This is a genomic window from Pseudomonas sp. JV245A (assembly GCF_032424515.1).
In the GTDB taxonomy this organism is placed as follows: domain Bacteria; phylum Pseudomonadota; class Gammaproteobacteria; order Pseudomonadales; family Pseudomonadaceae; genus Aquipseudomonas; species Aquipseudomonas protegens.
In genome coordinates this window covers 1-56819 of record NZ_VYKE01000021.1, presented here as the reverse complement: position 1 = coordinate 56819, position 56819 = coordinate 1, and the positions used below count along the sequence as shown (strand labels likewise).

55 protein-coding genes (1 of these 55 running past the window's edge) are annotated in these 56819 nt (G+C 61.9%); 12 read left to right on the top strand and 43 right to left on the bottom strand.

The features are described from left to right. The 34 genes from fliN to F6S12_RS08980 form a co-directional block, all read right to left on the bottom strand. On the bottom strand, positions 1 to 273 hold the 5' portion of the coding sequence (gene fliN / locus F6S12_RS09145; protein ID WP_011059985.1) for a flagellar motor switch protein FliN. Its footprint begins 189 nt before the window's first position; only the first 273 of its 462 coding nucleotides appear in the window; the start codon lies at positions 271 to 273; its stop codon lies off the left edge, out of view. A gap of 55 nt (positions 274 to 328) precedes the next feature. After that, positions 329 to 1297, bottom strand: coding sequence for a flagellar motor switch protein FliM (fliM, locus tag F6S12_RS09140; protein WP_011059984.1), 969 nt, complete (start codon positions 1295 to 1297; stop codon positions 329 to 331). A 9-nt stretch (positions 1298 to 1306) separates the two neighbouring features. Beyond that, positions 1307 to 1807, bottom strand: a complete 501-nt coding sequence (fliL, locus tag F6S12_RS09135) for a flagellar basal body-associated protein FliL (RefSeq protein ID WP_011059983.1) — start codon at positions 1805 to 1807, stop codon at positions 1307 to 1309. Between the two features lie 190 nt (positions 1808 to 1997). Next, positions 1998 to 3392, bottom strand: coding sequence for a flagellar hook-length control protein FliK (locus F6S12_RS09130; RefSeq protein ID WP_161467046.1), 1395 nt, complete (start codon positions 3390 to 3392; stop codon positions 1998 to 2000). Between the two features lie 98 nt (positions 3393 to 3490). Next, positions 3491 to 3835: an Hpt domain-containing protein gene (locus F6S12_RS09125; RefSeq protein WP_011059981.1), complete on the bottom strand. Its 345-nt coding sequence runs from the start codon at positions 3833 to 3835 to the stop codon at positions 3491 to 3493. A gap of 30 nt (positions 3836 to 3865) precedes the next feature. After that, a complete protein-coding gene (locus tag F6S12_RS09120) occupies positions 3866 to 5572 on the bottom strand; it encodes a fused response regulator/phosphatase (protein ID WP_077933588.1) in 1707 nt (568 codons plus the stop codon). 5 nt (positions 5573 to 5577) lie between these two features. Further along, on the bottom strand, positions 5578 to 5883 hold the full coding sequence (locus F6S12_RS09115) for an STAS domain-containing protein (protein WP_011059979.1): 306 nt from the start codon (positions 5881 to 5883) through the stop codon (positions 5578 to 5580). An 87-nt stretch (positions 5884 to 5970) separates the two neighbouring features. Then, positions 5971 to 6420: a flagellar export protein FliJ gene (fliJ, locus tag F6S12_RS09110; protein WP_011059978.1), complete on the bottom strand. Its 450-nt coding sequence runs from the start codon at positions 6418 to 6420 to the stop codon at positions 5971 to 5973. 6 nt (positions 6421 to 6426) lie between these two features. Beyond that, positions 6427 to 7785: a flagellar protein export ATPase FliI gene (fliI, locus tag F6S12_RS09105; RefSeq protein ID WP_041116665.1), complete on the bottom strand. Its 1359-nt coding sequence runs from the start codon at positions 7783 to 7785 to the stop codon at positions 6427 to 6429. Next, on the bottom strand, positions 7775 to 8617 hold the full coding sequence (fliH, locus tag F6S12_RS09100; RefSeq protein ID WP_053156942.1) for a flagellar assembly protein FliH: 843 nt from the start codon (positions 8615 to 8617) through the stop codon (positions 7775 to 7777). The genes fliI and fliH overlap by 11 nt, the downstream gene beginning before the upstream one ends. Positions 8618 to 8626: 9 nt before the next feature. Beyond that, positions 8627 to 9646: a flagellar motor switch protein FliG gene (gene fliG / locus F6S12_RS09095; RefSeq protein WP_011059975.1), complete on the bottom strand. Its 1020-nt coding sequence runs from the start codon at positions 9644 to 9646 to the stop codon at positions 8627 to 8629. Continuing rightward, positions 9639 to 11426 carry a flagellar basal-body MS-ring/collar protein FliF gene (fliF, locus tag F6S12_RS09090; RefSeq protein ID WP_011059974.1) on the bottom strand — a complete coding sequence of 596 codons (1788 nt, stop codon included), beginning with the start codon at positions 11424 to 11426 and terminating at the stop codon, positions 9639 to 9641. The genes fliG and fliF overlap by 8 nt, the downstream gene beginning before the upstream one ends. Before the next feature lie 15 nt (positions 11427 to 11441). Continuing rightward, positions 11442 to 11768, bottom strand: a complete 327-nt coding sequence (gene fliE / locus F6S12_RS09085; RefSeq protein ID WP_011059973.1) for a flagellar hook-basal body complex protein FliE — start codon at positions 11766 to 11768, stop codon at positions 11442 to 11444. A gap of 128 nt (positions 11769 to 11896) precedes the next feature. Beyond that, entirely contained in the window at positions 11897 to 13303 is a 1407-nt protein-coding gene (locus F6S12_RS09080) for a sigma-54-dependent transcriptional regulator (protein WP_019095439.1), read from the bottom strand. A 5-nt stretch (positions 13304 to 13308) separates the two neighbouring features. Further along, positions 13309 to 14502 (bottom strand): sensor histidine kinase, encoded by a 1194-nt coding sequence (locus tag F6S12_RS09075; protein WP_161467054.1) that lies wholly within the window; start codon positions 14500 to 14502, stop codon positions 13309 to 13311. Positions 14503 to 14630: 128 nt separating this feature from the next. Further along, complete coding sequence (locus F6S12_RS09070) at positions 14631 to 16106, bottom strand: sigma-54 dependent transcriptional regulator (protein ID WP_011059970.1); 1476 nt, start codon at positions 16104 to 16106, stop codon at positions 14631 to 14633. 171 nt (positions 16107 to 16277) lie between these two features. After that, positions 16278 to 16574 (bottom strand): hypothetical protein, encoded by a 297-nt coding sequence (locus F6S12_RS09065; RefSeq protein WP_011059969.1) that lies wholly within the window; start codon positions 16572 to 16574, stop codon positions 16278 to 16280. A gap of 11 nt (positions 16575 to 16585) precedes the next feature. Then, a complete protein-coding gene (gene fliS, locus F6S12_RS09060; protein ID WP_011059968.1) occupies positions 16586 to 16981 on the bottom strand; it encodes a flagellar export chaperone FliS in 396 nt (131 codons plus the stop codon). 128 nt (positions 16982 to 17109) lie between these two features. Next, complete coding sequence (gene fliD / locus F6S12_RS09055) at positions 17110 to 18564, bottom strand: flagellar filament capping protein FliD (RefSeq protein WP_011059967.1); 1455 nt, start codon at positions 18562 to 18564, stop codon at positions 17110 to 17112. Between the two features lie 82 nt (positions 18565 to 18646). Next, positions 18647 to 19018 (bottom strand): flagellar protein FlaG, encoded by a 372-nt coding sequence (locus F6S12_RS09050; protein WP_015634628.1) that lies wholly within the window; start codon positions 19016 to 19018, stop codon positions 18647 to 18649. Positions 19019 to 19091: 73 nt separating this feature from the next. Continuing rightward, a complete protein-coding gene (locus tag F6S12_RS09045; RefSeq protein WP_011059965.1) occupies positions 19092 to 19943 on the bottom strand; it encodes a flagellin domain-containing protein in 852 nt (283 codons plus the stop codon). Positions 19944 to 20179: 236 nt separating this feature from the next. Beyond that, complete coding sequence (locus tag F6S12_RS09040; protein WP_125062200.1) at positions 20180 to 20449, bottom strand: hypothetical protein; 270 nt, start codon at positions 20447 to 20449, stop codon at positions 20180 to 20182. Continuing rightward, positions 20446 to 21735, bottom strand: a complete 1290-nt coding sequence (locus tag F6S12_RS09035) for a motility associated factor glycosyltransferase family protein (protein WP_161467045.1) — start codon at positions 21733 to 21735, stop codon at positions 20446 to 20448. The genes F6S12_RS09040 and F6S12_RS09035 overlap by 4 nt, the downstream gene beginning before the upstream one ends. Positions 21736 to 21892: 157 nt before the next feature. Continuing rightward, on the bottom strand, positions 21893 to 22819 hold the full coding sequence (locus F6S12_RS09030) for a ketoacyl-ACP synthase III (RefSeq protein ID WP_152686037.1): 927 nt from the start codon (positions 22817 to 22819) through the stop codon (positions 21893 to 21895). 489 nt (positions 22820 to 23308) lie between these two features. After that, positions 23309 to 26245: a TIGR00180 family glycosyltransferase gene (locus F6S12_RS09025; RefSeq protein WP_315868851.1), complete on the bottom strand. Its 2937-nt coding sequence runs from the start codon at positions 26243 to 26245 to the stop codon at positions 23309 to 23311. 416 nt (positions 26246 to 26661) lie between these two features. Further along, positions 26662 to 30234 (bottom strand): glycosyltransferase, encoded by a 3573-nt coding sequence (locus F6S12_RS09020; RefSeq protein ID WP_161467043.1) that lies wholly within the window; start codon positions 30232 to 30234, stop codon positions 26662 to 26664. Between the two features lie 121 nt (positions 30235 to 30355). Continuing rightward, positions 30356 to 31924 (bottom strand): flagellar hook-associated protein 3, encoded by a 1569-nt coding sequence (locus F6S12_RS09015; RefSeq protein ID WP_011059955.1) that lies wholly within the window; start codon positions 31922 to 31924, stop codon positions 30356 to 30358. 13 nt (positions 31925 to 31937) lie between these two features. Continuing rightward, entirely contained in the window at positions 31938 to 33989 is a 2052-nt protein-coding gene (gene flgK / locus F6S12_RS09010) for a flagellar hook-associated protein FlgK (protein WP_011059954.1), read from the bottom strand. A gap of 10 nt (positions 33990 to 33999) precedes the next feature. Beyond that, a complete protein-coding gene (gene flgJ, locus F6S12_RS09005; protein WP_011059953.1) occupies positions 34000 to 35262 on the bottom strand; it encodes a flagellar assembly peptidoglycan hydrolase FlgJ in 1263 nt (420 codons plus the stop codon). A 10-nt stretch (positions 35263 to 35272) separates the two neighbouring features. Further along, positions 35273 to 36382: a flagellar basal body P-ring protein FlgI gene (locus tag F6S12_RS09000; RefSeq protein WP_011059952.1), complete on the bottom strand. Its 1110-nt coding sequence runs from the start codon at positions 36380 to 36382 to the stop codon at positions 35273 to 35275. Between the two features lie 15 nt (positions 36383 to 36397). Continuing rightward, positions 36398 to 37093: a flagellar basal body L-ring protein FlgH gene (gene flgH / locus F6S12_RS08995; RefSeq protein ID WP_011059951.1), complete on the bottom strand. Its 696-nt coding sequence runs from the start codon at positions 37091 to 37093 to the stop codon at positions 36398 to 36400. A gap of 61 nt (positions 37094 to 37154) precedes the next feature. Further along, complete coding sequence (gene flgG / locus F6S12_RS08990) at positions 37155 to 37940, bottom strand: flagellar basal-body rod protein FlgG (protein ID WP_125062204.1); 786 nt, start codon at positions 37938 to 37940, stop codon at positions 37155 to 37157. A gap of 45 nt (positions 37941 to 37985) precedes the next feature. Further along, positions 37986 to 38726 carry a flagellar basal-body rod protein FlgF gene (gene flgF, locus F6S12_RS08985; protein ID WP_011059949.1) on the bottom strand — a complete coding sequence of 247 codons (741 nt, stop codon included), beginning with the start codon at positions 38724 to 38726 and terminating at the stop codon, positions 37986 to 37988. Positions 38727 to 38931: 205 nt separating this feature from the next. Further along, positions 38932 to 40500 carry a sigma-54-dependent phenylalanine hydroxylase transcriptional regulator PhhR gene (locus F6S12_RS08980; RefSeq protein ID WP_019092865.1) on the bottom strand — a complete coding sequence of 523 codons (1569 nt, stop codon included), beginning with the start codon at positions 40498 to 40500 and terminating at the stop codon, positions 38932 to 38934. A gap of 307 nt (positions 40501 to 40807) precedes the next feature. Here F6S12_RS08980 and phhA point away from each other — a divergent pair, with 307 nt between their 5' ends. The 6 genes from phhA (at position 40808) to F6S12_RS08950 (ending at position 45124) form a co-directional block, all read left to right on the top strand. Beyond that, entirely contained in the window at positions 40808 to 41599 is a 792-nt protein-coding gene (gene phhA, locus F6S12_RS08975) for a phenylalanine 4-monooxygenase (protein ID WP_011059947.1), read from the top strand. A 70-nt stretch (positions 41600 to 41669) separates the two neighbouring features. Continuing rightward, entirely contained in the window at positions 41670 to 42026 is a 357-nt protein-coding gene (locus F6S12_RS08970) for a 4a-hydroxytetrahydrobiopterin dehydratase (RefSeq protein ID WP_007930096.1), read from the top strand. Then, complete coding sequence (locus F6S12_RS08965; RefSeq protein ID WP_123430232.1) at positions 42026 to 43216, top strand: amino acid aminotransferase; 1191 nt, start codon at positions 42026 to 42028, stop codon at positions 43214 to 43216. Before F6S12_RS08970 ends, F6S12_RS08965 begins: the two co-directional genes overlap by 1 nt. Positions 43217 to 43410: 194 nt before the next feature. Then, positions 43411 to 43542 carry a hypothetical protein gene (locus F6S12_RS08960; RefSeq protein ID WP_015634613.1) on the top strand — a complete coding sequence of 44 codons (132 nt, stop codon included), beginning with the start codon at positions 43411 to 43413 and terminating at the stop codon, positions 43540 to 43542. Positions 43543 to 43625: 83 nt separating this feature from the next. Next, positions 43626 to 43808 (top strand): hypothetical protein, encoded by a 183-nt coding sequence (locus F6S12_RS08955; RefSeq protein ID WP_011059945.1) that lies wholly within the window; start codon positions 43626 to 43628, stop codon positions 43806 to 43808. 116 nt (positions 43809 to 43924) lie between these two features. Continuing rightward, positions 43925 to 45124, top strand: coding sequence for an MFS transporter (locus tag F6S12_RS08950; protein ID WP_011059944.1), 1200 nt, complete (start codon positions 43925 to 43927; stop codon positions 45122 to 45124). Here the strand turns inward: F6S12_RS08950 and arfB are convergent. The 3 genes from arfB to F6S12_RS08935 form a co-directional block, all read right to left on the bottom strand. Further along, on the bottom strand, positions 45121 to 45534 hold the full coding sequence (gene arfB, locus F6S12_RS08945) for an alternative ribosome rescue aminoacyl-tRNA hydrolase ArfB (RefSeq protein WP_011059943.1): 414 nt from the start codon (positions 45532 to 45534) through the stop codon (positions 45121 to 45123). The two genes, F6S12_RS08950 and arfB, sit on opposite strands and share 4 nt — an antisense overlap. Positions 45535 to 45738: 204 nt before the next feature. Beyond that, the gene (locus F6S12_RS08940; RefSeq protein ID WP_011059942.1) at positions 45739 to 47160 is read right to left on the bottom strand and encodes an amino acid permease; all 1422 of its coding nucleotides are present in this window, start codon (positions 47158 to 47160) and stop codon (positions 45739 to 45741) included. Positions 47161 to 47811: 651 nt separating this feature from the next. After that, positions 47812 to 48132 (bottom strand): hypothetical protein, encoded by a 321-nt coding sequence (locus tag F6S12_RS08935; protein WP_134532568.1) that lies wholly within the window; start codon positions 48130 to 48132, stop codon positions 47812 to 47814. 49 nt (positions 48133 to 48181) lie between these two features. Between F6S12_RS08935 and F6S12_RS08930 the strand changes: the two genes are divergently transcribed. Further along, positions 48182 to 48319, top strand: a complete 138-nt coding sequence (locus F6S12_RS08930) for a hypothetical protein (protein WP_011059941.1) — start codon at positions 48182 to 48184, stop codon at positions 48317 to 48319. A 63-nt stretch (positions 48320 to 48382) separates the two neighbouring features. Continuing rightward, positions 48383 to 49348, top strand: a complete 966-nt coding sequence (locus F6S12_RS08925) for a leucyl aminopeptidase (protein ID WP_053149710.1) — start codon at positions 48383 to 48385, stop codon at positions 49346 to 49348. A gap of 139 nt (positions 49349 to 49487) precedes the next feature. On the opposite strand, the gene rluB is transcribed toward F6S12_RS08925, so the two are convergent. From rluB to F6S12_RS08895, 6 genes are all read right to left on the bottom strand, one after another. Then, positions 49488 to 50678 (bottom strand): 23S rRNA pseudouridine(2605) synthase RluB, encoded by a 1191-nt coding sequence (gene rluB, locus F6S12_RS08920; protein ID WP_015634611.1) that lies wholly within the window; start codon positions 50676 to 50678, stop codon positions 49488 to 49490. 145 nt (positions 50679 to 50823) lie between these two features. Further along, the gene (locus tag F6S12_RS08915) at positions 50824 to 51015 is read right to left on the bottom strand and encodes a DUF1289 domain-containing protein (protein ID WP_053149705.1); all 192 of its coding nucleotides are present in this window, start codon (positions 51013 to 51015) and stop codon (positions 50824 to 50826) included. 78 nt (positions 51016 to 51093) lie between these two features. After that, complete coding sequence (scpB, locus tag F6S12_RS08910) at positions 51094 to 52107, bottom strand: SMC-Scp complex subunit ScpB (protein ID WP_053149704.1); 1014 nt, start codon at positions 52105 to 52107, stop codon at positions 51094 to 51096. Positions 52108 to 52119: 12 nt separating this feature from the next. Continuing rightward, positions 52120 to 52818, bottom strand: coding sequence for a segregation and condensation protein A (locus F6S12_RS08905; protein ID WP_169893818.1), 699 nt, complete (start codon positions 52816 to 52818; stop codon positions 52120 to 52122). A 120-nt stretch (positions 52819 to 52938) separates the two neighbouring features. Beyond that, positions 52939 to 53568: an L-threonylcarbamoyladenylate synthase gene (locus tag F6S12_RS08900; protein WP_041120586.1), complete on the bottom strand. Its 630-nt coding sequence runs from the start codon at positions 53566 to 53568 to the stop codon at positions 52939 to 52941. A 13-nt stretch (positions 53569 to 53581) separates the two neighbouring features. Further along, positions 53582 to 54442: a PHP domain-containing protein gene (locus F6S12_RS08895; RefSeq protein ID WP_011059934.1), complete on the bottom strand. Its 861-nt coding sequence runs from the start codon at positions 54440 to 54442 to the stop codon at positions 53582 to 53584. Between the two features lie 87 nt (positions 54443 to 54529). On the opposite strand from F6S12_RS08895, the gene F6S12_RS08890 reads away from it, so the two are divergent. From F6S12_RS08890 to F6S12_RS08875, 4 genes are all read left to right on the top strand, one after another. Continuing rightward, a complete protein-coding gene (locus F6S12_RS08890; RefSeq protein WP_011059933.1) occupies positions 54530 to 55126 on the top strand; it encodes a septation protein A in 597 nt (198 codons plus the stop codon). A gap of 1 nt (position 55127) precedes the next feature. Next, on the top strand, positions 55128 to 55427 hold the full coding sequence (locus F6S12_RS08885; protein WP_011059932.1) for a YciI family protein: 300 nt from the start codon (positions 55128 to 55130) through the stop codon (positions 55425 to 55427). A gap of 110 nt (positions 55428 to 55537) precedes the next feature. Beyond that, entirely contained in the window at positions 55538 to 55948 is a 411-nt protein-coding gene (locus F6S12_RS08880) for a translation initiation factor 2 (protein WP_019093743.1), read from the top strand. 7 nt (positions 55949 to 55955) lie between these two features. Then, a complete protein-coding gene (locus tag F6S12_RS08875; RefSeq protein WP_011059931.1) occupies positions 55956 to 56633 on the top strand; it encodes a response regulator transcription factor in 678 nt (225 codons plus the stop codon). Positions 56634 to 56819 lie beyond the last annotated feature (186 nt).

The window sequence follows — 56819 nt, the reverse complement described above, 5'->3', positions numbered from 1 at the left end:
GTTGATATCGGTGCTGCCCACTTCCATGGAGATCGATACCGGGATATCCAGAATCACGTCCAGGTTAGGGCCGTCCAATGTGACCGGCTCATGGTTCTTCGGCACGCTGCCGAACTCTTCCATCTGCAAGCGCCCGGAACTTGACGCAGCGCCGGCGTCCGCCGCCAGCAGGGCATCGATATCCGCCTGACCGGCATCACCGGTTTCTTCCAGCGCAGCAGCCCACTCGTCGGCCAGCGCCTGGTCGTCCTGGGAGTTAATTTCGTCAGCCATCATGGGTCCTCGACGGGCAAAAATTCATTGAACAGCAAACAGGTTGGAGCGCCGCTCAACGGCGCTCGATCGGCTCGATCACTTGCAGCGCCAGATTGCCCTTGTGGGAACCCAGCTTGACCTTGAACGACGGCACGCCATTGGCGCGCATGATCATGTCTTCGGGCAGCTCCACCGGGATCACATCGCCAGGCTGCATGTGCAGGATGTCCCGCAGGCGCAACTGACGACGGGCGACAGTGGCACTCAGCGGCACGGCCACATCCAGCACGTCCTCGCGCAGAGCCTTGCTCCAGCGTTCGTCCTGGTCGTCCAGGTCGGACTGGAAGCCGGCGTCGAGCATTTCGCGGATCGGCTCGATCATCGAATACGGCATGGTCACGTGCAGGTCGCCGCCACCGCCATCGAGCTCAATGTGGAAGGTCGACACCACGATGGCTTCGCTGGGACCGACGATGTTGGCCATGGCCGGGTTCACTTCCGAGTTTATGTACTCGAAGTTGACCGGCATGATCGCCTGCCATGCTTCCTTGAGATCGACGAAGGCCTGCTCCAGCACCATGCGCACCACCCGCAGTTCGGTCGGGGTGAATTCGCGCCCTTCGATCTTTGCGTGGCGGCCATCGCCGCCGAAGAAGTTGTCCACCAGCTTGAACACCAGCTTGGCGTCAAGAATGAACAGCGCGGTGCCGCGCAGCGGCTTGATCTTCACCAGGTTCAGACTGGTGGGTACGTACAGCGAGTGCACATACTCGCCGAACTTCATTACCTGCACGCCACCCACTGCCACGTCAGCCGAACGGCGCAGCATGTTGAACATGCTGATACGGGTATAGCGGGCGAAACGCTCGTTGATCATTTCCAGGGTCGGCATGCGTCCACGGACGATGCGATCCTGGCTGGTCAGGTCGTAGCTTTTGACACTGCCGGGCTCGGCAGCGTGTTCGGTCTGCACCAGACCGTCGTCGACGCCATGCAACAGCGCATCGATCTCATCCTGGGACAGCAGGTCCTGCACGGCCATGTCGTGTTCCTACTGCAGTACGAAGTTAGTAAAGAGCAACTGCTCGACCACCACTTTGCCCACCTCTTTCTGCGCCACTTCCTGAACGCTGGCGGTGGCCTTCTGGCGGAGCATTTCCTGGCCGACCGGAGTGGCCAGGGTGTCGAAACTCTGCCCGGAGAAGAGCATGACCAGGTTGTTGCGGATCACTGGCATGTGCACTTTCAGCGCATCCAGGTCGGCCTGATTGCGCGCCAGCAGGGTAATGCTCACCTGCATGTAGCGCTGCCGGCCGTTCTGCGTGAAGTTGGCAACAAAGGCTGGGGCCATGGGCTCATAGATCGCCGCAGGCTTGACGTTGCTGGCGGTCTCTGCAGCCGGGGCCGGCTTGCTCTGAGCACTGTGCATGAAGTACCAGGTGGCGCCGACCGACAGGCCGATGGCCAGCAACAACGCCAGGACAATCAAGAGGATAAGCTTGAGTTTGCTTTTCCCTGCGGTGGGTTTTTCTGCTGCTTCGCTCTTCGCCATGCCAATAATCCGTCACTAATCGGGGGTTCACAGTCGCACGGCAAGGCAAGAGCAAGTGTTATGCCAGATTTGTCAGAAAGGCAGGGATCAACAGCGAAGGGCGACGCTGCGAAGGGAAACCTGGGGTGCAAGCTGTTGCAGTTACACCGCGAGGATCAATGCAGGGGCCGGTAGCGGCCCCCGCCACAGGTCAGGCGTAGTAGTCGACGGCGCTGCTGCCGATCACGGTCTGTACCGGAGCCTGCACTTCTGCCACGGCCGGGGACGACTCATCATCGCCATTGTCCAGGCGCCCGCCGCTGGTGCTGGAACCGCTGCGGCGATTCTGCTCCTGCTGCGCCTGCTCCTGGCCCTGCCAGCCACGGGACTGATCGGAGACGTTGACGTCCACCTGCCCCAGGCCCTGCTGGTTGAACATGTCGCGCATGCGGTGCATCTGCCCTTCCAGGGCTTCGCGAACGCCAGCATGGGCACTCATGAAGGTGACCTGGGTCTGCTGGTCCGGAATCATGTGCACGCGAATGTCCAGGCGCCCCAGCTCGGCCGGCTGCAACTGGATGTCTGCCGACTTGAGGCTGGTGCTGGACAGGTACATCACCCGGTTGACCACCTCTTCGGTCCAGCCATTCTGGTGCATGGCCAGCGGCTGGTTGACCGGCACCGCGTTGGCCGTCTTGGGCGTCGCAGCCTGGGTCAAGGCCGCCAGGCGATTGGCGAAATCATCCACCCGGGTATCACTGGAAGCCCCCTTGAGGTCCTTCAAGCCATCGGCGATCAACCCGCTAAAGGCCTTTTCGCCGCCCTGCTCGGTGCCGCTCTTGCCCGCCTGCTGCTCGAGCATGCCGGCCATGCCATTGGCGAAGTTCTGCACCGAGGCCAGCTGCCCTTCATTGCCGGCATTGCCTGGCGCGGCCTTCGGCTGGCTCTGGCTGGACGCCGACACATGGCCGCCCTGCTCCATGGCCAGGCGCACCGCAGGCAAGGCATCCAGAGGATCAGCCTCGGGGTCGAATTCAGGCTTGGCCGGCTCGACGGGTGGCGCCACCACTGCGGCAACGAGGGCCGGCGCAGGGGCGACGGGAGCCGCCTCGACCTGAGGCGGCGCAGGTGTCGCCGGGGCCGGTTCAGCCGGCACCACAGGCTGCGGCGGCGCGACCTGTACCAGGCTTGGATCCAGCATCGGATCGCTGGGGGGCGGGGTGTCGGTTTGTGCGGTATCAGCCGGCTTGGCAGCATCAGTGGGCGCTGTTTTGCTGTCGCTGCTGGCCGGCTTGTCGGCAGGCAAGGATTTGCCGCTATCGGCAACGGCTGGCTGCGGCGCGGCAGAAGAGTCCTTGCTGACATCCTTCTTCGGGCTACTGTCAGCTCCCTTGTCGCGCACCGGCTTGGGCGAGTTGTCGGCAAAGCTTGGAGGCTTGGCCTGCGGCTGGTTCTGGGATTCCTTGGCGTAGAGCTGCGCGAAGCTGGAAGCCTTGTCCCCAGGCTCGGCAATGCTCGCCAGGGGGCTGACAGGCGCCGCTTGAGTCTTGGACTTAGCGCTGGCCTGGGCAGTGGCCTGAAGAAGCGAATTAGGGGTAACAGCCATGGGACAGTCTCCGCTGCACGGGGATCATAGGTACAGTTGGAAGACTTGACTGCAAAGGCCGGGCCAGCTTTAACAATCTGCAGATAAAAAGCTGTTTCTCAACAATGAAAGCGCTGCAGCTCCTGCTCGCACAAGCGTCGAACGATCGCGAACTCGCCGTCGATCTCCCCCACCAATTGTCGAATGCCATCTGCGGCCGACTGCCCGGCCCGCAGTTCCAGCTGATGACAGAGTTCGGCCAGGCGGGTGGCGCCCATGTTGCTGCTGCTGCCCTTGAGGCTGTGGGCGGTGGCTACCAGCAAAATCGTATCCTCGGACTTATGCAGCAGCCGCACACGCTCCTCGGAATCGCAGACGAAGGTATCCAGCAGGACGGGATATTCATCCTCCATGACCTCTTGCAAAGCATTGAGCACCGTGTGGTCCAGATGAATCTCAGCCACTTGTTCACTCCTTGATCAAGAACCCGGGAATTATGCCAGAGCCTCCCAAGAAAACTCCACGCAGACACTGCGCCCATCATCCGCCCACACGGCCTGCCGGCTCATCTGCCGGATCAGACTGACGCCACGTCCCGACAGACGCTCCATATCATTGGGCCGCGCCAGGACCGCAGCCACATCGAAGCCCTCGCCACTGTCCTCGACGCGCACCACCAGGCGCCCTCCCGCTTCCAGGGGCTGCACTTGCAGATGCACCCGGACAAAGCCCTCCTGCAACTGCGCAAGCCGGGTCGAGCGTTCGCGGTAATAGCGGGTGAACCCCTCGGCATCGCGCTTGAGCCGCGAGTCGAGCTTGAGCACGCCATGTTCCAGGGCATTGGAGTAGAGCTCTGCCAAAACGCTGTACAGCGCCCCGCTCTGGGAGCGCAGGCCATGCACCTCAAGCAACAGTTGCAGCAGATAGGGCAAGGGATTGAAACGCTTGAGGGTGGCAGCCCGAAACTCGAAACTCACCGACCAGTCCAGCGGGCAGGACTGGCCACTGTCGGAGTACACCAGAGCCGGCGGCGCCAACCGGGGAAACTCCGGCAACCCCACCTCGACCATGCTCACATCATCCCGGGCACTGCCGCCAAAGCGCTCCAGGGCCTGCCGGATCTCTTCGAACAGCTGATCTTCCTGGCGATTGGCGGCAAACACCTGGTGCAATCGCTCGACGCCAAACAGTTGCTCCTCGGTGTTACAGGTATCGATCACCCCATCCGACAACAGGAAGACGCGGTCTCCCGGCGCCATGGAAAACACTTCGGTGCTGTCCTCGAAGGCCTCGGCGCTCAACACACCCAAGGGCAAGTGGCGAGCCACCAGCGGCGTGCGTGCGCCGCTGGCGTGCCGATACAGATACCCTTCGGGCATGCCGCCGTTCCACACCTCCACCGCCCGCCGCTGGGAACTCAGGCACAGCAGGGTGGCACAGCAGAACATGTCCACGGGCAGGATGCGCTTGAGCTTGGCATTCATCTCCCGCAGGGTTTCCGGCAGGCCGTAGCCCTTGGCGGTCATGCCGTAGAACACCTCCGCCAGCGGCATGGCGCCTACCGCCGCAGGCAGCCCATGGCCGGTGAAATCCCCCAGCAGTACGTGCATGTCTCCGGCCGGGGTGTAGGCCGCCAACAACAGGTCGCCGTTGAACAGGGCATAGGGCGATTGCAGGTAACGGATATTCGGCGCATCCAGGCAGCCGGCATGGGCGACCTTGTCGAACACCGCCTTGGCCACCCGCTGCTCGTTGAGCAGGTAGTCGTGGTGGCGAGTGATCTGGTCACGCTGGTGCAGCACGGTCTCTTGCAGACGGCGCAGGCGGTCCATGGCGTTGATCTTGGCCCCCAGCACCACCGGGTTGTAAGGCTTGGCTAGAAAGTCGTCGCCACCCGCTTCCAGGCAGCGGGCCAGGGCCTCGCCGCCGCTCAAGGAGGTGAGAAAGATGATCGGCACCAGGGTCTCGCCAGCCAGGGCCTTGATCCGCCGGGCAGCCTCGAAACCGTCCATCACCGGCATCAATGCATCCATCAGCACGATGTGCGGGCGCTGTTGCTGAAACAGCTGCACCGCCTCGGCGCCGTTGCTTGCCGCCAGCACCTGATGCCCCTGGCGCCGGATGATGCTGGACAGCAGCATGCGGTCCGCTGCGCCATCTTCGGCGATCAGCACACACAGGGGCTCGAGCATCGACCGCATACCGGTCAACTGATGTCGAAAAGCTTGTCGAAGTTGGAGATGGCGAGGATCTTGCGCACATCCGAGTTGCTGTTGATTACCCGGACATCGGCGTTGTCGCCGCCGGCGTGGTCACGCAGCAACAGCAGCATGCCCAGGGCCGAACTGTCGAGATAGGTGGCTTCCTTGAGGTCCACCACGATGGACTCCGGTGTCCGGTTGAGTCGCTCGTAGGATTCGCGAAACTCCTGGTGGCGTCCGAAATCGAAACGGCCTCTGATGGAGATCGTGAGTTTTTGCCCGTCCGGGGATATTTCTGTAACGACCGACATGTGACTGCTTCCTTGTCATTGACGACGTCTAAAAGGTTTAGCACCCACTCGCCGGGGGGACAACCCGCACGGGGCAAATGAGCACCATCAGTATGGGCTCTGACGAGGCAAGCGTTGGGAAAGTTCATCCAGCAACTTCTGCTCACGCTTGTCCTCAAGCGCCCGCGCCTCGTCGATATAGCGCTGCACCAGCTTGCGCAGCCCCTCGACCCGGGCATAGGCCTGCTGCCAGGCTTCCCGGGCGCGATCGAGGTTGTTCTGGTGCCAGGCCAGGCTCTGTCGCTGCTGACCGACGGCGGTATCCAGCTGGCTGAGAAAGTACTGATAGTTCATCAGCCAGTGGCCACTGACCCCCAACTTGCCGCGCTCGACCCACTGTTCCTGGTAGTCGCCACGAAAACGCTCCAGGTCCCCCAGCTTGCTCTCGGCCACACGCACCTGGCCGTGAAAGTACTCCAGGCGCTGGGCGGCCGTGCGCTCGGCACTCTCTGCCATGTCCACCACCGGCGCCAGGCGCGCCGCACGGCTATCGGCCATGGCCGGTTACCCGCCCGCTGCCGGAGCGAAAAGCATTTCCAGGTGGGTCTGGCTATGGCCCAGGCTGATGTTGTCATTGAGCCCCTGGCGCAGGTACGCAACCATGGCCGGATGCAGGGAAATGGCCGTATCGGTATCCCGGTCGCCGCCGGCCACATAGGCACCGACGCTGATCAGGTCCCGGGCCTGCTGGTAACGCGACCACAGCTGTTTGAAGTACTGCGCCCGCGCCATGTTGTCAGGGCTGATCACCGCCGGCATGACCCGGCTGATGGAGGCCTCGATGTCGATGGCCGGGTAGTGCCCCTCTTCCGCCAGGCGCCTGGACAGCACGATATGCCCGTCGAGCACGCCCCGCGCCGAGTCGGCGATCGGGTCCTGCTGGTCATCGCCTTCGGACAATACCGTGTAGAAGGCGGTGATCGAACCGCCGCCGGCCTCGGCATTGCCGGCACGCTCCACCAGCTTGGGCAGCTTGGCGAACACCGAAGGCGGATAGCCCTTGGTGGCCGGCGGCTCGCCGATGGCCAGGGCGATTTCCCGCTGGGCCTGGGCGAAACGTGTCAGGGAATCCATCAGCAACAGGACGTTCTTGCCCTTGTCGCGAAAATATTCGGCGATCCGCGTGCAGTACATCGCAGCCCGCAGACGCATCAGCGGAGCATCATCCGCTGGCGAGGCCACCACCACCGAACGCTTGAGGCCTTCCTCACCCAGGATGTGCTCGATGAACTCCTTGACCTCACGTCCCCGCTCGCCGATCAGCCCGACCACAATGATGTCGGCCTCGGTGAAGCGGGTCATCATGCCCAGCAGCACACTCTTGCCCACGCCGGTACCGGCGAACAGGCCGAGACGCTGACCGCGACCTACCGTCAATAAACCGTTGATGCTGCGAATACCCACATCCAGCGGCTGGCTGATGGGGTCGCGCTTGAGCGGGTTGATGGTGGGGCCGTCCATCGGCACCCAGTCTTCGGCACGCATCGCGCCCTTGCCGTCCAGCGCCCTGCCGGCGCCGTCCAGCACACGCCCGAGCATGCTCATGCCCATGGGCAAACGGCCGGTGTCGGCCAGGGGCACCACGCGCGCGCCCGGAGCGATCCCGGCCACGCTGCCCACTGGCATCAGGAATACCTTGGTCCCGGAGAACCCCATGACCTCGGCTTCGACCTTGACCGGGTGGTAGCTGTCATCGTTGATCACCATGCACCGGGTGCCCATGGCCGCGCGCAAGCCTTCGGCCTCCAGTGTCAGGCCGACCATGCGCAGCAGGCGGCCCTCAAGGATCGGCTGGCCCGGCAGGCTGATGGCCTGGGCATAGCCCCCCAGGCGCTTGCCGAAGCTGGTGCGTTCAAGGCGCATTGCTAGGGTCCGCTGGCTCGTGTGCGGCGTCAGGGTCAATAGCGGGGGCGGCGATGTCGCTCTGCGGCGCCGACGGCGTCAGTGGCCCCAGGTCCAGGCCAAGGTCCGCTGCCGCCGGATGCAGCGATTGTTCGTGCAACTGGTCGGACAGCTGGTCCATGGCCTGGGCGATCCGGGTTTCCATGCTGGCATCGATACGGCTGTGCTCGGTCTCGACCCGACAACCGCCGGGCAGCAGCGCTTCGTCCTCGACGATGCGCCAGCTTTCCTCATGGCGCTCGCGCAGGCTTTTGACCTGCTCGAAATCCTGCGGATTGACGTACAGGCGCACATTACCGACGCCTAGGGGCAGCAGCTTGAGCGCTTCGCGCATGACATGTTCGATCTGCGTGGAGTCCATCGCCAGCTCGCGCTGGATCACCTGGCGGGTGATATGCCGCACCAGCTCCACCAGGGTCTTTTCAATCTGGGTGTCCTGCTCGGCAATGGGCTCGAACAGGTTGGCCATCAGTTGCTCGAGCGCCTGCAACTTGGCGCTCAGTGCCACTTCGGCTTCCTGGCGCACTTTGAGGGTGGTGCTGTGAAAGCCCTCTTTCTCGCCAGTGGCGAACCCTTCGTTATAGGCTTCCTGGCGGATGCTCTCGAGCTCTTCAAGGGTCAGCGGCTGGACTTCCTCCAGTGGCACTTCCTCGATCTCCTCCTGCACCTCTTCCGGCTCGGGTTCAGGCTCGGGCGGCTCGGGATCGAAACTGGGCAGCGCCCAGACGTCAAAACCCTCGACGTCCCGGGCGCGAATCAGCTCGCTTTGGGACTCATCACTGCTGGACGACATAAAGCGACCTTAGATCATTTCTTCGCCGCCCTTCCCGCCGAGAACGATTTCTCCGGCTTCGGCCATACGGCGGGCAATGGTGAGGATTTCCTTCTGCGCGGTTTCCACATCGCTGACGCGAACCGGGCCCTTGGCTTCCAGGTCGTCGCGCAGCAGTTCCGCCGCACGCTTGGACATGTTCTTGAAGATCTTTTCCTTGACCCCTTCGTCCGAGCCCTTGAGAGCCAGCACCAGCACGTCGGAAGAGACTTCGCGCAGCAGCGCCTGGATGCCGCGATCGTCGACATCGGCGAGGTTGTTGAAGACGAACATCAGGTCTTCGATCTGGCCCGACAGGTCTTCGTCCACTTCGCGGATCGAATCCATCAGTTGGCCTTCGATCGAGCTGTCGAGGAAGTTCATGATGTCGGCTGCACGCTTGATACCACCCAGGGTGGTCCGCGATGCGTTGGAGTTGCCGGAGAACTGCTTCTCGAGAATCTGGTTGAGTTCCTTGAGCGCCGCGGGTTGCACGGTGTTGAGCGAGGAAACCCGCAAGATGATGTCCAGGCGCGCCTTGTGGTCGAAGTTGCCGAGCACTTCGCCGGCCTGGTCAGGATCGAGGTAGGCCACCACGATGGCCTGGATCTGCGGGTGCTCGTAGCGGATCACGTCGGCAACGGCCCGCGGCTCCATCCACTTCAGGCTGTCCAGGCCGCTGGTGTTGCCACCCAGCAGAATGCGGTCGATCAGGCCGTTGGCCTTGTCTTCGCCCAGGGCCTGGGTGAGCATCTTGCGCACGTAGTCATCGGAGCCGACGCCGAGGCTGGTCTGGTCGCCGACAATATCGACGAACTCGCTCATCACCTGTTCGACCTGCTCACGGTGCACGTTACCCATCTGCGCCATGGCCACGCCCACCCGCTGGACCTCTTTGGGGCCCATGTGGCGCAACACTTGCGCAGCATCGGTAGAACCCAGGGACAGCAGCAGGATCGCGGCTTTGTCGACCCGGGTCAGTTTGGCGGTAGCGGCTCGGTTATCACTCATCTGCGTTAATCCACTCTTTCACGACCTGAGCCACTCGACCCGGGTCTTCAGCCACCAGACTCTTGATTGCGTTCAACTGAGCGTCATAACCCTCGCTCGGGCTCGGCAGCAGAATGCTCTGCGGGCCGCCGAGGCTCACGCGGTCGTTGCCCAACTCACCGTCCAGGCCGCCCATGCCGCCCAGTTCGACGTCACTGCCCAGGCCTGCCAGTTCTTTGTTCTTGCCGCCGCCAGTGATGTTGTTGAGCACCGGACGCAACACGCCGAACACCAGCACCAGGATGAACAGCACGCCGAGCACTTGCTTGACGATGTCCCAGAACCAGGGCTGCGAGTAGAACGGAATATCGGCGATCACTTCCCCGCGTTCGGCGGAGAACGGCACGTTGATCACGCTGACGCTGTCGCCACGGCTGGCATCGAAGCCCACGGCGTCCTGCACCAGACGGGTGAAACGCGCCAATTCGTCGGCGCTCCACGGCGCTCGGCTGGTTTCGCCATTGGCCGGGTTGACCTTGACCTGGTCGTCCACCACTACCGCTACCGACAGACGATTCAGGCGACCCTGCTGCTGCTTGGTATGGCTGATGGAGCGATCGAGCTCGAAGTTCTTGGTGGATTGTTGACGCTTGTCCGACGGGTACGGCGCCAGCATCGGCTGGCCGGTGGCCGGGTCCATGATCTGTTGGCCGTTGGCGTCCAGCAGTGGCTGGCCCGGTTGCACCATGCCGGCGGCGGCAGTGGCGCCACCGGTGGTTTGTGGCGCAGAGGCCGGCGCTGGCGGCTGGTTGCTCAGAGCACCCGGCACGCCTTGCGGGCCGTTGCTGCTGGAGCGCTGCTCATTCACCGACTGCTCGCTGCGCAGGGCCGGCTGGTCGGGGTTGAACTGTTCGGAGGTGGATTCCACGGCACTGAAGTCGACGTCCGCCGAGACTTCAGCCTTGTAGCGATCGTTGCCCAGCACCGGTTGCAGGATGTTGTGCACCCGCTGGGTCAGCATGCCTTCCAGGCGGCGGCTGTAGTCGAACTGCTTGCCAGCCATGGTCAGTGCGGAGTTTTCCGCCTGGTCGGACAACAGGTTGCCCTTCTGATCGACCACGGTGACCTGGGACTTGTTCAGCTCGGGAACACTGGTCGCCACCAGGTTGACGATGGCCATGACCTGGCCGGGCTCCAGGGAACGGCCGGAGTAGAGTTCTACCAGGACCGAGGCGCTGGGCTTGCGTTCATCACGCACGAACACCGAGCTTTTGGGAATCGCCAGGTGTACCCGGGCGCCCTTGACGTTGTTCAGGCTGGAGATGGTGCGAGCCAGCTCGCCTTCCAGGCCGCGACGGTAACGGGTCGCCTCCATGAACTGACTGGTACCCAGGCCCTGCTCTTTATCGAGGATCTCGAAACCGACGTTGCCGTCACCCGGCGCTACGCCAGCCGCGGCCAGCTTCAGGCGGGCTCGGGACAGGTCATCGGCCTTGACCAGCAAGGCGCCGGAATTGGGCTCTACGGTGTAAGGAATGTCGGCAGAGGCCAGGGTATCCATGACCTGCTTGGCGTCCATACCCGCCAGGCTGCCGTACAGCGGCCGGTAATCGGGTTGCTGGGACCACAGCACCACGGCAAAACCAATCGCCACACTGGCGGCCAGGCCCACCAACAGGCCGACCTGACGCAGCATGGTCATCTGGGACAGGTTTTCCAGGAAGGACAAACCGAACAGCGGCGGTTTACCGTCGATCGGGGCGGCCTTGGCCGGTACGTTATCGGCGACTGCTTCTGCCATGACTCAATCTCGTCCTTAAACCGGCATCTGCATGATGTCTTGATACGCTTGAACCAGCTTGTTGCGAACCTGGGTCAAGGCTTGAAAAGACACGCTGGCCTTTTGCGAGGAAATCATCACGTCCGTCAGGTCGACACCGCTCTTGCCAATTTCAAAGGCACTGGACAGCTGATTGGACGCCTGCTGAGTGTCATTGACCTTGTTCACGGCCTGGCCAAGCATGTCAGCAAAGCTGCTGCCGCTGACTTCTGCCACCGCGGCGGATTTAGGCTGCGACATTGCGTCCATCTGCATGGCACGCATATCCAGCATCAACCGATTAAATTCAACACCTTGGCTCATGGTCTACTCTCTCTGACGACCCGCAATTTTTTGACGCTCACTCAGCGGTTAGTGAGGTGTTAGCAACAAGGGTGCCAGCTCCATGGCCCTTATCGACAAAAGCCCATCCCGGGCTTGCCTCTCACAGATCAGGTCGCGAACAGATAGGCCTCGACGTCCATTCCAGCATCGCGCATCTGCGCCAACTTGTAGCGCAAGGTCCGCGGGCTGATACCCAGGCGTTCCGCGGCCTCCTTGCGTCGCCCGCGCTCGGAGCGCAGGGTATCGATGATCATCTGAAACTCCCGGCGCCGCAGGTCATCGCCCAGGCCGCCGGATTCTTGAGCCGGCACCTCCACCTCGGCAGCCGTGCCACGCGCTGCCATCTGCACCACGGGCGCCAGCGCCGGCAGCGGAGCACAAGCCACAGGGCCGGCAAGACAGAAATCTTCCGGCTGGATCAAGCCCCCCTGCTGCAGGATCAATGCGCGCTGCAATGCGTTGTCCAGTTCTCTAACGTTGCCTGGCCATGGATAGGCCAGCAGGCACTCCTGGGCCTTGGCCGATAGCCTGGCCGCCGCGTGCTTCATTTTATTGACGTGCTTGGCCAGCAGGCGCTCGGCCAGCGGCAGGATATCGGCGGTACGCTCGCGCAACGGCTTCCAGGCCAGAGGAAATACCGACAAACGGTAATACAAGTCCTCGCGGAAACGACCGGCCGCTACCTCCCCCGCCAGATCGCGGTTGGTGGTGGCGACCACGCGGATATCCAGGGTGATCGGCTTGCGCGCACCCACCCGCTCCACTTCGCGCTCCTGCAAGACCCGCAGCAGCTTGGCCTGCAAGCCCAGAGGCATTTCGGAAATCTCGTCCAGCAGGATGGTGCCACCATCGGCCTGCTCGAACTTGCCGGGCTGGGCAGCGATGGCCCCTGTGAAAGAGCCCTTTTCGTGCCCGAACAAAGTGGCTTCGAGCATGTTGTCCGGGATGGCCGCGCAGTTGATGGCGATAAACGGCTGATTGACTCGATGGGAATGCTGATGGATATAGCGCGCCAGCACCTCCTTGCCAGTGCCGGATTCACCGGAAATCAGCACCGTGGAGTCACTGCGGGCCACCCGCGCCGCCAGCTCCAGCAACTGAGCGCTGGCTGGTTCGAAGGCCACAGGCCCCTCATCCTCGCCAACACCCAGGCTGCCCAAGGCATGGCGCGCCACCAGGTCCAGCAGGGCCCGCGGCTCGAAAGGCTTGACCAGATAATCGGCCGCCCCCTGGCGCATGGCGTCCACGGCACGCTCGACGGCGCCATGGGCAGTCATCAGCAACACCGGCAGTTGTGGCTGGCGGGCTCGCAGCAGGCCAAGCAATTGATGACCGTCCATGCCCGGCATGTTGACGTCGCTGACCACCAGGCTGAAGGGCTCGAAGGCCACCGCTTCCAATGCTTCCTCAGCACTGCCGACAGCCTTGTAGTCATGACCGGCCAGCAGCAGGGTATCCGCCAGGGCCTCGCGCAATGCGCGGTCGTCTTCAACCAGTAGAACCTTGATTGCCATTACCTTCACTCCACTCCATGCACGCTGGAGAACAGAGGCAGTGTCACCAGCGCACAAGTACCGCGCCCAGGACGCGAGCGCAGCGACAATTCTCCCTGATGAGCACGGGCTACCGCCTTGACCACCGTCAGGCCCAGCCCGGTTCCATTGGCCTTGGTGGTGAAGAACGGCTCTCCCAGGCGCTCCAGGACCGCGGCGTCGATACCACTGCCACTGTCACTGATGCACAGCCGCAAGGTGTCGCCGCGGCTGTACAGGTGCACCTTGAGTCGCGCCGCGCCGGCACTGGCCTGCACCGCGTTCTCGATCAGATTGAGCAAGGCGCCCACCAGAGTGTCGCGATTGCACAGCAACTCACCGTGGTGGCTATCGCACTGCCAGCGCACGGCAACGTCCTGCACATGGGTCAGGGCCGCGGCCTGCAACGACTGCAACAGCGACTTGGGCGTCAGGCGATCGGTCAGGGGCAATTCGCCACGGGCGAACACCAGCATGTCGCGCACTTGATGTTCCAGCTCGTGCAAACGCTCCTTGAGCCGCCCGGCAAAGCGCTGATGGGTAGCTACCGGCAGTTCCTGCTCAGTGAGATGGCTGGCGTACAGCAAGGCCGCCGACAACGGCGTGCGGATCTGGTGAGCCAGGGAGGCAACCATCTTGCCCAGGGAGGACAGACGCTCATGACGGGCCAACTGGTCTTGCAGATGACGGGTTTCAGTCAAGTCATTGAGCAGCACCAACTGCCCGGGCTCGGCATCCAGCGAGCGCGTGGCAATCGACAGGCGTCGACCGTCGCGCAGGGAAATTTCATGGCCATCGTCTTCGCGAGGGGCAAAGCTGCGGGCGATGATGTTGCGCCACAACTGCCCTTCCAGCGGCAGCCCCAGCAGCTCGCAGGCTGCCGGGTTGGCCTCGGTGACGATGCCATGACCATCAATCACGATGACCCCGCCCGGCAACAGGTCCAGCAGGTTCTGCAGACGATTGGCCAGACGCTCCTTTTCCGCCAGCTCCTGCATGCGCTGGGCGCTGACCACCGCCAACTCGCCCTTGAGCTCGGTCACCCGGGCCTCAAGCATGCTGTAGGAGTCAGTAAGTTGGCTCGACATCTGGTTGAACAAGGCGAAGGCCTGCTCAAGACCTAGCCGGCTTGCCTGCTCTACGGACGACGATTGCCCCTGTGCATCAGGGGCAGGAGACATCTGGGCGGCTTGGGGCATCGTGCACTCTCGCGTGGCTGACCGTCAGTTAAACGGAACGTTGCAAGAGACTTAGCAATACCCGTGCCTAAAAAAAACCACCCAGTTTTCAAAGACTTGAAAAACCGGCGTCAATCATCCGCCTGTTCATCACCCTCACGACGGCTCATACCGTACTTGCGCATCTTCTCCACCAGGGTGGTGCGACGGATGCGCAAACGCTCTGCAGCCCGCGCCACGATGCCATTGGCGTCGTCCAGCGCCTGCTGGATCAGCCCTTGCTCCAGGCTGCCGAGGTAGTCCTTCAGGTCCAGGCCTTCCGGCGGCAGCATGGCCGTGGCGGCGAAGTCTGGCGCGTGACCGTTGATCGCTACGCGCTCTTCCAGATCGCTGCGCAGGCTGTCCACCAACTGCTCGTCTTCGTCATCCACATAGCGGAACTTCTTCGGCAACTCGACGACGCCAATCACACCATAGGGATGCATGATCGCCATGCGTTCCACCAGGTTGGCCAGCTCACGAACGTTACCCGGCCAGCCATGCCGGCACAGCGACATGATGGCGGCAGAGTTGAAGCGGATAGAACCGCGCTTCTCGTGCTCCATTCGCGAAATCAGCTCATTCATCAGCAGCGGAATGTCTTCCACTCGCTCACGCAGCGGCGCCATTTCAATGGGGAACACGTTGAGGCGGTAGTACAGATCCTCACGGAAGCTGCCTACCTCGATCATGCTTTCCAGATTCTTATGGGTGGCAGCGATGATTCGCACATCAACACCCTGGGTCTTGTTGCTGCCCACGCGCTCGAACGTGCGCTCCTGCAGCACCCGCAACAACTTGACCTGCATCGGCAGTGGCATATCGCCAATTTCGTCGAGGAACAGGGTGCCGCCATTAGCCAGCTCGAAACGCCCGGCACGACTGGTGATAGCGCCGGTGAACGCGCCCTTTTCATGGCCAAACAGCTCACTTTCCAGCAGCTCTGCCGGAATGGCGCCGCAATTGACCGGCACGAAAGGCGCGTCGCGCCGCTTGGAGTGATAGTGCAGGTTGCGCGCTACCACTTCCTTGCCCGTTCCCGACTCGCCAAGGATCAGCACGCTGGCGTCGGTATCCGCCACCTGCTGCATCATCTGCCGCACATGCTGGATGGCGCGACTGGTACCCACCAGGCTGCGGAAAAGATTGGGTTCACGGTGACGACCGCGCTCACGGGCCTGATCGTACATTTCACGATAGACCTGGGCTCGGTGCAGGGAGTCCAGCAATTTGCTGTAGCTGGGAGGCATTTCCAGGGTGGAAAGCACACGACGACGCTGGTCTTCAGGCAGATCAATGGAAGAATTTTCGCCCATCAACAGCACCGGAAGGAACTCATCCCAGGTTGAGAGTGTCTTTAACAGGCCCAGAAGTGCACCAGGAGCATTTACGGTCCCGATGAGGACGCAAATTACTTCGCGACTTGACGACAAAGAGCCGACAGCCTGCTGCCAGTCATGGCTACCGCAGGGTAAATTTTCTTCGCCAAGAAAATTTAAAATCACCGCCAGGTCGCGGCGGCGCACGCTATCGTCATCGATCAGCAGAATTTTGGTTTCACGCCACATGCAATAGCAACTTCCCTAGTCAACTCAATGCCCAGATAAGGGGCAAGCTAGACGCGCTTGTAGGCATTTTCTGCCTTATAGACGCCTGAAATCTGAAAACAGCCACTAGTTAAGTCAAAAAAGCGTGCACAGTCAAATTTATGGCGCGCAGTGTTCGGGATTAACTCAACATCAACCGAACAAATGGTAAACCTTTGCCGCGTTCTGTGCTTGCTGGATCTGCGACATCTCGTCGACTATCGCCTGGCGCTCCCCTGTTGCCACCTCAAGCAGCTGCCGGTAGACCCCCAACAACTCCTCCAGATTGTCGCGCAGTGCCGCCTCGTCGACCTCAGCCTCGCTGAGCACGTCCTCCATGCATGAACGGCACGCCAGGTCCAGCTCGCCAATGGCTTGCCAGTTGCGTTCGGCGAGGGCGCCGACCAGCGCCTCACGGGTTTCTTCAATGCGTTGCAGGACAGCACTCATGGTGTTCCTCCTTAAAACTGCGGACCCGGTGCGGCAATGGCATCCCAGCCATCCTTGACCGTACGCAGCAGATCGGCGACCTCATCGAGAATCTTCGGATCGGTCTTGATATTGGCTTCAGCCAGGCGCTTCATCATGTAGGTATACAGACTGTCCAGATCCCCCAGGGTATCCAGGGAGTTTTCCAGGTCCAGACCTTCACGCAGACCACCAATGATGCCGATGGCCTTGCTGATGAATATGCCTTTGTTGGCGATATCCTTGCGCTCGATTGCCCCCTTGGCCTGAGCGATACGATCCAGGCCGCCTTCCATCAGCATCTGCACCAGACGGTGGGGACTGGCTTCGGAGGTCTGCGCCTGCGCACCGATCTTCTGGTACTGCCGAAGGGCTAACATCGGATTCATGTAATACCTCTTCAAAACTCAAGGGTTCGTATAAGCAATATATCGACGCAACGTCAAAAAACTTTAGGCCAAATACAAAAGCCCGGAGCGCTGAAAAACGCTGCCGGGCTTTTGGCGCTGAGTGAATATCAGCCTTTTTGCTGGGCGGTCAAGGCTTCAAACATCGACGTGATGTTACTGGCGGTGGCCTTCAGCTTGCCCACCAGGGTGTCCATGTCGTTGTACTTCTTGGTCAGCACCGCTGTCAGGGTAGCTACCCGGCGATCCAGGGCATCCTGTTGATCGCTGAGCTTTTTCTTGGTGATATCCAGGGTCTTGGTACGAGTGGTCAGGATCCCCTCGGTCATGCTACCTACACCCTGGGTAAACGGCTTGATCGCGTTAGTCATGCGTTCCAGCAGACCCGGGTTGGTACCATCACCGGTAAACAGCTTCTGCACTTCACCACCGAGCTTCTTGTCGGTCATGGCAGCCGTGAATTTCTTGTCGTCGAAATCCAGTGCACCGGTCTTCTGGTTGGTGGTGATCCCCAACTGCGCCAGCACTGTCAACTTGTCGCCGGCGCCCGTTTCGGACAGTGGTGCACGAATAGCCGCCAGAATCGAACGAGGCAGCGAGTCACCAGTGAGCTGTGCCGGGATGGTCGGGTTGCCACTGTCATCCAGGGAAGGCTTGGTCAGCGTAGTAATGCCGTTGGCCACGGCGTTATAGGCGTCGACAAACTTCTGGATCGAGGTCTTAAGACCCTCAGTGTTTGTGGCAACTGTCACGGTGATCGGCGTGGTGGTTGGCGCAACCAGATTGAGCTTAAGACCGGAAATGGCCTGCGTGACTGTATTGGTCTTGCTGGTCAGTTGCATGCCGTCGACGCTGAAAACCGCGTCCTTGGCCAGCCCACCGATATTGCCGGATGAGGCGGCGGAAGCCGGATTGGTATCACTCGACATCGGCTGAGTGCCATCGATCTCCAAACCGGCAATACCGCTGACAGAAATGTCGGTGCCTGCACCGGTCTTTTCGGAGCCGATCACCAGTCGCGAACCGAACGAGTCGGTCACGATGTTCGCGCTGAGCCCGGCCATGTTCATCTTCGAATCAGCGTTGATCGAGTCACGCACCGATTGCAGCGTCGCATTGGCGCCGACGGTCAACGGGTAGTTAATGCCATTTTGAGTGATGTTTAACGTACCACTCGGAATGGCACTGGTATTTCCTCCGCTAAAAGCCGCACTGGCCACTTTTGACGAAGTTGCAAGATTTTTGACGGTAACCGAGTATTTGCCGGCAACCGCATAGTTGTCTGCGGTGGCGTCTACGGTCTTGCTGTCGCTGGAGGTCGCAGCGAAACCGGCAAAGGCGGGATTCACAGAGCTTCCCAGCCCAGCAACCGACAACGTGCTCTGGAAGGTCGACAACAATGACTGCAATGTCCCGATACCAGAAATGCTGGCGCTATTGGTGGTGGTCGCGCGATCGATCTGACCTTGCTTGGCCGCCTTGTCAGCAGCTACCAACGCCTTGACGATAGCACCGGTGTCGAGGCCGGAACCCAAGCCGGTACCCGGTAGAATTGGACTTGCCATGTGTCTCTCCCTTCAGTGTGCCGCCAGTCTTTTGACCACAACAGCGCTCAAACGTAACCAGCAACAATTTTCATGCCAGCTGTCAGGCCTTGGCACTGAACAACAGACTACTCGCATCATTCAAGCTATTGGCCAGTTTCAGCACTTCTTCATTGGGGATCTGGCGAACCACTTCACCCGAATCACTGGCAATGACTTTGACCACGACCTTTCCGGAAGGCTCGTCGATCGAGAATTCTAGATTGCGCTTGACCGACTGGACGAATTTTTCAATTTCCTGAACGGCCATTTTCAACTTTTCCTGCTCGGTCCGAGCTTCTTTCTTACTGTCCTGAGCTGCGGTTTTGGCAACTGCAGGAACGACCTCTCGAGGCTTCTCCACGGGCTTGTCAGCGACAGGCGTCACCGGCTTGGCCGCTGGATAAGACAAGTTCAGCTTCACGCTCATATCCATGTCCATCACCTCTTAAAGTAAAAAAGCGAGAGAGCACGACCAGCGCACTCCCCCGCCAAAGCTTAGCCGGCTATTACTGAAGCAGTTTCAGTACAGCGGATGGCAGTTGGTTGGCCTGGGCCAGAACTGCGGTCGAAGCTTGTTGCAGAGTCTGCTGCTTGGTCAGCTGGGCAGTTTCAGCAGCGAAGTCGGTATCTTGTACGCGACCCAGTGCAGCACTGGCGTTTTCGTTGATGTTCTGCAGGTTGGAGATGGTGCTGGTCAGACGGTTCTGGGCAGCACCGAGGTCCGCACGGCTGGAGTTGATGGTAGCCAGAGCCTTGTCGATGGCGTCCATCGCGGCCTTGGTGTTGGTCTCGGCAGTGGTGCTGTCGTTACCGGTGATGTTGATGGTGCCGGAGTCAACGCCCAGGGTGGCAGCGTCGAAGCCGCTGTCCAGGGTGATGGTGATCTGGTTGGTGGAACCGGTGTTGGAACCAACCTGGAAGGTCATGGTGCCAGCGGAACCGTCGATCAGGTTCTTGCCGTTCAGGTTGGTCGACTTGGCGATACGAGTCAGCTCGTCCGACATCTGAGCAAATTCTTTGTTCAGAGCAACGCGGTCTTGAGTACCGTTGGAGTCGTTTCGCGACTGAACAGCCAGTTCACGCATACGCTGCAGGATGTTGGTGGATTCTTGCATCGCGCCTTCAGCGGTCTGGGCGATGGAGATACCGTCGTTGGCGTTTTTGATCGCCATGGTCTGACCACGGATCTGCGAAGTCATGCGGGTAGCGATCTGCAGGCCGGCGGCGTCGTCTTTTGCGCTGTTGATCTTCAGGCCGGAAGACAGGCGAGTCATCGAAGTCGACAGAGCGTCGGAAGCGCGGTTCAGGTTTTTCTGAACGTTCAACGACGTGACGTTAGTGTTTACTGTTAAAGCCATGACGAATTCCTCGTTGGTTGGGTACTGCGGCTTCCGGCCCTGGCAACCGCCGGGTAATGGCCTAGAGAACCTTCGTAATAGTTATCGTCGGTAATGCAAGTTGCTTTAGGGCTTTTTCAAAAATATTTGCCATCACCCGGCCATCCCTTGGAAAACAAGGGGTTAAGCCGACACCGAACGAAAAACTGACGCCAGAAAATACCCACCAAAAACCCTCGCCCAGCCTGCCGCACCGCTCATCCACCAAACTCGGCCTGCAACCAGTCCAGCAGCTCGTATTCCAGATAGTCGGCCAACCCCAACCAGTTCTGCCCTTCCTGGCACGCCAGCATCAGAGTCAGCAATTGCGCCCAATCCTGCTGGACAGGCAGCGCAGCTCCATCCACCAACGACTGGATGGGATCGAACAGCTCAACCATGACACCCACCGCCTCGACATCACGCCCCAGACGAAACAGATCGGCGACTTCTCTGGCTCGGGAAAACACAGGCTCTAGCTGATTCATTGAGCAAAATCCGGGTGAAAGGTGGTACCGAGGATCATCGCGCCATCACGGCTGGTATTGAAAAACGCCACTTCAGGCTGACTGCTGATGTAGCGCTCCAGTTCGCACAGGTAACCGCGGAAGTTGAGCTGAGTCTTGACTCGCTGACCATGACCATCGAGCACCCAGTGCCGGGCGGCACCGAGCTGAGGCCCTAAATCGCCATCATGCCAGCCGGCATGGGTACGGTTCCTGGGGAACGCGAAATCCGCACCAAACAAAGTGATACGTCGCCCCCCCATCTTCACCGCCAGATCCACAGCCGGGTGAATCACGCTGCCACCGGCATGCAGCAGTGCCCGAGGTATGCGCTGGCGCAATGCCTGGAACACCGGGCTGGAGGAGTACGCCACATACCGTGGCCCGAGCCAGCCTTCAAGGACCTGGGGGTCCGCTAGCGGCATATATACCAGGGTGGTGCCTTCGCTACCCTGAGCCGGCAAATGCCGCGTAGAGATACGCTGATCGATGCTCACCACCAGATCCACGCGAATGCCCTCGTTGAGCAGTGGCTGATAAGCCGTATCGACACAGATAAGCAAAGGCCGCTGCGGCTGCCCGGCCACAGCGCGCAATGCTGCGTAATGCTGTTCGAGGCTTGGCCCCGTGGCGATGACAAAGACCTCACTCCCGGGGTGACTCTCGAAGAGGCCCGCGACATCTTTATCCATCCCGACCCAAGGCTCGATTGCCGCCAGACGCTCGGCGATGGATGCAATATCCGGGGCGAACCGGCGATTATTGAACGACAGGTGCATCTCGCTGATCAGCCGGTCGCGGATCTTTGCGTTGTAGTCATCGGCCAACACTAGTTCGGCTGGCAAGGCAAAGAATGGCAGCGCAATCTCCGGCAGATCGCCGGCATACAACAACTCGACACGCGAATCAGCCAGCCAGGCCTGCTGCTCCAGCAATTGCAGCACCAACTTGAACAGCGCGCCATTGAGGATGTGCACATACAAGCGCACCAACCCCGGACGCTGGAGCAGCTCCAGTTGCAAATCTCCAAGGCCACAGCCGTATAGATGCAACACCGGCGCCTCAGGCAGGCTGGCAGCCTGGACCCGCGCCTCGTGGCCGCGGTCATGACGACTGGTCAACTGGACCCCACCAATACTCAGCGTTGCCCCCAGGCCTTCCAGAAGATCGGCCTGCAACGAAGCAGTCTCTTCAGCCCGCACCCGTGCCAGCAGCGCAGGCCAGCGCTCGCCAATCACCCGGGCGTTGTGTTCAAAGCTGTCGCTCATGCTGCCTCGCTTATCACTCGTACAAAAAAATAGCGCTCAAGATTACACCTTGAGCGCCAAGATCTGTTGACATTTGCGAACCAGCCACGCAGCGCTTCGAGGCACCGCAGCCGCCACCCAAAGGCTGGCGACACCCTCATACCGCGAAAGGGGGAAGTCAGGAGCGGTAGATGATGGCCGACCCCCAGGACAGGCCAACGCCGAAGCCACTGAGGGCAACGCGCCTCCAGCTGGAATCGAACATGTGCTTTTCCAGCAGCAGTGGAATGCTGGAGGACACGGTATTGCCGGTCTCCACCATGTCCTTGATGAACTTGTCGGGGTTGCCTTCGAAACGCCGGGCCACCGCATCGACGATCGCCGCGCTGCCCTGGTGAATGCAGAAGGCATCGATATCGTCAGACTTCAGCCCCGACTCATCCAGCAACTCGTGCAGGTGTGCCGGCACTTTCAGCAGAGCGAAGTTGAACACCTGACGGCCGTTCATGAAGAACACACCATCGGTGACCTTCAGGTGCGGAGCCCCCGAACCATCGGTACCGAACTTGGCCTTGCCCAGCTGCCAGGTGGCGTCCTCGCCCAGCCAGGTGGCCGTGGCGGCGTCACCGAACAGCATGGTGGTATTGCGATCTTCGGGATCGACAATCTTCGAGTAAGGGTCAGCGGTGACCAGCAGGCCATTCTTCAGGCCAGCAGCTTCCATGAACCCCTTGATGGCATAGATGCCGTAGACGTACCCGGAGCAACCCAGGGAAATATCAAAGGCCGCGACGGTGGTGGGCAGGCCCAGCTTGTCCTGTACGATCGCCGCGGTATGAGGCAAACCTTCTTCGTCACCGTTCTGGGTAACCACGATCAACACATCGATGGCTTCGCGCTTGAGTTCCGGGTTAGCGGCAAACAATGCATTGACTGCTTCGACACACAGATCGGAGGTTTCTTGCCCGGCGTCTTTGCGCGGCAGGAAGGCCGAACCGATCTTGCCCAGGATGAACTCTTCATCCTTGGCGAATTTTGCACCTTGTGCGTAATTGTCCACGCCGGCTACAGGCACGTAGCTCGCAATGCTTTTTATGCCAATCATTACGGCTTCCCAATAATAAACAGCTCAATACCCCCGCGCGATGACCGAGCAGGGGCTGCCGAAAAAACACAGATACTTGCGCCGAAACACGGCGGTATCGGGAAGAACCAAGGGCTATCACTGGACCTGTCACACAGGGCTGGCGCCATCTTCCCGGGCGATACAATACAGTGAAGATGCACGTTATGACTCACAGGTCACGCTATTGTGGCGAATTTGCCAGTCAAGGGCCTATTCGACGAATGCCCATTCCAGCGCGTTGTAGTGCTTGGAAGCCTGCCCCAACCCAGGGGCCTGCAATACGAGATAGGTACGTTGCCTTTGAGCAGCACCCGATTCAGGCGCCCAACCTGTCGTGCAACCCAAACACCTCCATGCTGCTCGGCAACGCCAGTGGAGATGATCAGCGACTCACCGATAACCGCGCCAAGGAGTACCAGCAAAACATCAATAGTCTATTGAGCATGCTGGAACTCCTTGCGGCATTGATCAGTTGCCAAGCAACTGCTGCCAGTCCACCCGGCTCGCGGTCCCCAGGGCAAAGCCCTTGCCAGTCAACGCCAGGTTCTGGTTGTAGGCCGTATCCTGCGCAAAGCGCGCCGCCCATTTGTCTTTCAGAGCTGCCAAGGCCTGTGGATCTTGCGCCAGGGTGCCGGGATGCATGACCTGCGCTTGCGGAGTCAGGACGGTGAGATAACCGGCATCGGCCACCTTCAGGCACAGGTCGACATCGGCGAAGGCCTGGTCGAAATGCTCCTCGTCCAAACCACCTACGGCCTCGAACAACGCCTTGGCGATCATCAGGCAGACGCCGGATACCGCCGAGTAATTCTTCTCCACCCAGAGGCTGTTCATGTAGCCCGGAGCATCCTTGGCCTCTCCGGCGAAGGCTGCGCCCATCTGGCCATTGAGGCCGAGGATCAGGCCCGCCTGGGTGGTCATGCCGCGCTCATTCACCAGCCTGGCGCCGACAATCCCGATCTCCGGACGCTGTACCTGGTTGAGCAGGCTGTCGATCCAGTTGGCATTGACCACTTCGGCATCGGCCGAAAGCAGCAACAGGTACTCCCCCTTGGCTTCAGCGCAGGCTGCATTGTGCAGTGCCGAAGTGCTCACCCGCTGGCCGCTGCGCAACACCCGGATCCGCTCCCCCTGGCGTTCCAGGCTGGCCAGCCAGCTATCGAGTTCGGCGTTCTGGCTGTGGTTCTCGGCAATCAGCACCTCGTAACGCTGGTAGCGGGTACGTTGCAGCACACTCACCAGACAGCGTTGCAGCTCGGCGAAGTTGTCCTGGCTCGGCAGAATGATCGAAACCAGCGGCCGCTCGGCATGTTGATAGTCGATCTGGTAGGTCCCTGGCTGGGCAGAACTGACCTGAGCCCGATACCCACGATTGGCCAGGTGACGGCTCAGTACCTGGCGCTCCTCGGCATTTTCCCCGGCTGGCGCAGCCTGGCAGATCAGCAGCGGCTCGGCGAGATGAGCCAGGCCGGCCAGACCACCGTCCTCGATCAGGCGCAGAGCCAGATCCAGCTCGACGGCCCGAGCAAACTCGCGATTGAACCCACCTGCCTGCACCAGCACTTCACGGTGCAGCAGCCAATGGCGCGCCATCAGATTGGGGGCGCTTTGCAGCAGGTCCAGATTGACTCCGGGACGGAACACGTGACGCAAGGTGCCATCGGCTTGCCGCTGCACCTCATCCATCGCCACGGCCCTGATGCCTTTGGCGCCCAGCAACTCCAGGCTTGCCCGCAGCAGCCCGCTTGCGGTGAGCTGGTCACCCGCCTCCATCAGGAGTACCCAGTGCGCTGTGGACTGCGCCACCAGCTGATTCAGGCGCTCGATATAGTTGCCCTGGCTGACCTTGACGAAGTGCACAGTGTCCTGTGCCGTGGTCATCGCCGGCAGATCGCCGGTGGTCAGCACCACCAGCTTGAATGCCTTGCAGTGGTTGGCCATCAGGGAATCGAAAGTGGCTTGCAACTTGATCATGTCGGCGTCGAGGTCGAGCAGCAGAATCTGAAACTGCGGCCCACCGGCGCGCCTTCCCAGCAGATGGGCGATCGACTTGAACTGACCCGGTTTCGGGCCACGGCCTTCCAGCCAGCTGAACAACTGCCCGGACTGGGTATTGGCAAACAACGCGCTGCTATCGGTGGCCGGCAGCGCCTTGAGGCGGGCTGCCCACTCCTGCAGTTCGCGGAACACCTCCACTTCGTCGGTATCGCGCATCGACTCGGCAAGGCGCTTGACCACGGTGAAGTTGAACAGGTTCAGCGCCATGGCTTCCCACAGCCGGCTGCGAAGGGTTCGCGCCGTGTCATTCGAGTGCACCCGCAGCAATTCCTCCTGCTTGAGCAGCACCCCTTCCAGCTCATTGAGCTGCAGGCGCCCCGCAGGCATCGCATGCACAAGAAACTCGATCTGCGTCAACAGATCGAACATCGGCTGGTTGTAGAACGGCATTTCGACAAACTGCTCCGAGCCGAAAGCACGCACCGGGTCCTTGCCGACCTCGCTCCAGGTGGAGCGAAAGATCATCACACCCTTGAGCGAACGGCCACTTTCAAGGCACTCGGCCAAGGCGGCAAAGCTGTCCAGCGCCAGCTGCTTCATCTGCTGCGCATCCGGGCCTTCGCAGTTGTGCGGCAGGGTCGCAAGAAACTCGGCAAATTGCTGATGCTGGGCCAACGAGCCGGCATCCTTGCTGCTCAGCAACGCCTGAATGCGGGCGGTGCGCTCCAGGGCCTCCCTATTGGCCTCACGAACAATGAACGGAACCGGCAGGATCCGCGCCTTGGCAGTGGCCAACAGGAAGAAGGCGTAACCGATATCCAGCCACTCGGCGCTCACCGCAGGTAGCAACTGGCTGTACCACTGGCGCAGCACATCGGTGCGGGTCACGGCATTGAAGGGGCTCAGGTAATGCCCCATGAAACTCATGATCCGCTCACGCCCGTTCGCGGCGGCGAAGTCTTCGGGCCCCTTGCGATCGCGCAGGTAATAGCTGGTTTCCAGGACCCGCGCCGAATACATCAGGCCATAGCCATGGCAGACCGCGTAATCGGGGTGGGCATCAAGGAAAGCTAGCGCGGCGCTAATCCCATCGGCGATCAAAAAGTCGGTGTCGCTGGCAATCGCCAGGTAGGGCGTGTCGACCAGGCCCACACCGTAAGTCAGCTTGCCCTGCTGGTCCTGCCGGGAAAACTGTGGCACGTGGCGGTAATCCACCTTCGGGAATTGGCGAGCCAGAGACTCGTCCGCCTTTTCCGAGGAATCCAGAACCAGGATGGAACAGGCAAAGCTGCTGTAGTAGCGCAGCGCTCGCTGTGCCAGCGCCTTGGCCTCGTGGGTCAATAGTACCAGAGTGAAACGCTCACTCATCGGGGCTGCATCCTCGTTTGCTTTTGTTTGAACCCACATCTGTCCATTCCCTCATCCGGCTGATCGCCTGGAACCTCAAATCATTAATGTTGTACGAACCCGATCCCGGCATGTCCCTCTCGGCTCATCCATCCCGCGAGCGCAACTGCGCCCCTGGATGCGCCAAAGAATTGGCTTGAGAACTGCTCAACACCTGGCCAACGCTACGCCTGACTCCAGGCACCGGCCACAACAGGCGAGCCAGGAGCTACCCGCACGCGTGCGCTACACCCATGAGCGCCGGCAGCCACACTCGGTCATCGACAGCGTTCGTTTTATGACAATTGCCAGCAAGGCTGCAGGAAACGCGCCAGTTCCATCGGTGCGTAGAGCGCAGCCCCCGCCACTGCGAGAGGCCACGCAAGAAACAAAAAAGCCACGCTTGGCAGGCGTGGCTTTTTTTTGCAGCGGCTTCTTCAGTCTGCCAACCAGCCCCACATCCAGTGCTGCAGGTTGTCGGGGCCCAGCATGAAGTCGCGCCGCACCGCCTCGCGCAGTTCATCTCCCATGCGGTAGCTGGCAACAGGGTCGCTGAGGTGCATGCGGATCGCCTGCAGCCACTCTTCGGTCGTGTTGCTGCGAACCCTGGTGCACGGCAGGAAGCCACGATAGGCCTCAGTGTCGGTACAAATGACCGGGTAGCCGCAGGCTCCGTACTCCAGCAACCGCAGGTTGCTCTTGCAGTCATTGAAAATATGGAACTCCAGAGGTGCCAGAGCCAGGTCGAGGTTCAGGCTGGCGAGCTTGAGTGGGTAACCCTGCAAGCCGATCGCCGGATGGAACTCGTGCACATAAGGGCGCAAGGCATCGGGGCACATGCCGAAGAACACCCATTCCACCTCAGAGGCCAGTTCACGCACGACATCGGCAATGACCTCCAGGTCCCCGGTGTGACTGGTGCCCCCACCCCAGCCGACCCGCGGCTTGCTGGAAGTACCGCGACGGCTGCTCAGCCCCGCCCAGGGCTCAGGGGCGAGCATATTGGGTACTACCCTGATATCGCTGTGCATGTCCGACAGGACATCCGCCAGCGGCTGAGTGGTGACCACCAGCCGATCGCACAGGGCAATGCCGTCACGCAGCATCTGCTCGATGTTCGCCGGCTTGTTGCGAGCATGGCTGTTTTTCTTTGGCGCGCTGACCACGTAATCATCGAGTTCGAAGACCCGCAACGCACTGGAGTACTTCTTCATTCGCAGAATGTCGCTGGCCGCGCCGTCGCTGTAGCGCCCCTGGAGCACGATGGTATCGGGCGACAAACGCTCGATTTCCACGGTGGTCGGAGATTCGTATGCCACCCGAGCGATGACCCTGCCTGCAGCTTCCAGCTCGCGCAGTGGCCCGGTGACCCGGTAATGCCCGACCGCGCTGCTGTTGACCGGCAAGCCGAGCACCAGCGGCAAGGCTCGTGAGCAGAACGGGTTCCAGTTGTTGCGCAGGCTGGGTTCCAGGCTGAAACTGGAGAACCCCAGGCTCAGGGCCGGATTGTAGGCTGGATCGCGAGCGATCTTCGGCAGCCACTGACGGTAGAAGCGCTCCTGTTCAGCCTCCTGCATCTGCTGCTGCTCAGGCGCCTGCGGTGGCGCCAACGCCGGGGCCAGCATCAGGGTGGCGTGGGGGGTCCAGACCACCAGGTAGCCATCGCGATCGACGCGCAGGCACAGGTCGGCTTCACCCAGGTCAGCGCCGAAACTCTGTTCATCCAGCCCGCCCAGACTGTCGAACACGTCCTTGCGGATCATCAGGCAATCGCGGCTGACCGCACTCCAGTTCTGCACCACCTGCAGACGCTGCATATAACCACGGGCACCCAGTGCCTCGCCGATGAACGGCGAGCCCACGGGCCCAGACATGCCCAGTACCTGCCCGGCATGCAGGATGGAGCCATCGGTAGCAAGGATGCGCGCCCCCACGACAGCCACCTCCGGACGCTGGGCCTGGTTGAGCAGCTCGTCCAGCCAGTCGCTGGTGCAGATCCGTGTGTCGTGGCTGAGCAACAGCAGGTAGTCGCCGCGAGCCTGGGCCGCAATGCTGTTGGTCAAGGCCGCCTGGTTGGCGGGGCCGGCATAAGGCAAGACCCGCAGCATGTTGCCCCCCAACTGCCCCATGGCCGCCAGCCAGTCGGCCATGTCCGGGTCGCGACTGCCGGCAGCCACCAGCAGGATCTCGTAATGGTTGTAGGCGGTCTGCTCGATCAGGCCTTCGACGCAACGCTGCAAGGCCGGCAGCGAATCCCCGCAGGTGAGGATGATCGACACCAGCGGCCGCGCACCGTGCTGATAGTCGATGCGATTGAGCAAGGGCAAATCATCATGGCGGACCCGGTACTGCACGCCGATGCGCTGCAAGTGCGCAGCGACCAGCCCCTCACTGGCTTCGATGACCTGGGGCCGGGACAGCCACTTTGCGAACGGGAACTCGGACTCGATCTGGATATCGGCAATATGCTCGATGGTTTGCGGGCCCACATTTTCCACCAGCCGCCACAACAGATCCTGGGGCGCCAGCTCGCCACGTGCGCAATCGAAGCCTCCCTCGCTCAGGAAACGCTCGCGGGAAAAGGCCAGCGAGCGCCCGACATAAGGGTAGGCACGCATCAAATCGAGGTTAAAGTCGGGCTTGAACACCGGTTCGGTTGACTGACCATCAAGCAATGCGCCTTCGTCACTGTAGGCGCAGAGCATGGCCGGGGTGTTGGCGATCCGCTCGGCCAGCACCAGCAATGCCGTGTCACGCAGTTGGTCACCCGACTGCAACAGATAGAACCAGTCACAGGTATCCAGGCGAGGGATCAGTTCGTTGAGTTGCCCGGCCCAGTCGGCCCGCAAGGGTTGACGCAGCACAGCCTCCCCGGCTGTACCGGCAGCGGTGGACAACACCACGATCGTTTCGGCTGGGTACAACTGGCCGGCCAGGCTGCCCAGGGTCCGCTCGAGAGCGGCGCCATCACCTGCCAGGTCCATGACGATCGGCACGATTCGCACCCGCCGCGGCCAGCTTTCGATGCGCTGCGGCAGCAACCGCTGTTCCGCCGCCGACAGGCAACGTGCCGCCAGCCATTGCTGGTAGAACTCCTCGTAGCTCTGACTTTCGCCCCCTACCCGACCGTTGACCACGGCGCTGCGATTGCCCAGCACATGGAGCACCCCCAGCTCACGCCATGGCCGTGGCTGCTCGGCGGCTCGCGCCAGTTCAACGTAACGCACCCAGCCCGCAGCGGGCGCCGACTCGCCAGAACGCTCGGAGAGCATCCGCAATAGCCATTCCCATTCGGTGGCAACGGCCTTGAGCACTTGCGGCGTGCGGCTGAAACGCCCCTGATACAGGCGCTCGCAACTCAACACGGTGGACAGGGCCGCCAGATTGCCGCGGCGCATCAGGCAGATGAACAGCGCCAGGTCCAGCAAGGCGACAAAACCGGCGCCCTTGTGGATCAGGGCTGGCAGTACCTCCAGCACGTCGGCTCGACGCATCAGTGCCGCACTGAAGTTGCCGAGGAAGTTTTTCCGCGTGCCCTCGAAGATCGCCAGCATGTCATCGCCTTTGAGCAGCACGTCGAGCGGCGCAAAGCGGCAGTTTTCAATCCGCGGCGGAAGAATGGAGTTGCCTTCGTCGTTGAACACCCGTAGTGCGAACACCAGATTGACCTCAGGGTGCTCGATCAGCACTTGCGCCTGCAAGGCGATGCTCGGCGCAAACAGCCGGTCATCGTCGCAAAGCACCTTGATCAGCTCGCCCCGGGCCTCTTTCACGCAGCGCAACAGGTTTTTCTGCAACCCCAGAGGTTGCGGGTTGCGCATGTAACGCACCGGGTGCGCGGGTTCGCTCAGCCCTTGTACAACCTGCTGGATTTCATCGCCGGGACTGTCGTCGCAAACAACGATCTCCAGTGGCTGATAGGTCTGCGCCAAGGCACTTTCCAGAGCCTGGCTGAAGAAGCGTGGGTTGAAGGCGGGAATGACGATGCTGACTAGAGGGGCTTGGCTCACGGCGGGAAACTCTCGAGCGGCGAGCCCTGGCCAGTGATGCCAGGGCTGCAAGACCGCTTAAAAAAGACGGCTGGCTGCTCGAAGATCGCGGCGTCCGGGCGCCAGCCCGAACGCCACGCACTCAGACCTTGTTGAACAGACCCAGTTGGGCAATCTTGCTGAAGGCCAGCTGCGAGGCTTGCAGCATGGTCTGTTGCAGGGTCAGGCGGGTCATCACTTCGGCCGGATCGGAGTCGCTGATGGCCGAGCGGGTCTTGGTGTTGGCAGCTGCCAGGCTTTCGTTGATTTCGGTCTGGGTGTCCAGGGCGGAACCACGACCCCCCACCGAACTGATACCGATGGACAGCTGGTCGATGCCACTGGCCAGGTTGGCCATCCCCGAGGCGAGGTCGGCCAGTTGCTTCTGGGTCGCCAGGGTGTTGCCGGCGGTTGGCGTGTTCAAGGCGTTTTTCAGCTGGCTCACGGTATCCAGTATGTTCTGGGTCTCGTGGGTGTTGACCGACACACTGAACTGATCGTTGGCCGCCGGAGAAGGCGCGCCGGTCAGGGTGAAGCTCACGCCCGCCGCGGTGGCGACGTTGCCCGGCCCGACCACGCCCGAGGACACCGGCTTGCTATCAGCGGTCAGTGGCGCAGCGTACAGATCGAAATTGGTAGCGCTGGTGAACTTGAGGATCGCCGAACCACTGGGGAAGGTGGAGTTGTAGGCCACCGGATCGGTAATGCTGGTGTTCGAGACCTGAGTCATGCTCGGGTTGCCCGGAGAGCGCGCCACGTTGAAGGTGTCCGGCTTGGAGCCCAGGGTGAAGGTATGCCCCGGCAGCACGGCGTTGGCGTCGTCACCGGACTTGAGGTTGACGTTCAGGCTCAGGTCGACCCCACGGAAGCTCACGGTCTGGTTCGGCGCAGTGCCGAAAACACCGCCTTTGCTGGCCTCGGCCGTCACATCGTTGCCACTGCCGTCGACGATCTTCAGCTGGGTGCCCGACACGAAGGACACGGTGTAAGGCTCGCCGCTGCGGAATTGGCTGTTGTAGGCACCGTTGTTGGCCACCTGGCCGTTGGACAGGGAAATCCGCCCGTCATCCACGGCTGGCGCGGTCATGGTGACCTGGCTGCGGCTGGTGTTCAGTGCCTGCTGGAACACGTCCCAACCGGTGCTGTTGGCGGCCATCATCATGGTGTCGCCGACCGGCAGTTGCAGGCTGCTCTGGTCACCGTTGTAGCTGTAGGTGCCATCGGAGTTGCGGCTGAACGGCGGAACATCATCCTTGGAGCCACCGAAGATGTACTTGCCGTTTTCGTCCTGGGAGTTCATCAGGCTCAGCAACTGCTCTTCGATCTGCCCCAGTTCCGAAGCATTGGCCTGGCGGTCGGCGTCGGTGTAACCGGCGTTACCGGCACCGGAGGCCAGTTCCTTGGCGCGGGCCAGCACGTTGTTGATGCTGGTCATCACCGATTCGGTCTGGCCCAGGGAGGCCTTGATCGAGTTGGTGTTGGTCTTGTACTGGTCCAGCAACGAAGCCTGTTGGCCCAGTTGCAGCAGGCGCGCGGCACCTACCGGATCGTCGGCAGCGGTCTTGACGCGAACCAGGCTGCTGGCCTCTTCGCTGCTCTGGACCACTTTGGAAAAGTTCTTCTGGTAGTTGGTAGCCGAGGACTCGTAAAACTGGGAGGTGGAAATGCGCATGGGCTACGACTCCTTAAAGGCTGTTGATCAGCGTGCTGAAGGTTTCCTGCGCAGCCTTGATGATCTGCGACGACGCTGTGTAGTACTGCTGGAACTTGACCAGGTTGCCGGTCTCATCATCCAGGTTGACCCCGGACAGCGAGTCCCGGGCGCCCTTGGCGTTAGCCAGGATGGTGCCGGTAGCGGCGCTGTCGAGGCTGCCCTGACTGGCCTTGGCGCCGACGTTCTCGATCAGCTTGCCGTAGGCATCCACCAGGGTGATGCCTTTGCTGGCAGAACCTGTATCGACTGTCTGCTTGCTCTGCAAACCGGCCAGCGCCAGGCCGTTGCGGTTGTCCGAAGAACCGGCGCCGTTCACCGAGATGTTCATGCTGTCGCCGGCAGCGGGAGCGCCGGCCACGGTCATCTGTACGCCGAACGTCTTGGTCACCGGTGGCGTGCCGCCGTCGGTGATCGGCGCACCGCTGGCATCCAGCATGTTGATCTGCAGGTTGAGGGTGTTGGTCTGCCCGGGAACGATGGAGCCGCTGCCCATCTTGTTGCCCTTGGCATCGAAATAGTCGTAGCTCTGGCTGCCGCCTGCCGGCGCATTGAACACCACTTTGACCGGACCCGAATTCTTGATTGCGGTCTGCATCTCAAGCTTGGCTGCGGCGTCGTAGTTGTCGATCGGCACGCTCAAGGAAGGCTGCGCGGAAATGCTCAGGGAGCTCTTGAGCCCGGCAGCCAGCTCGGCCTTCAGCGGAGCCGCGAGGGCCAGGCGCTTGGGGTCGGTCATTTCGGTCTGGATGGTGGTAGCGGCATTGCGGGTCGGGGTGATCTTGAAGCTGTCACCGGCACCGACCGTACCATTGAGTTTCAGCGAGAAGCCATCGATCACCGGTGCCGGGCTGGTGGTGGTGCTGAAGCTGCCCATGTCGGTGCCATCGGAGCGCTTGACGCTGTAGTCGGTGGCACTGCTGAAGGTCACGGTGTAGTCGCTGGTGCTCAGCTTGCCGGTGTCCTTGATGGTGACATCGAAGTTGCCCGAGCCTGCGCTGTTGGTGGCACTGCCAATGCTGCGCTGGCTGATCATCCGGGCACTGTTGATGTCGTTGAACAGGTTGCCGCCGAAATCACCGTTCTTGTCGATGCCCTGAGCCATCAGGCTGTTCATCTGGTCGGCGACCACGAGGGCTACGCGGCCCAGCTCGTTCATCGCCGGATCCAGCACTTCGCTGCGGTAGCGCAGCAGGCCGCCGATCTCGCCACCGGTGGTGAGGTTGGTGATGTCGATGCTGCTCGAGCCCCGGTTCAACTGCAGCGCGGAGCGGCTCGGGTCGTTCTTGCCCTGCACCACTTCCAGGGTATTGGCCGAGTTACCCATGACCAGCGGCTGGCCGCTGCCCAGGTACAGGTCGACGCTGGAGCCACGCTCCGAGACCTGCACGCCGATGAAGGTCGAAAGCTGGCGCACGGTTTCATTACGCGCATCGAGCAGATCGTTGGGCATGCCGTTGCCGTTGGTCGACAGCTCGGAAATCTTCTGGTTGAGCTGGGCCACGGTGTTGGCCAGCTTGTTGACCTGGTCCGCCATGTTCGCCAGGTTGCCGTTGATATTGGTGTTCTGCTGGTTGAGCTGGCTGGATACCGAGTTAAAACGGTTGCTCAGGGCCTGGGTGTCGCTGAGCAGCAACTGCCGGGAAGCCTCGTCGGTAGGCTTGGCGTTGAGGTTCTGCACCGAGGCGAAGAACTTGGTCAGGGCGCCGGTCATGCCGGTGCCGCTGTCCGACAGCAATTGGTCGATCGGGCTGATCTGCCCCTGGAACGCCGCGGCATCGCTGTTGAGCGAGGTGGCGGTGCGCAACTGGGCATCGAGGAAGCTGTTATAGACCCGGCGCACGTCCGCCAGGGTGGTGCCGGTGCCGATGAAGACGTTGCCATTCTGGCTGGAGGCCTTGGTGCCCTGCACGGTCTGCTGACGCGAGTACCCGGCGGTGTCGGCGTTGGCAATGTTGTTACCCGTGGTCATCAACGACGTTTGGCTGGCGGCCAGCCCCGACATCCCGATATTGAGCAAACTCATGATTCAGACCTTATAAATTCGTGGAAACGCCAGCCGCAGCGTAGTTCTGGTAATTCTTCATCTGCTTGGCTATCTGCGAAATCTTGCTTGCGTAATCCGGGTCCGTTGCATACCCGGCTTTTTGCAACTCGCGAACAAACTGTTCTGGTTTATCGGCCACCTTCAGCACTTCTTGATAGCGATTGTTGCTCTGCAACAAGGTCACCAGATCGTGGAAGCTGTCCTGATAGGAATCGTAGGAACGGAACGCCGCCGTCTCCTTGACCATCTGCCCGTTGCGGAACTCGCTGGTGATCGCCCGGGCCTGTGCACCCTGCCAACTGCTGCCGGCCTTGATGCCGAACAGGTTGTGGCTGCTGCTGCCATCCTGCTGGCGCATCACCGATTTGCCCCAGCCGGTTTCCAGGGCGGCCTGGGCCACCAGGTAGCGCGGATCGATCCCGATACGCTGGGCCGCCTGCTGCGCCATCGGCAGCATGGTGGCGACGAAGTCGTCGGCGGAACTGAAGGCACGCTTGGCCGGTGCCAGCGGCGGCTGGGCCATGGCCCGGCCATAGACCCGCATCTTGCCCTGGGACGCGGCGTAGCCCTGATTGACCCGCCACTCGCCCCGCAGCACGGCATCGGCGGCCGGGCTGTTGCGGGTCGGCGCGGCGTTCTGTGCGCCGCCCTCGACGGCACCGGCCGACGGCACGATGCCGGTCAACAGGCGATCGGTGAGCTTGCTGGGCAGGGACAGACGACGCTGGTTGAGCAGCACCATGTCGTTATGTGCCACGCTCGTGCGCAAAGGATCGTGGGCCCGCGAAGCCCACATCGGGCGCTGGCCGTTGACCCGGCTCAACGGACCATCCTGGGCCGTGGTACCGGCAGCGATCGGCGTCGGAGTCGCCACCGGCGCCGCGGCCGGCAAAGTCGTGGTGGCCGCATTCGGATGAGCCGGCTTGTTCTTCATCATCTGGCGCATCAGCACATTGGCCAGGCCGATACCGCCACCCTCGCGAGACAGGGACACCGCCAACTGCTGGTCATACATGTCCTGGTACTGCTTGGCGGCCGGGGTATTGAGCGGGTTGTCCTGGCCTATGACGTCAGTGGCCTTGCGCATGGACTTGAGCATTTCATTGAGAAACAGCGACTCGAACTCCTGCGCCACTTTGCGCACGTTGGCTTCGCCGTCCTTGTCGCCGACCTTCAGTTGCTGCAGGCGGTTGAGGTCGGAGTAAGACCCGGAATCGCCGCTGCCAATCAGTCCGCTCTTACGAATATCCATGGCGCTCACCTCAAATCACGATCAGGTCGGCCTGCAAGGCGCCGGCCTGTTTCAAGGCTTCGAGGATGGCCATCAAGTCGCCTGGCGCCGCGCCCACCTGGTTCACCGCCCGGACGATCTCATCCAGAGTGGTGCCCGGGCCGAACTTGAACATCGGCTTGGCTTCCTGCTGAGCATTGACCCGCGAGCGGGGCACCACCGCGGTCTGGCCATTGGACAGAGGGCCGGGCTGGCTGACGATCGGGTCTTCGGTAATGGTCACGGTCAGGCTGCCGTGGGTCACCGCCGCCGGCGAGACCTTGACGTTCTGGCCAATGACGATGGTGCCGGTACGGGAGTTGATGATGACCTTGGCCACCGCCTGCCCCGGATCGATCTCCAGGTTCTCCAGGATCGACAGGTAGTCCACACGCTGGCTTGGGTCCAGGGGCGCGGTCACCCGGATCGAGCCACCGTCGATGGCTTGGGCCACGCCTGGGCCAAGCATGTCGTTGATCTTGTCGACGATGCGCTTGGCGGTGGTGAAATCCGAACGGTTGAGGTTCAGAGTCAGGCTGTTGCCCTGGTTGAAACCACTGGGCACGGCACGCTCGACCGAGGCGCCACCAGGAATCCGTCCGGCCGACGGTACGTTGACGGTGATCTTCGAACCGTCGCGTCCTTCGGCATCGAAACCACCCACCACCAGGTTGCCCTGGGCGATGGCGTAGACGTTGCCGTCGATGCCCTTGAGCGGCGTCAGCAGCAAGGTGCCGCCGCGCAGGCTCTTTGAGTTACCAATGGAGGATACGGTGATATCCACCTGCTGGCCCGGCTTGGCGAACGCCGGCAGATCGGCACTCACCGACACCGCCGCGACGTTCTTCAACTGCACGTTGCCGGAGCCGGCCGGCACCTTGATGCCGAACTGCGACAGCATGTTGTTGAAGGTCTGCAGGGTGAACGGCGTCTGGGTAGTCTGGTCGCCGGTACCGTTAAGCCCGACCACCAGGCCATAGCCGATCAATTGGTTGGAACGCACGCCGGAAATGCTGGCGATGTCCTTCAACCGCTCGGCCTGGACGCCAAGGGAAGTGGACAGCAACAACGCCGCCGCCATCAGGTGCTTGAAATTGAGCATGAGTCTTTTCATCACCTAGAAAGGGAACAGCGGGCTGAGGAAGAAACGGTCGAACCAGCCAGGCTGGTTGGCATCGGCAAACGAGCCGGTGCCCGAATAGGTAATGCGTGCATCCGCGACCCGGGTCGAGGACACGGTGTTGTCGGTGGCGATGTCGTCCGCCCGTACCAGGCCTGCAATCCGCACCAGCTCATCGCCGGTGTTGAGGGTCATCCACTTCTCGCCGCGCACCGCGATGATGCCGTTGGGCAGTACGTCGGCCACGGTCACGGTGATCGAACCGGTCAGGCTATTGCTCTGGGCCGCCTTGCTGTCGCCCTTGGTGGCGCGATTGCCGCTGTAGCCGGCATTCAGGGTCAGGTCGCCGTCGCCCAGCGGGTTGTTGGTGTTGGGCACGGCACCGAACAGCGAGGTCAGGCCAATGCTGTTGGAACTGGTCTTGGTCAGCGCCGAGTTGGCACCCTTGCTGGCGTTGGTCCGCTCGTTCAGGGTGATGGTGATGATGTCACCGACCCGGAACGCCTTGCGGTCGCTGTACAGGTTCTGCTCGAAGCCGGCCTGGTAGATCGAACCGTTGTTGGACGCGGAAGGCAGCGGCGTACGCGGCAGCACCGGCGCGTAGTAAGGGTCATTGGGCTTGGGCGGCGGGGCGACACAGCCCGCGAGCACGGCACTCCCACTCAGCGCTAGAACACAAATAAACCGATTCATGACCCTTCCTCACGATGTTGCCGGTGCGCCACTTCAGACCCGTGGCGACCTCAAGACTTGATTACAGCTTCTGCGTAATGAACGAGAGCATCTGGTCCGCGGTGGAGATCACCTTGGAGTTCATCTCGTAAGCGCGCTGAGTGGTGATCATGTTGACCATCTCCTCAACGGTGCTGACGTTGGAGGCTTCCAGGGTGTTCTGCAGCGTGGTGCCGAAACCGTTGAGGCCCGGGGTACCGATCTGCGGCGCGCCACTGGCGGCGGTTTCCAGGAACAGGTTGTTGCCCTGGGCCTGCAGGCCTGCCGGGTTGATGAAGTCGGCGGTTTGCAGGTTGCCGATCACCTGGGACGCCGGGTTGCCGGCGATGGTGATGGACACGGTGCCGTCCTGGCCTACGGTGAAGGTCTGCGCATCGTTGGGCACGACAACCGCAGGCTCCAGGGCGAAACCATTGGCGGTGACGATCTGGCCATCGGAGTTCAGGTGGAAGGTACCGTCACGGGTATAGGCCGTGGTGCCATCAGGCTGCAGGATCTGGAAGAAACCGCGGCCGTTGATGGCCAGGTCCAGAGGCTGCTCGGTGGTCTGCAGGCTGCCGGCGGTGAAGTTCTTCTGGGTGCCGACAATGCGCACACCGGTACCGACCTGCAGGCCGGTTGGCAGCTCGCTGTCCTGGGTGGACTGGGCCCCCGGCTGGCGCTTGATCTGGTACAGCAGGTCCTGGAACTCGGCGCGATCACGTTTGAAGCCCGTGGTCGAGACGTTCGCCAGGTTGTTGGAAATGACAGACAGGTTGGTGTCCTGGGCGGACAGACCGGTTTTGGCAACCCATAGAGCCGGAAGCATTGGTTTCTCCTCTCGCGCCTGTTTTACGGCGCTAGATACTGGTAATTAGCTGATCTGCAAGACCCGAGCCATGGCCTGGTCGTCTTCTTTGGCGCTGTTCATCATTTTCACGTGCAATTCGAACTGCCGGGACAGGGCCAGCACCGCGGTCATCTCTTCCACGGCATTGACATTGCTCGACTCAAGGAAACCCGAGACCAGCTGGACGTTGGCGTCGGCGGGTGCCGGCTGGCCGTCCTTGGTCTTGATCGAGCCGTCCAGGCCTTTGGTGAGGTTCTTGATGTCCGGGTTGACCAGCTTGATGCGGTCGACCTCGGCCATGACCCGCGGGCCCTCGCCCATGGCACGGATACTGATGGTGCCATCCTGGCCAACTTCGATCTTCTGCTCGGGTGGCACGGCAATCGGGCCGCCATTGCCCATCACCGGCATGCCGTTGCCAGCGCGCAGCACACCCAGGGCGTCGACATTCAAACTGCCGGTACGCACATAGCTTTCGCTGCCGTCGGGGCTCTGCACGGCGATCCAGCCGTTGCCGCTGACGGCCACGTCCAGGTCACGACCGGTCTCCACCATCGAGCCGGCACTGAAATCCGTTGCCGGGCGCTCGCTCATGGCAAAGGCGCGCGCCGGAAAGCTGTCACCAAATACCGGCATCGCACGGGCCTGCTCCAGGTCGCGCTGAAAACCATTGGTAGAGATGTTCGCCAGATTGTTGGCATGAGCCTTTTGCGCCAGTGCATTCTGGCTGGCGCCGGTCATTGCCACATAAAGGTACTTGTCCACAGTCTTTCCTCTGTCTGCCGGACGTTTGCCGCCCACCGCTGTACTGCGAAGCCATAAGCAATAAGCGCACCAACTTTTTCACGCAGTAGTGATCCCCAGGCGGGGCAAGGCTTTGCCTGATTACAGAGGAAAAAACAGCGCTGACAGAAGACGGAAAAACGGCGGTCTTATGCCGCTACCGGCAAGTAACGGCCCGGATACAAGCCTAGGGATTGTCACCGGCATTCTTGCCGACCTCGTATTCGCGCAGTTTGTTGGCGATGGTGGTGTGGGAGACCCCCAGCCGCTTGCCCAACTGACGGCTACTCGGGTGTTCGGCGTACAGACTCTCGAGCACGGCCTTTTCAAAGCGCCCGACAATCTGTTCCAGGCCACCCTCCAGGGAGAAATCGCCAAGCGGCTGGCGCGCACCATAGTCCGGCAGCCGGATGTGCTCGGTCTTGACCGTACCGCCATCACACAGGGAAACCGCCTGAAACAGCACGTTCTCCAGCTGCCGCACATTGCCTGGCCAGTGGTAGTGACTGAGGCGTTCCATGGCCGCCGGCGCCAGACGCGGCAACGGGCAACCGATCTGCCGGCTGGCCTGGTCGAGAAAGTGCTCCACCAGGGGGGGCAGGCCGTCGAGGCATTCGCGCAATGGCGGAATGTGCAGGGACAGCACATTCAACCGGTGATAGAGGTCCTGACGGAACTCGCCCCTGGCGCACAACTCGGAAAGATCCACCTGGGTCGCGCAGATCACCCGCACATCCAGGTACACCTCTTCATCGCTGCCGACCCGGCGGAAGCAGCCATCCTGCAGGAAGCGCAGCAGCTTGACCTGCAAGCGCGGGCTCATCTCCCCTACCCCGTCGAGAAACAGGGTGCCACCGGCGGTCAGTTCCAGCAGCCCCAGCTTGCCCTCTGCCCGAGCCCCCTCGAAGGCGCCAGGGCCGTAGCCGAACAGCTCGGTCTCGGCCATAGACTCCGGCAACCCGGCGCAGTTCAGGGCCATCAGCGGCGACTGCCCGCGCGGGCTGGCCAGGTGACAGGCACGGGCCAGCAGCTCCTTGCCGGTCCCGGTCTCGCCCTCGATCAGCAGCGGCGCATCCAGCGGCGCCATGCGCCGCGCCTCACGCACCACCGCCGCCATGACCTTCGAACTCTGGAAGATGCTGTCGAAGCCCCGCAGCTCCTGCTTGCGCACGTTGTAGATGCGCTCGCCAACACGATCCGCCCGGTGCAAGGTCAATACCGCGCCGGCCATGGCTTCGCTGTCGTCATGTTCCGATTGCAGCGGCGCGATGTCCGCCAGGAACACATCGCCCCTGACCTTGACCCGCAACCCGTTGATCCGCGACTGGTTGGCCCGCACCAGTTCCGGCAGGTCGAAGTCTTCGGCGTAGCGCGACAGGGGAATGCCCGGCACCTCGTCCACCCGCACTCCCAGCAACTGCGCTGCGGCCCGGTTCGCCGCCACGATGGAGCCGCCCATGTCGATGGACAGCACCGGGAACTCCAGAGCCCCCAACAGCGCATTGAGCTCCATGTGCCGGCGCTCGCTGGGCATCAACCCGACTCGCTTGACGCCAAACACCCCGGCGATGGACTCGAACTTGGGGCGCAGCGCCTGGAATTGCAGGTTGATCAGGTTCGGGCAGTGCAGATAGATGGCATTGCCATGCTCGCCCCCCACCTCGCCACGGGCCACGTTGATCCCGTATTCCACCAGCAGGTTGAGAATGTCGCGCAGGATGCCGATGCGATTCTGGCAGTGAACTTTGATACGCATAGAAGGAAGGCCCTGGGACTGACAGTGAATGGCATAAGCGCCGAAAACCGACGCTTATGGCATCGGGCTTTACAAACTTTCTGCAGGATGGCGCAGATAGTCGTCAAGATTATGTGACAGCAAACCGCTTTTTCAAACCTGAAAACCCACCACAGGGTGGAGACCCCGCCAGATTCGTAACGTTTACTTTACAAATTGGTGCACGACAGCCCTCTACCCGCACCGGCCACCTGCTGCAAAGCGTCGCACCCTCGGGTATCACTGGGGTCACACATAACAAGAACGCATCCCCTGGCAGGAGAGCAGCATGAAGCAGACGCAGTACGTGGCCCGCGAGCCCGACGCGCAAGGTTTTATCGACTATCCACCCGAAGAACACGCGGTGTGGAACACCCTGATCACACGCCAGTTGAAAGTGATCGAGGGTCGTGCGTGCCAGGAGTACCTGGACGGCATCGACAAGCTCGGCTTGCCCCACGACCGTATTCCGCAACTGGGCGAAATCAACAAGGTCCTGGGTGAAACCACCGGCTGGCAAGTGGCCCGGGTACCAGCGCTGATCCCCTTCCAGACTTTCTTCGAACTGCTGGCCAGCAAGCGCTTTCCCGTGGCGACCTTCATTCGCACCCGCGAAGAACTCGACTACCTGCAAGAGCCGGACATCTTCCACGAGATCTTTGGCCACTGCCCGCTGCTGACCAACCCCTGGTTCGCCGAATTCACCCACACCTACGGCAAGCTCGGCCTGCAAGCCACCAAGGAAGAACGGGTGTACCTGGCGCGCCTGTACTGGATGACCATCGAGTTCGGCCTGGTGGACACCCCGGCCGGGCGGCGCATCTATGGCGGCGGCATCCTGTCCTCGCCCAAGGAGACCGTGTACAGCCTGTCCGAAGAGCCGGAACACCAGGCCTTCGACCCGCTGGAAGCCATGCGCACGCCGTATCGCATCGACATCCTGCAGCCGATCTATTTCACCCTGCCCAACCTCAAGCGCCTGTTCGACCTGGCCCACGAAGACATCATGGCCCTGGTCCACCAAGGCATGCAGCTGGGCCTGCACGCCCCCAAGTTTCCGCCAAAACCCAAGGCGGCCTGAGCGGCCCGCACTCGCGAGCCGCTGCGAAAGATAGTAACTTCCAACAAGAATTGAATCCTGGGAACCCACCATGACCGCTCTGAACCAAGCCCATTGCGAAGCCTGCCGTGCCGATGCTCCTCAAGTCAGCGACGAAGAACTGCCGGTACTGATCAAGCAGATCCCTGACTGGAACATCGAAGTTCGCGATGGCGTGATGCAGCTGGAAAAAGTCTTCCTGTTCAAGAACTTCAAATTTGCCCTGGCTTTCACCAACGCCATGGGCGAGATCTCCGAGGCCGAAGGCCACCACCCGGGCCTGCTCACCGAGTGGGGCAAGGTCACCGTGACCTGGTGGAGCCACTCGATCAAGGGCCTGCACCGCAACGACTTCATCATGGCAGCCCGCACCGATGAAGTGGCCAAGACCGCAGAAGGACGCAAGTAATGCACTTCGACGCCATCGGCCGGGTTCCCGGCGACCCGATTCTCGGCCTGATGGGGGCCTACGCCAACGATCCCAACCCGCGCAAGTTCGACCTCGGCGTGGGGGTCTACAAGGACTCCCAGGGCCTGACGCCGATCCCGCGCTCGGTGAAGCTGGCCGAACAGCGCCTGGTGGACAGCCAGGACACCAAGATCTACATCGGCGGCCATGGCGACACGGCCTTCGGCAAGGTGATCAATGAACTGGTACTGGGCAGCGATTCGAAACTGATCGCCACCCAGCGTGCCGGCGCCACGCAAACCCCGGGCGGCACTGGCGCCCTGCGCCTGAGTGCCGACTTCATCGCCCACTGCCTGCCGGGCCGTGGCGTGTGGCTGAGCAACCCGACCTGGCCGATCCACGAGACCATCTTTGCCGCGGCCGGGGTCAAGGTCAGTCACTACCCCTATGTGGGCAGCGACAACCGCCTGGACGTCGAGGCCATGCTGGCGACCCTGAACCAGGTGCCCGAGGGCGACGTGGTGCTGCTGCACGCCTGCTGCCACAACCCCACCGGCTTCGACCTCGGCCACGCCGACTGGCAACGCGTGCTGGACGTGGTACGCAGCCGCAAGCTGCTGCCGCTGATCGACTTCGCCTACCAGGGCTTCGGCGATGGCCTGGAGCAGGATGCCTGGGCAGTGCGGCTGTTCGCCGCCGAACTGCCGGAAGTGCTGATCACCAGCTCCTGCTCGAAGAACTTCGGCCTGTACCGCGACCGGACCGGCGCTTTGATCGTCTGCACCCAGGACGCCGAGAAACTGCTCGATGTGCGCAGCCAACTGGCCCATATCGCCCGTAACCTGTGGTCCACGCCACCGGATCACGGCGCGGCGGTGGTCGCCACCATCCTCGGCGACCCGGAGCTGAAAAGCCTCTGGGCCGACGAAGTGGAAACCATGCGCCTGCGGATCGCGCAACTGCGCGCCGGCCTGCTGGAGGCCTTGCAGCCTTACGGCCTGGCCGAACGTTTCGCGCATATCGGCGTGCAACGGGGAATGTTCTCCTACACCGGCCTGAGCCCTGCCCAGGTCCAGGAACTGCGTGACCACCACAGCGTGTACATGGTCAGCTCCGGCCGCGCCAACGTGGCCGGGATCGACGCCAGCCGCCTGGACTTGCTGGCTGAAGCCATCGCCCGGGTCGTATAGCAACTTGCGCACCGTCACAGGCAGCCCTCTGGCTGCCTGTGACGGCAAGCCGCACCACTCGATGAAATCCCTTTCATCCCAAAAAGCGCGATAAAAATCTTTTTGTCATTTCCAGTGCTGTATCCTGCCCAAGCTTTTTAAAAGCGCGGATCTACCCAGCGATTTAAAAAACAGACTTTGCGAGGAGCAACGACATGCATGAGATCCCGAATCTCCCCTTCCCAAGCCTGCACGAAACTGAGCAGACAACTCCGCCACAAGCCAGTGCCGACAAGCCTGTAGTGCAAGAAGCCGCCGACAGCCGCAAGGCCGACAGCGAAGACTGAAAGCTGTAACCAGACCGTGTGGAAAGCGCTACTCAAGCGCTTTCCACACCGCCTGAAACCCTCCTCCCGAGCCCCGCCGCACCATGACCGAATCCTTCAGCGAAACCCAAGCCAGCGTGCTGATCGGCACTGCCGAACAGATGATCGACGTGTGGAATCGCCTCAGCGAAGAAAAACAGGCCGCTCTGCTGGCCCGCTTCGGCACCCAGGAAAATGCCCTGGCCGCCCTGGTCACCACCCGGTTGCTGGGCAACAATGACGCCTGAACCGACTCCGGCCAGGTAAAAATCTGAACAACACATCGATTTCCCCCACAACCCCTCCCTGCACATCGGTATCATAAGCAGCCTATCTATTGAGCTGTCGCAGTGGTCCGATCCCCATGCCAGATACCCAGCGCCCCTTGACGGTCACGCTGCACGTCGTCTCCATCGTCCTGTTCACCTTTATCGGCTACCTGAATATCGGCATTCCGCTGGCAGTATTGCCGGGCTACGTGCACAGCGAGCTGGGCTTTGGCGCGGTGATCGCCGGCCTGGTGATCAGCGTGCAATACCTGGCCACCCTGCTCAGCCGGCCCTATGCCGGGCGCATCATCGACAATCTGGGCAGCAAGCGTGCGGTGATGTACGGCCTGGCCGGCTGCGGCTTGAGCGGGGTGTTCATGCTGCTTTCGGCCTGGCTGCACAACCTGCCGACCCTGAGCCTGATCAGCCTGCTGATCGGCCGCCTGGTCCTGGGCAGCGCGGAAAGCCTGGTGGGCTCGGGCTCCATCGGCTGGGGCATCGGCCGGGTCGGGGCGCAGAATACCGCCAAGGTAATTTCCTGGAACGGCATCGCCAGCTACGGCGCCCTGGCCATCGGCGCGCCGCTGGGGGTGTGGCTGGTAAGCCGGCTGGGGCTGTGGAGCATGGGAGCGAGCATCATCCTGCTGGCGCTGCTCGGCCTGCTGCTGGCCTGGCCGAAACTCGCCGCGCCGATCGTTGCCGGCGAGCGCTTGCCGTTCATCCACGTGCTGGGCAAGGTATTTCCCCACGGCTGCGGCCTGGCCCTGGGCTCCATCGGCTTTGGCACCATCGCCACCTTCATCACCCTGTACTACGCCACCCGGCACTGGGACAACGCCGTACTGTGCCTGAGCCTGTTCGGTGCCAGCTTCATCGGCGCGCGACTGCTGTTCGGCAACCTGATCAACCGCCTCGGCGGCTTTCGCGTGGCGATTGCCTGCCTGTCGGTGGAAACCCTCGGCCTGTTGCTGCTGTGGCTGGCACCGGATGCCAATTGGGCCCTGGCCGGCGCAGCCCTGAGCGGCTTCGGCTTCTCCCTGGTATTCCCGGCCCTGGGGGTGGAAGCGGTGAACCTGGTGCCAGCCTCCAGCCGCGGCGCGGCAGTGGGGGCCTACTCGCTGTTCATCGACCTGTCGCTGGGCATCACCGGCCCGCTGGCGGGGGCGATTGCTGCCGGTTTCGGCTTTGCCTCGATCTTCCTGTTCGCCGCCATCGCTGCCTGCACCGGCCTGGTGCTGAGCCTGTACCTGTACCACCAGGCGCCCAAGCTGCGCCAGGAACGCGAGGCGCGCTAGAAGTCCACTTTGCCGCGCCCGGCCTTGATGCTGCCGCGCTTGGCCTTGGTCTCCAGGCGGCGCTTCTTCGAACCCAGGGTCGGCTTGGTCGGGCGGCGCTTCTTCTCCACCTTGATGGCGCTGAGAATCAGCTCGGTGAGGCGCTCCAGGGCATCGGCGCGGTTCTGCTCCTGGGTGCGGTACTGCTGGGCCTTGAGGATGATAACGCCGTCACTGGTGATGCGGCTGTCGCGCAGCGCCAGCAGGCGCTCCTTGTAGAACGGAGGCAGGGACGAAGCCGGAATATCGAAGCGCAGGTGCACCGCGCTGGACACCTTGTTGACGTTCTGCCCACCGGCGCCCTGGGCACGGATGGCGGTCAGCTCGATCTCGGCATCCGGCAGATGCACGTTGTTGGAAATCACCAGCATGGAACAGGAATCCGTCTTCAGGGCGCATAGGATACCCCCATTCCCCACGCTCTTGCGGGTCTCTTCGCTGGCAAGCCAGCCCCCTACAGCGGGCAGGCACACCGTAGGAGCCGGCTTGCCGGCGAAAGCGATCTCAGCCCCCGACAAAAATCACGGCCATGAAAAACCCGGCCGGAGCCGGGTTAGTCGTTGCCAGGGCCGCGCTTACTTCAGCGAAGCACTGGCTGCCTGCAGCGCGTGCTGGGCACTGCGCTTGTTCTTGATGCAGTAGCAGACCCACATGAACACCACCCACACCGGGATCGCGTACACCGAGATCTGGATGCCCGGAATCATCAGCATGATGCCCAGGATGAACACCACGAACGCCAGGCAGACGTAGTTGCCGTAGGGGTACCACAGCGCCTTGAACAGCGAGGTCTGGCCGGTACGCTCCATGTGCTGGCGGAACTTGAAGTGCGAGTAGCTGATCATCGCCCAGTTGATCACCAGGGTCGCCACCACCAGGGACATCAGCAGCTCCAGGGCGTGCTGCGGAATCAGGTAGTTGAGCACCACGGCGACGAAGGTCACCAGCGCCGAAGCGAGGATCGACATCACCGGCACGCCGCGCTTGTCGATCTTGGCCAGGGCCTTGGGCGCATCGCCCTGCTCGGCCATGCCCAGGAGCATGCGGCTGTTGCAATAGGTGCCGCTGTTGTACACCGACAGCGCCGCGGTCAGGACCACGAAGTTGAGGATGTGCGCCGCGGTGTTGCTGCCCAGCATCGAGAACACCTGGACGAACGGGCTGCCGCTGTAGGCATCGCCGGAAGCGTTCAGGGTCACCAGCAGGGTGTCCCACGGCGTCAGCGACAGCAGCACCACCAGGGCGCCGATGTAGAAAATCAGGATGCGATAGATCACCTGGTTGATCGCCTTGGGGATCACGGTCTTCGGCTTGTCGGCTTCCGCTGCAGTGAAACCGAGCATTTCCAGGCCGCCGAAGGAGAACATGATGATTGCCATGGCCATCACCAGGCCGCTGACCCCATTGGGGAAGAAGCCGCCGTGGGACCACAGGTTGCTCACCGAGGCCTGCGGGCCGCCGTGGCCGCTGACCAACAGGTAGCTGCCCAGGGCGATCATGCCGACGATGGCGACCACCTTGATGATGGCGAACCAGAACTCGGCCTCGCCGAAGACCTTGACGTTGGCCAGGTTGATGGCGTTGATCATGACGAAGAACACGGCTGCCGAGGCCCAGGTCGGGACGTCCGGCCACCAGTAGTGCACATATTTGCCGACCGCTGTCAGCTCCGACATGCCCACCAGAATATAGAGGATCCAGCAGTTCCAACCCGAGAGGAAACCGGCAAAGCCGCCCCAGTATTTATGGGCAAAGTGGCTGAAAGAGCCGGCCACCGGCTCCTCGACGATCATCTCGCCGAGCTGGCGCATGATCATGAAAGCGATGAAACCGCAGATGGCATAACCGAGGATCATCGACGGGCCGGCGGACTTGAGCACCCCGGCCGACCCCAGGAACAAACCGGTACCAATCGCGCCGCCCAGGGCGATCAGTTGAATATGGCGATTCTTCAGGCCGCGTTTCAGCTCGCCCGAATGCGAGTTTTGTCCACTCATGAAAAGGCTCTCACGCAAGGTAATGTGTGTCAGACGTTGCCGCCCGGTAAAGGCTTAAGCGGCGCGGATCAAACCCCAGCGCAGGCACCAGAAGTTCAGCGTTCTTTTAACGGTCATGCGTCACCTGTTTGTTTTTATCTGTGACGAAATCGAACCCACCACGCTCGTGACGCGGCGGAGTGAACAAGGTGGATAACCTTGAGTTTATTGGCCTTGCAGCGAGCTCTTCAGCGCCTCGCAAGCGGTCTGGAAAGCACGTTTCAGGCGCAAAATGCGCGGGTACGCAGTTGGGTCACAGTTAAAACGCCGCGCATTGTACACCCCTGACTCCCTGCCGCCAGACACCGCTTTATCAGCGTGCCGGTAACCGGAATCCTGCGGGGCCAGCCCGATGCTCGGCATCGGCGGCGCGAAAGTGGACGGACCGAGTGGGGTCGTCGATGAATGAGCGAAGGCCATCGCCCATCGAAGGGTGTGTGTGAAAATCGGTTACGGCGTTCATTGCGCCTCCTTCTTGTTATGCACCTGTACGCAGGCAGATGTGCATATCACCTGCCTTGGCGCCCCGGAACAAGCGGGCTAGAGCCTCGGCGGTGGCTTTCCCGAACAACTGCCGGCAGCTTTTCCTTACAGCACATCCATCGCCGCGAATTACAGGCGGATCACGGCGCATTTCGTAATTTTTTCTTTACGAGGCGTAACGATAAATTGCCAAACCAGATCAACTGGCGAACCGACTGCAAATTGACACCCACGCCGCCCGACAAGCGGAAAAGCCTTAGCTTTTTGTTTTCTGGGAATAAATATTTCACCTAAAAATAGAAAATAAAGTTCAGCAGAAAATAATCTAATTATTTTTTTGCACTTCAAAATGCCCTGGACTAGGTTTCCAGCCACTTGCCGGCTCAGCCAGCCGACAAGTTCCGGGAGTGGATGAGCGGCCCAGCAACCTTCCCGTTCTCCGCTGTTCAACTGCTCCGCCAATGGACTGCTTACACGCACTGTATCTAGGAGAGACACCATGCAAGCACTGGAACAAGACCTGGAAACCGAACTGCAACTGGACGACTGGTTCGAAGCCGCCACCCATGAAGCAGCAGTGGAAATGATGCAGGCCGACGCGGTGGTGCCATTCGGCACTGCCATGTGGCCGATGTAAGGCGCCCGGACCGGTGCAGGCCTGGTGCCTGCGCCGGTCACCTTTGTCCTCCAGGGAGGTTTTATGGACCAGACCCGCGCCATCCGCCATTTCCTGTACTACCTCGAGCGGCATCCGGCCTTGAGCGGCGCCCAGCCCTCCAGGGTGGTGATCGGCCACACCGCCGAGTACCAGGCCATGGTCAGCGCCATCCTCGAACAGTCGCGCCAGGCCACCCCACTGACGGTCAGCGCCCTGCGCCTGGACCAGGAGCCGGCGGCGACCCTTGCCCAGGCCATCATCGACTGTGACCTGTACATCTTCTTCTACGACTCCTCGACCCTGCCCCAGCCACACCCCGACGGCCCGGAGTTCCTGCGGCCGCTGCATGGGCTGATGGCCGAGCACTGGAAGAAGTCCCTGCTGTTCAAGGATTACGGCGAGTACTTCTACGACACCTTCAGCGTCGAGCCGCAACGCATTGCCGACCTCAACGCCACTCTGATCCGCCGCCTGTCCCAGGCCACCACCCTGAGCTTCAGTGACCTTCAGGGCTCATATTTCGAAGCGCCCTTGAACAGCGTGAAGAAATGGACCGACATCAACGGCGTCGGCAACTACGACCTGGCACCGGGGGAAATCGCCACCCACAGCGATGCCATCAACGGCCATGTGAAGTTTCTCGGCACCTTCCTCAGCACCATCCCTTTCGCCCGCAAGTACGGGGTGCTGAAAGCACCGCTGGAACTGTGGATCGAGAACTCCAGCATCAGCCGGGTAGCCACCGAGGTGCCAGGGCTGGCCAATGACTTCAACAAGTACCTGGATGCCAACCCGTCCAACCGGCGCATAGAGGAACTGGGAATCGGCACCAACGAGGGCATCAGGTCCCTCTACGGGCGCAACTCCGGCTTCGAAGAGCGCCATTGCGGCCTGCACCTGGGCCTGGGGGGCGGCGCCAAAGGCAGCCATCACCTGGACCTGATCTTCAGTTCCGGAGTGCTGGCGGTGGATAACAAGCCTGTGTTCGACGGCCAGTTCGCCTTCTAGCGTAGGAGCTGGCAAGCGAAGGCCGCTATCAGCCTGCGCAAGCCGGGTGGCCCGGTTCGCCGGCAAGCCGGCTCCTGCGCAGTTGCAGGCAAAAAAAACGCCAACCCGGAGGTTGGCGTTTTTGTCGGCAGGCCGGGAATCACTCCGGCTTGCGGCGACCAAAACCGGGACGCTGGCCGGAACCGGCCGGGGCGCCACGGCGCTTGCCGGAAGGTGCGTCCTTGTCCAGCACCAGGCTTGGGCGCTTGGACTTGGGCGCCGGCTTGGCCGGACGCTTGGTGTCCGCCGGGCGGTCGGCCACCGGAGTGCCGCGGCCAGTAGCCGGACGCGGAGCACGGGAGCCACGCTCGCCATCCGGACGGGCAGCCGGCTTGCGGCCAGGACGCTCGCCTTCGATCTGCGGCTCGCGGGAAACACGCGGGGTGGCCGCGCTGCCATTGGCCGGACGCAGGGTGCGCACGCGCTCGCTCTTGCCCACCGGACGCGAGGATTTGCGCTGCATGCGCTCCAGCTTGTCCTTGGACTTGGCATTGAGCTGCGGCATAGCCACCGGCGTCAAGCCGACTTCGGCGCTGAGCACATCGACTTCGTACTGGCTCATTTCGCGCCAGCGGCCCATGGGCAGGTCGGAGTTGAGGAACACCGGACCGAAGCGCACGCGCTTCAGGCGGCTGACCACCAGGCCCTGGGATTCCCACAAGCGGCGCACTTCACGGTTGCGACCTTCCATCACCACGCAGTGGTACCAGTGGTTGAAACCTTCGCCACCGGGCGCCTGCTGAATGTCGGTGAACTTGGCCGGGCCGTCTTCGAGCATGACGCCGGCCTTGAGGCGCTCGATCATCTCGTCGTCGACCTCGCCACGCACACGCACCGCGTACTCACGGTCCATCTCGTAGGAAGGGTGCATCAGGCGGTTGGCCAGCTCACCGTCGGTGGTGAACATCAAAAGACCGGTGGTGTTGATGTCCAGGCGGCCAATGTTGATCCAGCGGCCTTCGCGCGGACGCGGCAGCTTGTCGAACACGGTCGGGCGGCCTTCCGGGTCGTCGCGGGTGCAGATCTCGCCGTCGGGCTTGTTGTACATGATCACGCGGCGCACCGATTCGGCGGCCTCTTCGCGCTTGATCACCTTGCCATCGATGGAAATGGCGTCATGCAGGTCGACGCGCAGGCCCAGGGTGGCCTCTTTGCCGTTGACCTTGATCCGGCCCTGGCTGATCCAGGACTCGACATCGCGGCGCGAGCCGACGCCGATGCGGGCGAGGACTTTCTGCAGTTTTTCGCCGGCTGGACGGATTTCCTGGTCGTTCTGATCGGTATCGCTCATCTGGGCACCTCCCGGTGTGTCGCTTCAGGCTTGAGCGGCCTGAAGGGTGGAAAACAGGGTCTGTGGCGAAGGGATCGCCAAAGGGTCGCGAATCATACGCTCATGGCGGCGGTTGCGCATCACAGACTAGTTGATAAGTCGCCCCTCAGGACTTTTTCCGCCGGCCGGTGGCGCGCAATTGCAGCAGGCGCATGGCGGCTTCAGCCAGCACTTGACGGCGCTCGGCCTTGTCGAGCTTCTTCCAGGTCTTGATCTCACGCTTGCTGCGCCCGCAGCCGATGCAGATGTCATCGCTGAACTTGCACACGCTGATGCAGGGATCCTTGGCAGAACTCATCCATCACCTCTGTAGGAGCCGGCTTGCCGGCAAAAAAAAACCGCCAGCCATGCGCCGAGCCGGCCAGCGACTACAAGGTCAATCGTCCAGCAGGCGGCGTTCGTTTTCGATGGCTTCGGCCAGGGCCAGGGCTTCGGCCTCTTCCTCGCTCAACTGCGGCGTAGCAGGCTCCAGTGCGGCTACTGCGGCGAGCAACTTGGCCCGGGCCTCGGCCACGCCCAGCACATCATCCTCTGCTTCGACCGGCGGCTGGCCCTCGGGTTCGACCGGGAATTCATCGGGCTCATCGGCGAGGACCTCAGATTCGGTCCGGGCCTCCTCCTGCGGGAGATCCGGCACCGGCTCTTGTACCCCTCCCTGCTCCGGTTCCACCACACCATCACGGTGCAAGTCTTCGAAGTCGGTCTTGATCCCCTCCTCCATGGAATCCAGCTCCAGCAGCAGGGTATGGAAGCTGGTTTCTTCCTTGGGTTCCTCCGGCTCGGCGCTGGCATCGGCCAGTTGTTGCAGGTGCTCGGGCACCGGCGCGTCGTCGAATTCCAGTACCGGCTCGGCCTCGATCTCCCGCAGTTCCGCCAAAGGCGGCAGGTCGTCGAGGTTCTTCAGGTTGAAGTGATCGAGAAACGCCTTGGTGGTGGCGAACATCGCCGGCTTGCCCGGCACGTCGCGATACCCCACCACGCGGATCCATTCACGTTCCAGCAAGGTCTTGACGATATGGCTGTTGACCGCCACGCCACGCACGTCCTCGATCTCGCCCCGGGTGATGGGTTGGCGATAGGCGATCAGGGCCATGGTTTCCAGCATGGCGCGCGAGTAACGCTGTGGGCGCTCTTCCCACAGGCGGCCGACCCAGGGCGCGAACTTCTCGCGGATCTGCAAGCGATAGCCGGAGGCCACTTCCTTGAGCTCGAAGGCCCGCCCTTCGCAGGACTTGCCGAGCAGGGCCAGGGCTTTCTTGAAGACCGCCGGGTCCGGCCGCTCGGCTTCTTCGAAGAGCTCGAACAGGCGTTCCAGGGACTGGGGTTTTCCCGAGGCCAACAGAAAGGCTTCGAGCAGGGGCGCCAGCTCGCGGGGTTCATTCAGGTTCATGATTTAAGCTCGTTATTCGGCTCGCGCCCGTACGTGGATGGCCGCAAAGGGCTCATTCTGCACCAGCTCGACCAGGGATTCCTTGACCAGTTCGAGGATCGCCATGAAGGTCACCACCACCCCCAGGCGCCCTTCCTCGGCGGTGAACAGCTCGACAAAGGGCACGAAACCGCCGCCCTTGAGCCGCTCCAGCACATCGCTCATGCGCTCGCGGGTGGACAGCGCCTCGCGGCTCACCTGATGGCTTTCGAACATGTCGCCACGGCGCAGCACCTCGGCCATGGACATCAGCAACTCTTCCAGGGCCACATCCGGCAGCAGCTTGCGCGCCCGGGCCTCCGGGGCGTCGAGCTTGGGCACCAGCACATCGCGACCGACCCGGCTCAGGCCGTCGATGCCCTCGGCGGCCGCCTTGAAGCGCTCGTATTCCTGCAGGCGGCGGATCAGTTCGGCCCGCGGATCGTCCTCTTCTTCCTCGACCTCGGCTGAGCGCGGCAGGAGCATGCGCGACTTGATCTCGGCAAGCATTGCCGCCATCACCAGGTACTCGGCGGCCAGTTCCAGGCGCACCGACTGCATCAGCTCCACATAACCCATGTACTGGCGGGTGATCTCCGCCACCGGGATGTCGAGGATGTTGATGTTCTGCTTGCGGATCAGGTACAGCAGCAGGTCCAGCGGGCCTTCGAAGGCTTCGAGAAAGACTTCCAGGGCATCCGGGGGGATGTACAGGTCCAGGGGCATTTCCATGACCGCCTGGCCGTAGACCATGGCGAAGGGCAGCTCCTGCTGGGCGCCGGCCTGGTCGTCGACGGTTTCCACTGCGGACATCTAGGCCTCGGCCATGAACGGCGCGGGGTCACCGCAACCGACGCGGATCACTTCCGGCTCGCCGTCGGCGAGGTTGATCACCGTGGACGACTCGGTGCTGCCGAACCCGCCGTCGATGATCAGGTCCACCTGGTGCTCCAGCAACTGGCGCATCTCGTAGGGGTCGCTCAGGGCCTCGGTATCACCGGGCATGATCAGGCTGACGCTCATCAGCGGCTCGCCCAGCTCGGCCAGCAGCGCCAGGGCGATCGGGTTGCTCGGCACCCGCAGGCCGATGGTCCGGCGCTTGGGGTGCAGCAGCAGGCGCGGCACTTCCCGGGTGGCGTTGAGAATGAAGGTGTAGGGCCCCGGCACATGGGCCTTGAGCAGACGGAAAGTGCCCGTGTCGATCTTGGCGAACAGGCCCAACTGCGAAAGGTCGCTGCAGATCAGCGCGAAGTTGTGCTTGTCGTCCAGCTGGCGCAGGCGTCGAACCCGTTCGATTGCGCCCTTGTCGCCCATCTGGCAGGCGACGGCGTAGGACGAATCCGTGGGATAGATCACCACACCGCCGCTGCGAATGATCTCGACGGCCTGTTTGATCAGGCGTGGCTGGGGGTTTTCCGGGTGGATCTGGAAAAATTGACTCACTGTCTCTACCTGTTCAGGCGGCAATAATTGGCTCATGTTTGAACCGACACCAAAGGGGCGGCAGGTCTTCCGGGACCGGGCGATACTCACCAATCTCGGACCAGCCTCCAGGGCCATGAAAGTCACTGCCAGCGCTGACCAGCAGTCCGAATTCACGAGCAAGGATAGCCAAACTGCCCACTTGCTCTGCAGGTTGGTGGCCATTGACCACTTCGATAGCATGACCACCGGCTTGAATATAGTCGGCAATCAAGCGGCGACGCTTGCTGCGGGTGAAATCGTAATGCCAGGGATGGGCCAGGCTGACCCAGGCCCCCGCGGCCCGCAGTGTGCCGACGGTTTCTTCCAGGGTCGGCCAGTGCTGCTTGACGTCCCCCAGCTTGCCGGCCCCCAGCCATTTGCGAAACGCCTCGGCGCGATCCTTCACGAAACCGGCACGCACCAGGTAGTCGGCAAAGTGCGGCCGCGCCGGTGCATTGCCACTGTCCCCCAGTTCCTGCTGGATCGCCCGGGCGCCTTCCAGCGCTCCCGGCATGCCCTTGAGGGCCAGCTTGCGGCTGATCTCCTCCGAACGCAGCCAGCGGCCTTCGTGGAGTTTTTCGATGGCTTGCACCAAAGCCGGGGCCTGGGTATCGAAGCCGTAGCCCAGCACATGGATAGTGGCGCCGCCCCAGGTGCAGGAAAGCTCGACGCCATTGACCAGCTGCATACCCAGTTGCTGCGCCGCCTGGCGCGCTTCGTCCAGCCCCTCGAGGGTGTCGTGGTCGGTCAGGGACAGGATTCGCACGCCTCTCTCGTACGCACGCGCAACCAGAACCGCGGGCGCCAGGGCGCCGTCGGAGGCCGTGCTATGGCAGTGCAAATCAACATTCACAGGACGATAAAACCTCAAGTCAGCTGGCGCTTTCGCTACCAAGGATGTTTGTTATTATGCCGGGACATCCTGCTTCTGGCTGCCACTGTGAAACAATTCATCGACTTCATCCCGCTGTTCCTGTTTTTCATCGTCTATAAAATTGATCCCCGCGTCGTCGACCTTGCCGGTCACGAAGTCACCCTGGGCGGCATCTACAGCGCCACAGCGGTGCTGATCATCAGTTCCCTGGTGGTGTATGGCGCCCTGTTCATCTCCCAGCGCAAGCTGGAAAAAAGCCAGTGGCTGACCCTGATCGCCTGCCTGGTCTTCGGCAGCCTGACCCTGGCCTTCCACAGCGAAACCTTCCTTAAATGGAAAGCTCCGGTGGTCAACTGGCTGTTCGCCCTGGCCTTCATCGGCAGCCACTTCGTCGGCGACCGCCTGCTGATCAAGCGCATCATGGGCCACGCCCTGACGTTGCCAGACCCGGTATGGACCCGCTTGAATATCGCCTGGATCGCCTTCTTCCTGTTCTGCGGCGCCGCCAACCTGTTTGTCGCCTTCACCTTCCAGAGCATCTGGGTCGACTTCAAGGTCTTCGGCAGCCTGGGCATGACCGTATTGTTCCTGGTGGGCCAGGGTATCTACCTCTCGCGCCACCTGCATGACGCCGATCCCACCACCCCGAAAACCGAGGACTGACATGCTTTACGCAATCATTGCCACAGACGTCGCCAACTCCCTGGAAAAACGCCTGGCCAACCGGCCGGCGCACCTGGAGCGGCTGCAAGTGCTCAAGGATCAGGGGCGCGTGGTACTCGCCGGCCCGCACCCGGCGATCGACAGCAATGACCCGGGCGCGGCCGGTTTCAGCGGCAGCCTGATCGTCGCCGAGTTCGACTCCCTGAGCGCCGCCCAGGCCTGGGCCGACGCCGACCCGTTCGTGACCTGCGGCGTCTACGCCCATGTACTGGTCAAGCCGTTCAAGCAATCGATGCCGTAAATCCTCCCGGGTGCGATGAACCTTCGCGGTTCATCGCGCTCTCAATCGCTCATTATTCTCGTTTGACTGCCGACAACCTGCCCAACACTCGATTGGAATCAGGAGTTTCGATGCGCCAAGGTCCGCTGTGCCTGCTGTTGGTCATGTTGTCGATCGGGGCTCCAGCCCTTGCCGAGGAAACCCAGGACACCGGCCATTCCACGCCGCTGTCCCTGAGCGCCGGCAGTCAGATCACCGAGTTGCAGCAACGCTTGAAAGAAAGCGAGCGCCTGCGCGATGAACTGAGCAAACAATTGCAAAATACCGATGCCGAACGGGAAAGCCCCCAACTGACCCGCTTGCGCCAGGAGAACCAGCGCCTCAAGCTGCAACTCAAAGAGGCCCAGGCCAACCCGGCACCCCGCCTGTTGACCGATCAACAGCAGTGGTTCGTCACCGGCGGCGGCGTGGCCCTGCTGGCCCTGCTCTGCGGGATCTTCGCCAGTGGCGGGCATCGCAAGCGTCGACAATGGCTAAATTGAGAGATTCATGAGCGACCTGTTACTGATTGATGATGACCAGGAGCTGTGCGAGCTCCTGAGCAGCTGGCTGAGCCAGGAAGGTTTTCTGGTGCGGGCCTGCCACGATGGCCTGAGCGCCCGTCGCGCCCTGGCCGAAACGGCGCCGTCAGCGGTGGTACTGGACGTGATGCTGCCCGACGGCAGCGGCCTGGAGCTGCTCAAGCAACTGCGCAATGAGCACCCCGACCTGCCGGTGCTGATGCTCTCGGCCCGTGGCGAACCCCTGGACCGCATCCTCGGCCTGGAACTGGGTGCCGACGATTACCTGGCCAAGCCCTGCGACCCCCGTGAACTCACCGCCCGCCTGCGTGCCGTACTGCGCCGCAGCCATCCGGTGGCGGCCTCCAGCCAGATGGAACTGGGCGACCTGTGCTTCAGTCCGCTGCGCGGTGTGGTCAACATCGACGAGCAGGACATTACCCTGACCGTTTCCGAAAGCCGCCTGCTCGAAGCCCTGCTCAAGCAACCGGGCGAGCCCCTGGACAAGCAGGAACTGGCGCAGATCGCCCTGGGCCGCAAGCTGACCCTGTATGACCGCAGCCTGGACATGCATGTCAGCAACCTGCGCAAGAAGATCGGCCCGCACCCCGACGGCCGTCCACGGATCGTCGCCCTGCGCAGCCGCGGCTACTACTACAGCCTCTGATCCCGATGTGCCCTGGCAGATATGTCAGGGCCGTGAAATACCTTCTTTACCCAAGCTTTACCCTCCGCTGACTGCCGCTGACCTTGATCTGGGTAACCTGAACTCATCCGGAACTTACCGGGAATGAGACAAGGAGATACACCATGCGCAAGACCCTGATCGCTCTGATGTTCGCCGCCGCCCTGC

What these genes read in the sequence shown, in the direction of transcription:
- scpB (WP_053149704.1), bottom strand. Translation starts at nt 52,107, where the DNA reads ATGAACCTGAATGAACCCCGCGAGCTGGCGCCCCTGCTCGAAGCCTTT.
- F6S12_RS09130 (WP_161467046.1), bottom strand. Translation starts at nt 3,392, where the DNA reads ATGGCTGTTACCCCTAATTCGCTTCTTCAGGCCACTGCCCAGGCCAGC.
- F6S12_RS09015 (WP_011059955.1), bottom strand. Translation starts at nt 31,924, where the DNA reads ATGCGCATTTCCACCTCCCAGTTTTACGAGTCCTCGGCTACCAACTAC.
- F6S12_RS09000 (WP_011059952.1), bottom strand. Translation starts at nt 36,382, where the DNA reads ATGCTCAATTTCAAGCACCTGATGGCGGCGGCGTTGTTGCTGTCCACT.
- F6S12_RS08880 (WP_019093743.1), top strand. Translation starts at nt 55,538, where the DNA reads ATGCGCCAAGGTCCGCTGTGCCTGCTGTTGGTCATGTTGTCGATCGGG.
- F6S12_RS09120 (WP_077933588.1), bottom strand. Translation starts at nt 5,572, where the DNA reads ATGCGGTCGATGCTCGAGCCCCTGTGTGTGCTGATCGCCGAAGATGGC.
- F6S12_RS09025 (WP_315868851.1), bottom strand. Translation starts at nt 26,245, where the DNA reads ATGTGGGTTCAAACAAAAGCAAACGAGGATGCAGCCCCGATGAGTGAG.
- F6S12_RS09070 (WP_011059970.1), bottom strand. Translation starts at nt 16,106, where the DNA reads ATGTGGCGTGAAACCAAAATTCTGCTGATCGATGACGATAGCGTGCGC.
- fliJ (WP_011059978.1), bottom strand. Translation starts at nt 6,420, where the DNA reads ATGGCCGATAGCCGTGCGGCGCGCCTGGCGCCGGTGGTGGACATGGCA.
- F6S12_RS08965 (WP_123430232.1), top strand. Translation starts at nt 42,026, where the DNA reads ATGCACTTCGACGCCATCGGCCGGGTTCCCGGCGACCCGATTCTCGGC.
- flgH (WP_011059951.1), bottom strand. Translation starts at nt 37,093, where the DNA reads ATGAATCGGTTTATTTGTGTTCTAGCGCTGAGTGGGAGTGCCGTGCTC.
- F6S12_RS09030 (WP_152686037.1), bottom strand. Translation starts at nt 22,819, where the DNA reads ATGATTGGCATAAAAAGCATTGCGAGCTACGTGCCTGTAGCCGGCGTG.
- phhA (WP_011059947.1), top strand. Translation starts at nt 40,808, where the DNA reads ATGAAGCAGACGCAGTACGTGGCCCGCGAGCCCGACGCGCAAGGTTTT.
- fliL (WP_011059983.1), bottom strand. Translation starts at nt 1,807, where the DNA reads ATGGCGAAGAGCGAAGCAGCAGAAAAACCCACCGCAGGGAAAAGCAAA.
- F6S12_RS08885 (WP_011059932.1), top strand. Translation starts at nt 55,128, where the DNA reads ATGCTTTACGCAATCATTGCCACAGACGTCGCCAACTCCCTGGAAAAA.
- F6S12_RS08950 (WP_011059944.1), top strand. Translation starts at nt 43,925, where the DNA reads ATGCCAGATACCCAGCGCCCCTTGACGGTCACGCTGCACGTCGTCTCC.
- fliD (WP_011059967.1), bottom strand. Translation starts at nt 18,564, where the DNA reads ATGGCAAGTCCAATTCTACCGGGTACCGGCTTGGGTTCCGGCCTCGAC.
- F6S12_RS08875 (WP_011059931.1), top strand. Translation starts at nt 55,956, where the DNA reads ATGAGCGACCTGTTACTGATTGATGATGACCAGGAGCTGTGCGAGCTC.
- F6S12_RS08955 (WP_011059945.1), top strand. Translation starts at nt 43,626, where the DNA reads ATGACCGAATCCTTCAGCGAAACCCAAGCCAGCGTGCTGATCGGCACT.
- F6S12_RS08915 (WP_053149705.1), bottom strand. Translation starts at nt 51,015, where the DNA reads ATGAGTTCTGCCAAGGATCCCTGCATCAGCGTGTGCAAGTTCAGCGAT.
- flgJ (WP_011059953.1), bottom strand. Translation starts at nt 35,262, where the DNA reads ATGGATATTCGTAAGAGCGGACTGATTGGCAGCGGCGATTCCGGGTCT.
- F6S12_RS08970 (WP_007930096.1), top strand. Translation starts at nt 41,670, where the DNA reads ATGACCGCTCTGAACCAAGCCCATTGCGAAGCCTGCCGTGCCGATGCT.
- fliH (WP_053156942.1), bottom strand. Translation starts at nt 8,617, where the DNA reads ATGTCGTCCAGCAGTGATGAGTCCCAAAGCGAGCTGATTCGCGCCCGG.
- F6S12_RS08930 (WP_011059941.1), top strand. Translation starts at nt 48,182, where the DNA reads ATGCAAGCACTGGAACAAGACCTGGAAACCGAACTGCAACTGGACGAC.
- F6S12_RS09075 (WP_161467054.1), bottom strand. Translation starts at nt 14,502, where the DNA reads ATGTCTCCTGCCCCTGATGCACAGGGGCAATCGTCGTCCGTAGAGCAG.
- fliE (WP_011059973.1), bottom strand. Translation starts at nt 11,768, where the DNA reads ATGAGCCAAGGTGTTGAATTTAATCGGTTGATGCTGGATATGCGTGCC.
- F6S12_RS09045 (WP_011059965.1), bottom strand. Translation starts at nt 19,943, where the DNA reads ATGGCTTTAACAGTAAACACTAACGTCACGTCGTTGAACGTTCAGAAA.
- F6S12_RS09080 (WP_019095439.1), bottom strand. Translation starts at nt 13,303, where the DNA reads ATGGCAATCAAGGTTCTACTGGTTGAAGACGACCGCGCATTGCGCGAG.
- flgG (WP_125062204.1), bottom strand. Translation starts at nt 37,940, where the DNA reads ATGCTTCCGGCTCTATGGGTTGCCAAAACCGGTCTGTCCGCCCAGGAC.
- fliS (WP_011059968.1), bottom strand. Translation starts at nt 16,981, where the DNA reads ATGAATCCGATGTTAGCCCTTCGGCAGTACCAGAAGATCGGTGCGCAG.
- F6S12_RS09065 (WP_011059969.1), bottom strand. Translation starts at nt 16,574, where the DNA reads ATGAGTGCTGTCCTGCAACGCATTGAAGAAACCCGTGAGGCGCTGGTC.
- F6S12_RS08925 (WP_053149710.1), top strand. Translation starts at nt 48,383, where the DNA reads ATGGACCAGACCCGCGCCATCCGCCATTTCCTGTACTACCTCGAGCGG.
- fliM (WP_011059984.1), bottom strand. Translation starts at nt 1,297, where the DNA reads ATGGCCGTGCAGGACCTGCTGTCCCAGGATGAGATCGATGCGCTGTTG.
- F6S12_RS09050 (WP_015634628.1), bottom strand. Translation starts at nt 19,018, where the DNA reads ATGGATATGAGCGTGAAGCTGAACTTGTCTTATCCAGCGGCCAAGCCG.
- F6S12_RS08980 (WP_019092865.1), bottom strand. Translation starts at nt 40,500, where the DNA reads ATGCGTATCAAAGTTCACTGCCAGAATCGCATCGGCATCCTGCGCGAC.
- fliI (WP_041116665.1), bottom strand. Translation starts at nt 7,785, where the DNA reads ATGCGCCTTGAACGCACCAGCTTCGGCAAGCGCCTGGGGGGCTATGCC.
- arfB (WP_011059943.1), bottom strand. Translation starts at nt 45,534, where the DNA reads ATGCTGGTGATTTCCAACAACGTGCATCTGCCGGATGCCGAGATCGAG.
- fliF (WP_011059974.1), bottom strand. Translation starts at nt 11,426, where the DNA reads ATGGCAGAAGCAGTCGCCGATAACGTACCGGCCAAGGCCGCCCCGATC.
- F6S12_RS08960 (WP_015634613.1), top strand. Translation starts at nt 43,411, where the DNA reads ATGCATGAGATCCCGAATCTCCCCTTCCCAAGCCTGCACGAAACTGAG.
- flgK (WP_011059954.1), bottom strand. Translation starts at nt 33,989, where the DNA reads ATGAGTTTGCTCAATATCGGGATGTCGGGGCTGGCCGCCAGCCAAACG.
- F6S12_RS09040 (WP_125062200.1), bottom strand. Translation starts at nt 20,449, where the DNA reads ATGAATCAGCTAGAGCCTGTGTTTTCCCGAGCCAGAGAAGTCGCCGAT.
- rluB (WP_015634611.1), bottom strand. Translation starts at nt 50,678, where the DNA reads ATGAGCGATACCGATCAGAACGACCAGGAAATCCGTCCAGCCGGCGAA.
- F6S12_RS09035 (WP_161467045.1), bottom strand. Translation starts at nt 21,735, where the DNA reads ATGAGCGACAGCTTTGAACACAACGCCCGGGTGATTGGCGAGCGCTGG.
- F6S12_RS08940 (WP_011059942.1), bottom strand. Translation starts at nt 47,160, where the DNA reads ATGAGTGGACAAAACTCGCATTCGGGCGAGCTGAAACGCGGCCTGAAG.
- fliG (WP_011059975.1), bottom strand. Translation starts at nt 9,646, where the DNA reads ATGAGTGATAACCGAGCCGCTACCGCCAAACTGACCCGGGTCGACAAA.
- F6S12_RS09115 (WP_011059979.1), bottom strand. Translation starts at nt 5,883, where the DNA reads ATGTCGGTCGTTACAGAAATATCCCCGGACGGGCAAAAACTCACGATC.